This is a genomic window from Paraburkholderia sp. CNPSo 3076, assembly GCF_026343935.1.
Classification (GTDB): domain Bacteria; phylum Pseudomonadota; class Gammaproteobacteria; order Burkholderiales; family Burkholderiaceae; genus Paraburkholderia; species Paraburkholderia nodosa.
In genome coordinates this window covers 55,889-113,559 of the sequence record NZ_JAPMAL010000004.1, presented here as the reverse complement: position 1 = coordinate 113,559, position 57,671 = coordinate 55,889, and the positions used below count along the sequence as shown (strand labels likewise).

Annotated in this window: 48 protein-coding genes and 1 pseudogene (2 of these 49 running past the window's edge); 10 read left to right on the top strand and 39 right to left on the bottom strand. The window is 64.1% G+C overall.

What is annotated here, in order from left to right:
* Positions 1-790, bottom strand: partial view of an MGH1-like glycoside hydrolase domain-containing protein gene (locus M3A49_RS06355; RefSeq protein ID WP_266227937.1) — the beginning only. 1,940 nt of this gene lie to the left of the window's left edge; 790 of the gene's 2,730 nt are visible here — the first part of the coding sequence; it begins with the start codon at positions 788-790; the stop codon falls past the left edge of the window.
* Between the two features lie 92 nt (positions 791-882).
* Positions 883-2,844 (bottom strand): amylo-alpha-1,6-glucosidase, encoded by a 1,962-nt coding sequence (locus M3A49_RS06350; RefSeq protein WP_266227936.1) that lies wholly within the window; start codon positions 2,842-2,844, stop codon positions 883-885.
* Positions 2,845-3,153: 309 nt separating this feature from the next.
* On the opposite strand from M3A49_RS06350, the gene M3A49_RS06345 reads away from it, so the two are divergent.
* A complete protein-coding gene (locus M3A49_RS06345; protein WP_266227935.1) occupies positions 3,154-4,917 on the top strand; it encodes a tannase/feruloyl esterase family alpha/beta hydrolase in 1,764 nt (587 codons plus the stop codon).
* On the opposite strand, the gene M3A49_RS06340 is transcribed toward M3A49_RS06345, so the two are convergent.
* The 6 genes from M3A49_RS06340 to rbsK form a co-directional block, all read right to left on the bottom strand.
* Positions 4,914-5,945, bottom strand: a complete 1,032-nt coding sequence (locus tag M3A49_RS06340) for a substrate-binding domain-containing protein (protein ID WP_254355489.1) — start codon at positions 5,943-5,945, stop codon at positions 4,914-4,916. The genes M3A49_RS06345 and M3A49_RS06340 overlap by 4 nt on opposite strands.
* A 197-nt stretch (positions 5,946-6,142) precedes the next feature.
* Positions 6,143-7,108, bottom strand: a complete 966-nt coding sequence (gene rbsB, locus M3A49_RS06335) for a ribose ABC transporter substrate-binding protein RbsB (protein ID WP_266227934.1) — start codon at positions 7,106-7,108, stop codon at positions 6,143-6,145.
* Positions 7,109-7,215: 107 nt separating this feature from the next.
* Positions 7,216-8,175, bottom strand: a complete 960-nt coding sequence (locus M3A49_RS06330) for an ABC transporter permease (protein WP_266227932.1) — start codon at positions 8,173-8,175, stop codon at positions 7,216-7,218.
* 43 nt (positions 8,176-8,218) lie between these two features.
* Positions 8,219-9,733 carry a sugar ABC transporter ATP-binding protein gene (locus M3A49_RS06325; protein ID WP_266227931.1) on the bottom strand — a complete coding sequence of 505 codons (1,515 nt, stop codon included), beginning with the start codon at positions 9,731-9,733 and terminating at the stop codon, positions 8,219-8,221.
* Positions 9,734-9,743: 10 nt separating this feature from the next.
* On the bottom strand, positions 9,744-10,142 hold the full coding sequence (gene rbsD / locus M3A49_RS06320) for a D-ribose pyranase (protein ID WP_266227929.1): 399 nt from the start codon (positions 10,140-10,142) through the stop codon (positions 9,744-9,746).
* Positions 10,143-10,150: 8 nt separating this feature from the next.
* On the bottom strand, positions 10,151-11,041 hold the full coding sequence (rbsK, locus tag M3A49_RS06315) for a ribokinase (protein WP_266227928.1): 891 nt from the start codon (positions 11,039-11,041) through the stop codon (positions 10,151-10,153).
* A gap of 283 nt (positions 11,042-11,324) precedes the next feature.
* Here rbsK and M3A49_RS06310 point away from each other — a divergent pair.
* Positions 11,325-12,199, top strand: a pseudogene (locus tag M3A49_RS06310) (3-hydroxyacyl-CoA dehydrogenase family protein).
* Between the two features lie 18 nt (positions 12,200-12,217).
* Here the strand turns inward: M3A49_RS06310 and M3A49_RS06305 are convergent.
* Positions 12,218-13,675, bottom strand: a complete 1,458-nt coding sequence (locus M3A49_RS06305) for a sigma-54 interaction domain-containing protein (RefSeq protein WP_266228074.1) — start codon at positions 13,673-13,675, stop codon at positions 12,218-12,220.
* 358 nt (positions 13,676-14,033) lie between these two features.
* On the opposite strand from M3A49_RS06305, the gene M3A49_RS06300 reads away from it, so the two are divergent.
* Both M3A49_RS06300 and M3A49_RS06295 read left to right on the top strand, forming a co-directional pair.
* Positions 14,034-15,434: a GntP family permease gene (locus tag M3A49_RS06300; RefSeq protein WP_266227926.1), complete on the top strand. Its 1,401-nt coding sequence runs from the start codon at positions 14,034-14,036 to the stop codon at positions 15,432-15,434.
* A gap of 24 nt (positions 15,435-15,458) precedes the next feature.
* Positions 15,459-16,250, top strand: a complete 792-nt coding sequence (locus M3A49_RS06295) for a 3-hydroxybutyrate dehydrogenase (RefSeq protein ID WP_266227925.1) — start codon at positions 15,459-15,461, stop codon at positions 16,248-16,250.
* 34 nt (positions 16,251-16,284) lie between these two features.
* On the opposite strand, the gene M3A49_RS06290 is transcribed toward M3A49_RS06295, so the two are convergent.
* From M3A49_RS06290 to M3A49_RS06265, 6 genes are all read right to left on the bottom strand, one after another.
* A complete protein-coding gene (locus tag M3A49_RS06290; RefSeq protein ID WP_266227924.1) occupies positions 16,285-17,064 on the bottom strand; it encodes a hypothetical protein in 780 nt (259 codons plus the stop codon).
* 187 nt (positions 17,065-17,251) lie between these two features.
* Positions 17,252-20,212, bottom strand: a complete 2,961-nt coding sequence (locus M3A49_RS06285) for an EAL domain-containing protein (protein WP_266227922.1) — start codon at positions 20,210-20,212, stop codon at positions 17,252-17,254.
* Positions 20,209-21,453, bottom strand: a complete 1,245-nt coding sequence (locus tag M3A49_RS06280; protein ID WP_266228073.1) for an ABC transporter substrate-binding protein — start codon at positions 21,451-21,453, stop codon at positions 20,209-20,211. Before M3A49_RS06280 ends, M3A49_RS06285 begins: the two co-directional genes overlap by 4 nt.
* A gap of 349 nt (positions 21,454-21,802) precedes the next feature.
* Positions 21,803-23,038 carry an MFS transporter gene (locus tag M3A49_RS06275; protein ID WP_266227921.1) on the bottom strand — a complete coding sequence of 412 codons (1,236 nt, stop codon included), beginning with the start codon at positions 23,036-23,038 and terminating at the stop codon, positions 21,803-21,805.
* Positions 23,039-23,439: 401 nt separating this feature from the next.
* Positions 23,440-24,552, bottom strand: coding sequence for a porin (locus tag M3A49_RS06270; RefSeq protein ID WP_416338922.1), 1,113 nt, complete (start codon positions 24,550-24,552; stop codon positions 23,440-23,442).
* 120 nt (positions 24,553-24,672) lie between these two features.
* On the bottom strand, positions 24,673-25,950 hold the full coding sequence (locus tag M3A49_RS06265; RefSeq protein WP_266227920.1) for an MFS transporter: 1,278 nt from the start codon (positions 25,948-25,950) through the stop codon (positions 24,673-24,675).
* A 283-nt stretch (positions 25,951-26,233) separates the two neighbouring features.
* Between M3A49_RS06265 and M3A49_RS06260 the strand changes: the two genes are divergently transcribed.
* From M3A49_RS06260 to M3A49_RS06250, 3 genes are all read left to right on the top strand, one after another.
* Positions 26,234-27,004, top strand: coding sequence for a GntR family transcriptional regulator (locus tag M3A49_RS06260; protein ID WP_266227919.1), 771 nt, complete (start codon positions 26,234-26,236; stop codon positions 27,002-27,004).
* Between the two features lie 102 nt (positions 27,005-27,106).
* Entirely contained in the window at positions 27,107-28,159 is a 1,053-nt protein-coding gene (locus M3A49_RS06255; protein ID WP_266227918.1) for an aromatic ring-hydroxylating oxygenase subunit alpha, read from the top strand.
* A 64-nt stretch (positions 28,160-28,223) separates the two neighbouring features.
* Complete coding sequence (locus M3A49_RS06250; RefSeq protein WP_266227917.1) at positions 28,224-29,180, top strand: PDR/VanB family oxidoreductase; 957 nt, start codon at positions 28,224-28,226, stop codon at positions 29,178-29,180.
* A 22-nt stretch (positions 29,181-29,202) separates the two neighbouring features.
* Here M3A49_RS06250 and mhpT read toward each other — a convergent pair whose 3' ends face one another.
* The 5 genes from mhpT to M3A49_RS06225 all read right to left on the bottom strand — a co-directional run bounded on the left by mhpT (position 29,203) and on the right by M3A49_RS06225 (position 36,624).
* Complete coding sequence (gene mhpT / locus M3A49_RS06245; RefSeq protein WP_266227916.1) at positions 29,203-30,432, bottom strand: 3-(3-hydroxy-phenyl)propionate transporter MhpT; 1,230 nt, start codon at positions 30,430-30,432, stop codon at positions 29,203-29,205.
* A gap of 87 nt (positions 30,433-30,519) precedes the next feature.
* The gene (locus tag M3A49_RS06240; protein ID WP_266227915.1) at positions 30,520-32,307 is read right to left on the bottom strand and encodes an acyl-CoA dehydrogenase family protein; all 1,788 of its coding nucleotides are present in this window, start codon (positions 32,305-32,307) and stop codon (positions 30,520-30,522) included.
* 12 nt (positions 32,308-32,319) lie between these two features.
* Entirely contained in the window at positions 32,320-34,224 is a 1,905-nt protein-coding gene (locus M3A49_RS06235) for a feruloyl-CoA synthase (RefSeq protein ID WP_266227914.1), read from the bottom strand.
* 85 nt (positions 34,225-34,309) lie between these two features.
* The gene (locus M3A49_RS06230; RefSeq protein WP_266227913.1) at positions 34,310-35,761 is read right to left on the bottom strand and encodes an aldehyde dehydrogenase; all 1,452 of its coding nucleotides are present in this window, start codon (positions 35,759-35,761) and stop codon (positions 34,310-34,312) included.
* Between the two features lie 35 nt (positions 35,762-35,796).
* Entirely contained in the window at positions 35,797-36,624 is an 828-nt protein-coding gene (locus M3A49_RS06225; protein ID WP_266227912.1) for a p-hydroxycinnamoyl CoA hydratase/lyase, read from the bottom strand.
* Positions 36,625-36,735: 111 nt separating this feature from the next.
* On the opposite strand from M3A49_RS06225, the gene M3A49_RS06220 reads away from it, so the two are divergent.
* Positions 36,736-37,233: a MarR family winged helix-turn-helix transcriptional regulator gene (locus M3A49_RS06220; protein WP_266227911.1), complete on the top strand. Its 498-nt coding sequence runs from the start codon at positions 36,736-36,738 to the stop codon at positions 37,231-37,233.
* Between the two features lie 38 nt (positions 37,234-37,271).
* Positions 37,272-38,156: an amidohydrolase family protein gene (locus tag M3A49_RS06215; RefSeq protein ID WP_266227910.1), complete on the top strand. Its 885-nt coding sequence runs from the start codon at positions 37,272-37,274 to the stop codon at positions 38,154-38,156.
* Positions 38,157-38,186: 30 nt separating this feature from the next.
* On the opposite strand, the gene M3A49_RS06210 is transcribed toward M3A49_RS06215, so the two are convergent.
* From M3A49_RS06210 to M3A49_RS06165, 10 genes are all read right to left on the bottom strand, one after another.
* Positions 38,187-38,465 (bottom strand): hypothetical protein, encoded by a 279-nt coding sequence (locus tag M3A49_RS06210; protein WP_266227909.1) that lies wholly within the window; start codon positions 38,463-38,465, stop codon positions 38,187-38,189.
* Positions 38,466-38,473: 8 nt separating this feature from the next.
* A complete protein-coding gene (locus M3A49_RS06205) occupies positions 38,474-38,677 on the bottom strand; it encodes a hypothetical protein (RefSeq protein WP_266227908.1) in 204 nt (67 codons plus the stop codon).
* Between the two features lie 158 nt (positions 38,678-38,835).
* On the bottom strand, positions 38,836-39,462 hold the full coding sequence (locus tag M3A49_RS06200) for a hypothetical protein (RefSeq protein ID WP_266227907.1): 627 nt from the start codon (positions 39,460-39,462) through the stop codon (positions 38,836-38,838).
* Positions 39,463-39,615: 153 nt separating this feature from the next.
* The gene (locus tag M3A49_RS06195; protein ID WP_266227906.1) at positions 39,616-40,500 is read right to left on the bottom strand and encodes an SMP-30/gluconolactonase/LRE family protein; all 885 of its coding nucleotides are present in this window, start codon (positions 40,498-40,500) and stop codon (positions 39,616-39,618) included.
* On the bottom strand, positions 40,497-41,264 hold the full coding sequence (locus tag M3A49_RS06190) for an SDR family NAD(P)-dependent oxidoreductase (protein ID WP_254355462.1): 768 nt from the start codon (positions 41,262-41,264) through the stop codon (positions 40,497-40,499). The genes M3A49_RS06195 and M3A49_RS06190 overlap by 4 nt, the downstream gene beginning before the upstream one ends.
* 87 nt (positions 41,265-41,351) lie before the next feature.
* On the bottom strand, positions 41,352-43,760 hold the full coding sequence (locus tag M3A49_RS06185; protein WP_266227905.1) for a glycoside hydrolase family 3 N-terminal domain-containing protein: 2,409 nt from the start codon (positions 43,758-43,760) through the stop codon (positions 41,352-41,354).
* A 108-nt stretch (positions 43,761-43,868) separates the two neighbouring features.
* Complete coding sequence (locus M3A49_RS06180) at positions 43,869-44,999, bottom strand: ABC transporter ATP-binding protein (RefSeq protein WP_266227904.1); 1,131 nt, start codon at positions 44,997-44,999, stop codon at positions 43,869-43,871.
* A 45-nt stretch (positions 45,000-45,044) separates the two neighbouring features.
* Positions 45,045-45,875 carry a carbohydrate ABC transporter permease gene (locus M3A49_RS06175; RefSeq protein ID WP_266227903.1) on the bottom strand — a complete coding sequence of 277 codons (831 nt, stop codon included), beginning with the start codon at positions 45,873-45,875 and terminating at the stop codon, positions 45,045-45,047.
* Between the two features lie 3 nt (positions 45,876-45,878).
* Positions 45,879-46,796, bottom strand: a complete 918-nt coding sequence (locus M3A49_RS06170) for a carbohydrate ABC transporter permease (protein ID WP_266227902.1) — start codon at positions 46,794-46,796, stop codon at positions 45,879-45,881.
* Between the two features lie 60 nt (positions 46,797-46,856).
* Positions 46,857-48,152: an extracellular solute-binding protein gene (locus M3A49_RS06165; RefSeq protein ID WP_028204691.1), complete on the bottom strand. Its 1,296-nt coding sequence runs from the start codon at positions 48,150-48,152 to the stop codon at positions 46,857-46,859.
* Positions 48,153-48,466: 314 nt separating this feature from the next.
* Here M3A49_RS06165 and M3A49_RS06160 point away from each other — a divergent pair, with 314 nt between their 5' ends.
* A complete protein-coding gene (locus M3A49_RS06160; protein ID WP_254355456.1) occupies positions 48,467-49,516 on the top strand; it encodes a LacI family DNA-binding transcriptional regulator in 1,050 nt (349 codons plus the stop codon).
* Here the strand turns inward: M3A49_RS06160 and M3A49_RS06155 are convergent.
* The 9 genes from M3A49_RS06155 to M3A49_RS06115 all read right to left on the bottom strand — a co-directional run.
* Entirely contained in the window at positions 49,495-49,884 is a 390-nt protein-coding gene (locus M3A49_RS06155) for a type II toxin-antitoxin system VapC family toxin (RefSeq protein ID WP_028204693.1), read from the bottom strand. The two genes, M3A49_RS06160 and M3A49_RS06155, sit on opposite strands and share 22 nt — an antisense overlap.
* A complete protein-coding gene (locus tag M3A49_RS06150; RefSeq protein WP_069262207.1) occupies positions 49,884-50,114 on the bottom strand; it encodes a type II toxin-antitoxin system Phd/YefM family antitoxin in 231 nt (76 codons plus the stop codon). The genes M3A49_RS06155 and M3A49_RS06150 overlap by 1 nt, the downstream gene beginning before the upstream one ends.
* A 709-nt stretch (positions 50,115-50,823) precedes the next feature.
* Positions 50,824-51,033: a hypothetical protein gene (locus tag M3A49_RS06145; protein ID WP_254355455.1), complete on the bottom strand. Its 210-nt coding sequence runs from the start codon at positions 51,031-51,033 to the stop codon at positions 50,824-50,826.
* 29 nt (positions 51,034-51,062) lie between these two features.
* Positions 51,063-52,193: an ABC transporter ATP-binding protein gene (locus M3A49_RS06140; RefSeq protein WP_254355454.1), complete on the bottom strand. Its 1,131-nt coding sequence runs from the start codon at positions 52,191-52,193 to the stop codon at positions 51,063-51,065.
* A 96-nt stretch (positions 52,194-52,289) separates the two neighbouring features.
* Positions 52,290-53,627 carry a GH1 family beta-glucosidase gene (locus M3A49_RS06135; protein ID WP_266227901.1) on the bottom strand — a complete coding sequence of 446 codons (1,338 nt, stop codon included), beginning with the start codon at positions 53,625-53,627 and terminating at the stop codon, positions 52,290-52,292.
* Between the two features lie 68 nt (positions 53,628-53,695).
* The gene (locus tag M3A49_RS06130) at positions 53,696-54,526 is read right to left on the bottom strand and encodes a carbohydrate ABC transporter permease (RefSeq protein WP_028204698.1); all 831 of its coding nucleotides are present in this window, start codon (positions 54,524-54,526) and stop codon (positions 53,696-53,698) included.
* The gene (locus M3A49_RS06125; protein ID WP_266227900.1) at positions 54,523-55,548 is read right to left on the bottom strand and encodes a carbohydrate ABC transporter permease; all 1,026 of its coding nucleotides are present in this window, start codon (positions 55,546-55,548) and stop codon (positions 54,523-54,525) included. The genes M3A49_RS06130 and M3A49_RS06125 overlap by 4 nt, the downstream gene beginning before the upstream one ends.
* A gap of 106 nt (positions 55,549-55,654) precedes the next feature.
* Entirely contained in the window at positions 55,655-56,902 is a 1,248-nt protein-coding gene (locus M3A49_RS06120) for an ABC transporter substrate-binding protein (RefSeq protein ID WP_266227899.1), read from the bottom strand.
* Between the two features lie 175 nt (positions 56,903-57,077).
* Positions 57,078-57,671: the 3' portion of a LacI family DNA-binding transcriptional regulator gene (locus tag M3A49_RS06115; RefSeq protein WP_266227898.1), read on the bottom strand. 498 nt of this gene lie beyond the right edge of the window; only the last 594 of its 1,092 coding nucleotides appear in the window; its start codon lies off the right edge, out of view; the stop codon is at positions 57,078-57,080.

The window sequence follows — 57,671 nt, the reverse complement described above, 5'->3', positions numbered from 1 at the left end:
GCCACTCGACGCGCTCGCCTCCCTGCGCGGCCGCCGTCACGACGAGCGGCTCGTGTGTGCCACAGTGTGCGACGACGTGCTCGCCGCCGGCCGACGAGACGAGCGTGAGCGAAGGCTTGCTGCCCGCGGCCTTCCACGACCACGTGTTGCGCGCCCAGATCTGCGGCAACACGTCGATCGAAGCGTGCTGCCCGGCGCGGTTCTCGACTGTCACGCGCATGACGATGTCTTCCGGCGTGTGCTTTGCATATTCGATCTGCACATCGAAGTAACATTGATCGTCGAATGCGCCCGTATCGAAAATTTCATATTCGGGCGAGCTGGCGCCGCGCCGCGCGTTTTCGTCGACCAGGTCCTGGTAGGGAAACGCCGCTTGCGGGTACTTGTAGAGCATGCGCATATACGAATGCGTCGGCGTGCTGTCGAGGTAGAAGTACAACTCCTTCACGTCCTCGCCATGATTGCCTTCCTGATTCGTAAGACCGAACAGACGCTCCTTCAAAATCGGGTCGAGGCCGTTCCACAGCGCGAGCGAACAACACCAGTCCAGCCGCTCGTCGGCGAAACCGGCCAGGCCGTCCTCGCCCCAGCGATAGGCGCGCATGCGCGCGTGGTCGTGCGGGAAGTAATCCCACGCGGTGCCGTGCTCGCTGTAATCCTCGCGCACCGTGCCCCATTGGCGCTCGCTGAGGTACGGTCCCCAGCGCTGCCAGCGAGCGTAGTCGGCCGAGTACAGGCGTTGGCCTTCAACCGTGTGGATGAGGCCGGCGGCGCGCTGTAGCATGGGCATCTCCTTGAATTGGGGCGCGGCGCGAGCGCCGCGAAGCTCCCATGCTAGCGCGTTATGCCCGCCGGGCGTGCGCGCGGCGCTACGGATGCGGGCTAGCCGGCGTCGCCGAGCCGTTTGAGAACACGCAGCAATTCGCCGAGCGACCATGCCTGGAACGGTGCGCCGCCGCTACGGTGCGGCGCATCGCCATCGGCGACCTCGGAAACATGGTCAAGCCCGGCGCGGTCGAGATGCGCGAGCAGCGGCGCGACAAACCGCTCGCGAGCGCGCGCGCGCTGCGCCGCAGTATCGCCGTTCACATACAGCCAGGCATCCACGAAGGGGCCGAGCAACCAGGGCCAGACGGTGCCCTGATGATAGGCGCCGTCGCGCTCCAGCACGCCGCCACGGTACTGCCCGCGATACGCGCGGTCCGACGGCGCGAGCGTGCGCAGCCCCATGGGCGTGAGCAGATCGGCTTCGACCTGCGCCACGACCGGGCGCGCCGCATCGCCTTCTAGCAGCGCGAACGGCAGACCGCCTGCCGCGAAGATCTGGTTCGGCCGAATCGAGCGATCGGCCGTGCCGTCCACGTGATCGACATCGACCACGTCGAACAGCGCGCCCGTCGACGGATCGACAAAGCGCTCGGCAAACGAGGCGCTGGCGCGCACTTCGAGCTCGCGCCAACGCGTATCCCATGCCGCAGCGATGCGCAGCGCGTTGATCCACAGCGCCTGAATTTCGACCGGCTTGCCGATGCGCGGCGTGACGACCCAGTCGCCCGCCTTCGCATCCATCCAGGTGAGCTGCACGCCCGGCACGCCGGCTCGCAGCAGGCCATCACGCGGATCGGCTGCGATCCGGTAGCGCGTGCCGCGCGCATAGCCTTCGAGGATGGCGTCGACGGCGCCTTGCAGCGCATGCCGCGCTTCGTGGGGCACGTTCCCGGCCGCGAAGTAGTCGTGCACCGCCACGATGAACCACAGCGAGGCGTCGACGGAGTTGTACTCGGGCGCGCCACCCGCATCGGCAAAGCGGTTCGGCAGCATGCCCTCTGAGACGGTCGCCGCCCATTCGAGCAGGATCGCGCCCGCCTCCTCGTAGCGCTCGTTCGCGAGCAACAAACCACGCATGGCGATGAACGTGTCGCGGCCCCAGTCGGTGAACCACGGATAGCCCGCGACGATCGTGCGGCCGTCGCCGCGCGCGACGACATAGGCGTTGGCCGAACGCTGCAGGCGCGAGCCGAGCGACGCCCGGCGCACTTCCTCGAAGCCGGCGAGCAGTCGCGCGCGGCTCGCCGCGCTTTCATTGCTGTCGAGCGAGGTATCCAGCGCGCCAGACGATGATTGCGCGCGCAACAGTATCACGGCATCGCCCTTGTCGAGAGCGAACGTGAACACGCCTGGCGTCGCGAGATCCTCGATGCAGTCGAGACCGCGTTCGCGTTCGCGCGTGTAGCAGAAGTTGCGGTACCAATCCGGCGCATGCGTATAGGCGCCGTTCGAGCGCGCGACGACGGCGGGCAGATCGCCGTACGGTTGCCAGCGCACGTATTCGCCGTCGATCTGGGCGTGGAAGTCGAACGCGGGGTTCTCGTGGTGCAGCCCGTGATAGTCGCGACCCGAGATCAGCGGGCGGACTTTCAGCACGGCGCCGCCAGCCCCGGACGATGCTTCGAGCCGCCAGCGCAGCACGGTCTCGCGGCTCGCCTTCGCCACGAACACTTCTGCCGTGAGCACGGCGCCGCCGTCCAGCCGGTAGCGCCACGTGGGCCACGGCGACGTGTTGAAGCTAGCGATGCGCTCCGAGGTATCGGGATAGAGCAGATCGGGCGCATAGCGCTGCATCGTGAGCGCGGTCTTGCGCTCCCCGTCCTCGAGCCAGGCTTCGATGCCGCCCACGAGCACCACGCGGCTCGTGGGCGGCTGCGTAGCCGTGAGCAGCAGCGCGTGATAGCGGCGCGTACGCGCGGTGCCGACTGTGCCGGACGCGAATCCGCCGGCGCCGTCCGCTTCGAGCCATTCGTCGTCGAGGCGCTGCGCATCGATGGGGCTGTCAAGACGCGTCATCGGTTGTCCTACCCTCGTGGGTCACCTGCGCAACGATACTCCCGCCGGCTCGGCGCAGCCAGAAAGCGAGTCGAAAGCACGAAACGTCATCATCCGCCAGCAGCGGGCAAACGAATCGTGCGCAATTTGGCGGGTGCCGCACGTACCAGCGACTATTATGGATTCACCCATCAAGCGCCGGGCGCGAGCGCGAATGCGGTGGCCGCGCCATTGCCTAATGAAATACGGGGTATGAGTGCGTGGCGGCATAGGGGCCGATGCCGCGGCTTGCAGCGCCGTCTCGAGGCCTCACTGGAAGGAGACAACGCAATGAACTCGAACAGCGGGCTGTGGCGCGCTTGCAGGCTTGTGCCTTCGCGAGCCGGTGCGTTCTGTGTGTTGGTGCTGTGCGCCATCTGGAGCGGCGGCACGTATGCGCAACCGGTGGCGGACTCATGCCGCGACGCGGCGTGCGGACCGCACGGGACGCCGCCGCCGTCGAAAACGAGTTGCCCGCAATTGACCGGGCTGACCATTGCGGCCCGCAAGATCGACCTGCCGACCACAGGCGCCGTCGTCACGTCCACGACACAGATGGCGGCAAGCGGCAGCGGTGCGACCGCCACCGGCTCGTACTGTCTCGTCGCGGGCGCGATCCATCCGGTCGATCCGTCCGCGCCGGACATTCTCTTCAACATCGCGTTGCCGGACCAATGGAACGGCAAGATCCTGATGCTCGGCGGCGGCGGTTTCGACGGCTCGATTCCCGCCGTGACCGGCAACGTGCCGAGCGCGCCGGCCAATCTGCCGGGACCGCTGTCGCGCGGTTACGCGGTGTTCGCGAGCGATTCCGGGCATGAAGCGACCAACGGCGCGGTGAACGGCGCGTTCTCCGTCAACGCCGAGGCCTACGACAACTTCATGGGCGCGGCGCTGAAGAAAACGCATGACGCCGCGCTCGTGGTCATCAAGGCGCATTACGGCGCGCATCCATTCAAGGCGTATTTCGCGGGCGGCTCGACTGGCGGGCGCGAGGCGCTGACCGTCGCGCAGCGCTGGCCGCAGGACTGGGACGGCGTGATCGCGTTCTATCCCGCCTACGACTTCACGACGCTGAGCCTGCAACAGTTGCGCGTGACCGAAGGCTTCGCGGCGCCAGGCGCGTATCTCGACACCGCGCAGCGCGCGCTGCTGCTCAAGGCGGTCATGCAGGCGTGCGACGGGCTCGACGGTGTCGTCGACGGCCTGATCAGCAACGTGCAGGCGTGCAACGCGACGTTCAACCCGGCAACGGCCAGTGTCGACGGCGCTCCCCTGCGCTGCGCAGGCGGTGTGGCGCACGGCGATACGTGTCTTTCAGACCCGCAGATCGCGGCGCTCAACACCATGAACACGCCGCTCGTGTTTGCGTACCCGCTCGAAAGCGGCGAAACGCAGTATCCGGGCTACAACGTGTATGGCGCAGATCTCGGCGTGGGCAGTAGTTCGCCACTCGAGCCGATCGTCACGACGCTCGCATTGGGCACGACACAGCCCTCGTATCCGCTGCAAGGCACCGCGATGTTCGACGGGCAGATCGCCGACGAGTTCGTCCGCTACACGGTCATGAACAACCCGAACTTCGACTCGCTGACGTTCAATCCCGCGCTCGCCGGTCAATGGTCCGGGCGAATCAGCATGCTCTCGGGACTCGACGCGACCGACGCGAACCTCGCGCGCTTCATGCGGCGCGGCGGCAAGCTGCTGATGGCGCACGGCACCGTGGACCAGACCGTCAGCACGCGGGCAACCGAGATCTACTTCGAGCGCATGCAGCTGACGATGGGTTTTGGCGCCGTGGCGTCATTCGTGCGCTTCTATGAGATTCCGGGGCTGCAGCACGCGGTCGGCACTGAGTTCAACGCGTCGTGGGATTCGCTCACGACACTGGAAAACTGGGTCGAGCACGGCACGCCGCCGGTGCACCAGGTGGTCACCGACACCGCGGGCGTGCCGGGCCGCACGCGGCCGCTGTGCCAGTATCCGGCGTGGCCCAGCTATAACGGCGCAGGCGACGTGAACAGCGCCAAATCGTTTACGTGCGTGCAGGGTTAGCGCAAGTCAAGCGGCCCGCGCCGCTGCCGATAATGGATCTGCGCGGGCACCTGAATGGACTCGGGCGCGCCTTCGCCCTCGAGCAGCGAAAATACGCAGCGCAGGCTATGTTCCGCGAGTTGGCCGCTGTCCTGCACGATAGCGTCGATGCGAAGCGGCAGGCAGTCGAGCAGCTGATGATCGTCGAAGGTCATCACGCGGCCCGGCGCCTGAGCGAGCCGGTGCGCTTCGTTCACGAACTCCAGCAAGCCTTCGAGCAGCGTGATCGAACCGGCGAACAACGCCCCGGGATAGCGCCCATGCGCTTCGAACCAGGCCTTCATCAGCGCGTAGCCCGACTCTCGCTGGTAGTCGCGCTGAAACACCCAGTCGGGCTGCTCCGCAATGCCATGCCGCTCGAGCGCGAGCCGATAGCCCGCAAGACGGTCGCGGCTAGGTGACAGTTCTGGCTGGCCGCCGAAGAACACCACTTCCCGCACGCCTTGCTCGATCGTCTCGCCCACCAGTGCCGCCACCGTTTCGGCGGCGTCGGTAATCACATAGGGAATCGCGCTCGTCGCCACGCGGCGATCGGCGAACACGATCGGCAGACGCTTGACCCACTTGTCATAGCGCGGCGCTTCGGCCGTACACGGCACGACCACCACGCCATCCACCTGCTGAGCGACCAGATGCGCAATACCCTCAGTCTCGCGCACCGGATCTTCGTCGCTCGTCACGATCACGAGCTGATAACGGTAGCGCTCGCGGCATTGCCATTCCATGGCCTGGGCGAGCGCGGCGTGCGCCGAGTTGGTCAGATCGGGAATCACGAGGCCGATCGTGTTGCTGCGCCGCGAGCGCAGCGCGCGCGCCGACTGCGACGGCGTGAAATGATGGTCCCTCGCCACCTGCAGCACGCGCTCGACCGTCGCCGCCGAAATGCGGTAACGCTCGGCATTGCCGTTGAGCACCATGCTGGCCGTGGTGCGCGAAACCTCCGCGAGGCGGGCAATGTCGTCGATAGTCAGACGCTCGAACTGGGTCACGCGGCGTTCCTGCTGGGAGTAGGTTGGGGTCGGGTGAACGCGGGAGCGAAAAGCCCGCGACGCGGCTGTGAGCCAGGGCAAGCCCCAAAAACGAAGCGCCCCGTGTGACACGGGGCGCGCGGTAGCCCTCAAGCGCGCGCGTACGCGAAGATCTTCGCGTCCGATGGTACTACGCTCGCGCGCGCCTGAAAACGTGCTTACTGCTTGTACAGGTTCAGCGGCACCGGAATGAACTTGTCGACCGGCTGACCGTCGACCACCTTCTTCGCGGCCTGCACGCCATACTGGCCGATCAGTTCGGGCTGCTGCTGCACGGTCGCGGCCATCTGGCCAGCCTTGACCGCGGCGATCGCGTCGTCGGTGGCGTCGAAGCCGACCACGGCCACGTTCTTCAGGCCTGCAGCCTGCAGCGCCTTCACGGCGCCCAGCGCCATTTCGTCGTTCTGCGCGAACACGCCCTGAATGTCCTTGTTGCTCTGGATGATGTTTTCCATCACCAAAAGGCCCTTGGCGCGATCGAAGTCGGCCGGCTGCTTCGTGACGATCTTCACGCCACCCTTTGCCGCGATTTCGTCGTCGAAACCGGCGCCGCGTTCGTTGGCCGCCGACGAACCCGGAATGCCTTGCAGCTCGACGACGTTGCCCTTGCCGCCCAGCTTGTCGGCGAGGAAATCGGCAGCCATCTTGCCGCCCGCCTTGTTGTCCGAAGCGATATGCGAGCTGACTTCCGCGCCGTTCACGCTGCGGTCGAGCGAAATCACCTTGATGCCCTTGCTCGTCGCTTCCTTCACGACGTTGGCCACCGCCGAAGAATCGGTCGGGTTGATGAGGATGACGTTGACCTTCTTCTCGATCAGGTCTTCCACGCTCGCCTGCTGCTTGGCCGGATCGTTCTGCGCGTCGACGGTGATGAGCGTCACGCCGTCCTTCTTCGCTTCGTCTTCGGCGCCCTTCTTGAGCGAGACGAAGAACGGATTGTTGAGCGTCGAGATCGACAGGCCGACCGTAACCGCGCCGCCCGAAGCCGGCGCCGCAGCCGACGCGCCAGCATCGGCCGCGCTGCCCGGACCTTCCTTCGAGCAGGCCGCGAGGCCCAGCACGAGCGAACCGGCGGCGAGCGCCGCAAAGAGTTTCGAGATCGACGGCGAATTGTGCTTATGCATAGTCTTCCTCCTCGTTATATGTGGAGTGTGTGGAGATAAACAACTCAGGATAACTATTGATGCCAAACTGCCGCGCCACGCAAATCGAGCGTGGCGCGGCCAGGGTTTTACGACGACTTCTTGTTGCCGCGATCGATCAGCACGGCGAGCAGGATCACGATGCCCTTGATGACCTGCTGATAGAACGACGACACGTCGAGCAGATTCAGGCCGTTGTTGAGCACGCCGATCAGGAGCGCGCCCACGAGCGTGCCGAAGATCCAGCCACGGCCGCCCGTGAGGCTCGTGCCGCCCAGCACGACCGCCGCGATGGCGTCAAGCTCGTAGCCCGTGCCCGCGGTCGGCTGCGCGGAGTTCAGGCGCGAGGTCAGCACCACACCCGCGAGTGCCGACATGACGCCCGCGATCGTGTACACCCACAGTTGGATGCGATCGACCTTCACGCCCGAAAGCTTCGCCGATTCGGCGTTGCCGCCCGTTGCATAGATATGACGGCCGAACACGGTCTTGCGCAGCAGGACCCAGAACATGCCGAACATCACGAGCATGAGCACGACGGGAATCGGCACGAGGCGCGCGACATAGCCGCCGCCCAGCAGCGAGAAGAAGTCGCTGTTGAAGCTGCTGATCGGGCTGCCGTTCGACACGACGAGCGCGAGGCCGCGCAGCACCGTCATCGATCCGAGCGTGGCGATGAACGGCGCGACCTTGCCCTTGCTGATGACGAGACCGTTGGCGAAGCCCATCAGGCCGCCGGCCACGAGGCCGGCGAACGTCGCGACGATGGCAGGCGTACCTGCGCTCAGCAGCGTCGCGATGATCACCGAGGAAAGCGCCAGCACCGAGCCCGCCGAGAGATCGATGCCGCCGAGCAGAATCACGAGCGTCATGCCGAACGCGATCATCGCGTTGATCGACGCCTGCCGCATCACGTTGAGCAGATTGTCGACCGTGAGGAAGTCGCGGCTCACGATCGAGAGCGCCACAGAAATGATCAGCAGTGCTACGAAGGGTCCGAGCTTTTGCAGCGTCGCCCGGCTGCCGGGAGTGAGAGTCACTTGCGACATGTCATGTCTCGCTAGTTTTCAGTGAATGAGTCGGCGCCTTCGCTCAGGCCGCCAGAGTTTGCGCAGCAGTCGCCGGGCCGTGGCCGCCGGCTGCGGCCGTCATGATCAGTTCCTGGGTGGCCGTGGCCGCTTCGAAGATGCCGTTCTGGCGTCCTTGATGCATAACGAGAATGCGGTCGCTCATGGCCAGCACTTCGGGCAGTTCGGACGACACCATCACGATGGCGACGCCCTGCTCCGCGAGCTGATTGATGATCGTGTAGATCTCGGCCTTGCCGCCCACGTCCACGCCGCGCGTGGGCTCGTCGAGCAGCAGCACCTTCGGCGGCTGCGCCAGCCACTTCGCGAACACGACCTTCTGCTGATTGCCGCCCGAGAGGGCCTTGACGTCCAGTTCGGCGTCGCGCGTGCGCACGCGCAACTGCTTGATGAGACCGTCGACGGCGCTGCGCTCCGCGCGCTCGTTGACGAAGCCGAGGGTGGCGTACTGGTCCAGATGCACGAGCGTCGCGTTTTCGCGCACCGACATGCCGAGCACGAGCCCCTGCCGCTTGCGGTCTTCCGTGACGAAGCCAATGCCCGCCGCAATCGCGCCAGACGCGTCGCGCACGTCGAGCGGCTTGCCGTCGAGCGTGACCGTGCCCGCGCTCTTGTGGTTCGCGCCGAACAGCGTGCGCAGAATCTCGCTGCGGCCAGCGCCCATGAGTCCGGCGATACCGAGCACCTCGCCCGCGCGCACGTCGAACGTAATGCCTTCGATATGGCCGTCGTCCGCGAAACCGGCCACGCTCATGCGCACGTCGCCGGGCGCATGGCTGCGTTTCGGGAAACGCTCGCCAATCTCGCGGCCCACCATCAGGCGCACGACCTCGTCGAAACCGGTCTCGCGAATCGCGCGCACACCGACGAAATGGCCGTCGCGCAGTACGCTGATTTTGTCGCACACACGAAAGATCTCTTCCATGCGGTGCGAAACGTAGACGATCGCCACGCCGCTCGCCTTGAGCGACTGCATGATCTCGAAGAGCGTTTCGATCTCGCGGTTCGTGAGCGCGGCGGTCGGCTCGTCCATTACAAGGACTTGCGCGTTCAGCGACAGCGCCTTGGCGATTTCCACGAGTTGCTGCTGACCGATGGAGAGCAGCCCCGCCTCGGTCTGCGGATCGATGCGCTGCGCGCCGACCTTGTCGAGCCACTTGCGCGCCTCTTTGCGCATCGTCGCGACATCGACCATGCCGAAGCGGTTCGGCTCGCGGCCAAGGAAGAGATTCTCCATCACCGTCAACTGCGGGATGAGGTTCAATTCCTGGTGAATGATGGCGATGCCCGCGCGTTCGGCCTCGACGGTGCTGCGGATCTGCACCGCGCGCCCATCGACGAGGATCTCGCCTGCATCGGCCTGATATACGCCGCTCAGGATCTTCATGAGCGTCGATTTGCCTGCGCCGTTCTCGCCCATCAGCGCGTGGATCTCGCCTGCCTCGATGCGGAAATCGACGCCTTCGAGCACCCGAACCGGACCGAACGCCTTGCCGATCCCCTGCATCATCACTTGCATCCTGGACCTCTCAGAAAATCACGCCCGAATGCAAAATCACATTCGCGTAGGGGCTGCATTCGCCGGTGCGGATCACCGCCTTCGCCTCGCGGCAGCGGCGTTTGAATTCTTCGTGCGGCACGTTTTCCACGGCGATGTGCGCGGCGGCCATCTCGCGGCTGCGCGCCACCACGGCCGCGTTGTGCGTCTGCGCCTCGCTTGCGAACACCGCGCGCTCGGCCTTGAAGTCGGCGAGCACGCTGTCGAGCACGGCGAAGAAGTCCGGCACGCCGGCCGCGAGCGCGAGGTCGATGCATTCCACGCCGTCGGGAACTGGCAGCCCGCAGTCGGCGATCACGAGGCTGTCCGTGTGGCCCATGCGGGCCAGCACGCGTGCGATGTCGCGATTCAGATGTCCGTGTTTTTTCACTGCGAATCTCAGGCTTGCGTGTTCAGGAAGGCTTCGAGCTCGGCGAGCGAGGGCATGCCGCCCTGCGCACCGGCGCGCGTCACCGAAAGCGCGCCCGCCGCGTTCGCGCGCCGCACGGCCTCGCCAATGCCGAGATGCCAGAACGCCGCGAGCGCGCCGTTGAAGGTGTCGCCGGCGCCAGTCGTATCGACGGCTTCGACGGTGAACCCCGGCTGATGCACGAGCGCGCCATCGGCGTCGGCGTAGTACGCGCCGTCTTTACCGTGGGTCATGGCGATGCGCATGGGCGAGCGCGCGATGACCTCGGCCCACGCGCCTTCCGGCGTTTGCAGCGCGGTGGCGAGTTCGTGCTCGTTGGGCGTGAGCAGCGTGGTCAGTTCGAGCAGTTCGCCGCTCAGATCGACTGCGGGCGCGGGATTGAGAAAGAATGGCTTGCCGTGTTCGCGGGCTCGCCGCGCGGCGTGCAGCACCGTTGCGCAGGGCACTTCGAGTTGGGCGAGCACGACGTCGGCCTGGGCGATCGCGGCGCTTGCACGGTCGATGTCTTCGGGCGAAAGCTCGTGGTTCGCGCCAGGCACGACGATGATCGCGTTATCGCCGCCCGAGAGCGTGATCGACGCGATGCCGGTCGCTTCGCGGCCCGTGCTCACATGCGCGATATCGACGCCTTCGCGCGCGAGGGTCGCTTTCATTTCGCCGCCGAACGCATCGGCGCCGACGCAGCCGATCATCGTCACCTCGGCGCCAAGACGCGCCGCCGCGACCGCCTGGTTCGCGCCCTTGCCGCCCGGATGGGTCGAAAAATGCGTGCCGAACAGCGTCTCGCCGAGCCGGGGAAACGTGTCGGTCGTGACGACCATGTCCATGTTGATGCTGCCCACCACCACTACGCGCGCCATTGCACTCCCTTTCCACGGTTACCCGCGCCTGCGGTTTTTTGCCGTGCTAAAACGTAATCAGCTTGGGAGCGCAGTTATACCAGAGTCCTCACGCGGGTGAAATAGACCCAGGGTATAACCGGATACGCAGAACAATATGTCCCCGATTCTTGACGGCCGGCCGAAGCGGGCGACGCCGTGCCATGCGAAGCGCTATGCTGTCGAACCCCAATCAGGAACAGCAAGGAGATCAAGAAGCATGAACAGAACGGTGACGGTGGCGGGCGTGATCGGCACGGGATTGATGGGCGTTGGCATCGCGACGCAATGTGCGCTGCACGGGCTGCGCACGATCGTCCATGACGTCGATCCCGCCCGGCTCGAGAGTGTGTCCGTGAAGGCCCAGGCCGTGCTCGACGAACTGATCGACGCGGGCCGCATCGACGCGGCAACGGGCGCGGCCGCGCTTGCGCGTGTCGAAACGAGCGCGAGGCTTGAAGCCATGGCCGAAGCCCAGTTCGTCTTCGAGGCCGTGCCGGAAGTGCTCGATCTCAAGCACCGGCTCTATGCGCAACTTGGCGCGCTGCTGGCCCCCGACGCGATTCTCGCGAGCAACACGAGCGGCTTCGAGCCGGATCTGCTAGCCGGGCCGCTGGCCGCACCCGAGCGCTTCGTGATCGCGCATTTCTGGAATCCGCCGCACATGATCCCGCTCGTCGAAGTCGTGCCGGGGCGCGCCACCAAGCCCGACGTCACCGCGCGAACCGAGACGCTCATGCGCGCGATCGGCATGGAGCCCGTGGTGCTCGCCAAGGCGATCCCCGGCTTCGTCGGCAACCGGCTGCAATTCGCGGTGCTGCGCGAGGCGCTCAATATCGTGCGTTCGGGCGCGGCGAGCCCCGAGGTGGTGGACCGCGTGATGAAGGCGTCGCTCGGCCGGCGGTGGGGCATCGTCGGCCCGTTTGAGAGCGCGGACATGGGCGGCCTCGACACCTTCGTCGACATTTCCTCGATCTCATGCCCGAACTCGCGAAGGACGAAGACGTGATCGATTTGTTGCGCGCGCAAGTACAAGCGGGCCGCGTGGGTGTGCGCAGCGGCGCGGGCTTTTACGACTGGGATGAAGCGCATGTGGCACGCGTGAAGGCCGCGCGTAAAAAGCTCATTGCAGGCGGGTGACTGCACGGACTCACGGCATCAAACGTCGATACCGAGGGCAACGATGCGCCGGTACAGCGTCGCGCGCGCCATGCCGATCTGTGCGGCGGCGTTCGTCACTTGACCGCCCGCCGCGCGTAACGCTTCGGTCAGGAAGCGGCGTTCGTAATCGCGCATCGCTTCGTCGTACTGCTGATGCTGCTGCACGCCGGTGTCGTCCTGCGTATCGTGCTGATCGCCCCGCTCTTCGTCCAGGCGCCGCCCGCGCCCATCGCCAATGAAGCGCGCGAGCGAGCGCGCATCGATGCGCTCGCTATCCGATAGCAGCACCGCGCGCTCGAGCATATTACGCAACTCGCGCACGTTGCCCGGCCAGCCATACGCACACAGCACGGCAAGCGCATCGTTGTCGAGTTCGAGATGCCCCGCACCGCTCTGCACCGCGAGCTTGTCGAGAATCGAATACGCCATCGCCTCGATGTCCGCCAGGCGTTCGCGCAGCGGCGGCACGCGAATCATCAGCACGTTGAGCCGATAGTAGAGGTCCGCGCGAAACCGGCCCTGCGCCACGAGCGCGGGCAGATCCGCCGAGGTCGCCGCAATGATGCGCACATCGGTGCGCACGATGCGATTCGAGCCGAGCGGCTCGAACTCCTGTTCCTGCAAAACGCGCAGCAATTTGCCCTGCAGCGCGAGCGGCATGTCGCCGATCTCGTCGAGAAAGAGCGTGCCGCCCTGGGCCAGCTCGAACTTGCCGATGCGCCCCTTGCGCTCCGCGCCCGTGTACGCGCCCGCCTCCGCGCCGAAGAACTCCAGTTCCAGCAGTGTGTCGGGAATCGCCGCGACGTTCACCGTCACGAGCGGGCCGTCCGCGCGTCCGGACGCGCCGTGTATGGCGTGCGCAAGCAGTTCCTTCCCCGTGCCCGTTTCGCCCAGCAACAGCAACGGCGACGCGAGACGCGCGGCCCGGCGCGCCTGGCGCTTCACTTCTAGGCTTGCAGCGCTCGTGCCGATCAGGCTCGAAAAGCTGTACTTCGCGCGGCGCACCTGCGCGAGCGACTGGCGCGTGCTGATCAGTTCGGCTCGCAGCCGCGCGTACTGGCTGAAGAGCGGCGACAGTCCCTTGAGTTCGTTGAACAGCACGAAGCCGACGGCGCCGATCGTTTCGCCGTTGTCGTCCTTGATCGGCAAACGCGTGACGACGATCGGATCGCGATCGGTCTCGAGAATGTCGAGCAGAATGGGCTCGCCCCCCGTCACGACGTCGCGCATCATGCTGTTCGGAATGACGGCCTCGCAATCGAGACCGATCACGGCCGTGGGGTCGTCAAAGCCGAAGCGCGCCGCGTAGTGCTGGTTGATCCAGACCACGCGCGCGTTGCGATCGACGATCACGGTGCCTTCGCTGAACTTGTCGAGCGATTGAAAGAGCGATTGCATCGCCAGCTTGCGCACGTGGTCGTAGTCGGCCAGCAGCGCGGTCGTTTCGATTTCCATTCGGTGCTTTTCTCGGGGCGTGGCCTTGACGTAGTCCGTCACGGCCAGCGGATTCTCATTTTCGGGACGCATTATCTCAGAAATGAGATTTCGCCACGTCCCCTGAAATTCCCCGGCTTCGCGCGCGGAGTTGCAAGCGGCGGCGCGCCTTTCTTCGCCTCAACCGTCTCAATTTTGAGACTTGCTGCCGCCGCAACCATCGCGGCGCACCCTCGTGCTCCATGCCGCCCGTTTGCGCGCCGCTTCGCGCAAGGCTCGCCGGTCGCTGGCACATATCGTGCTCTATTGCGCGGTCGCGCCGGCTTCGGCGCGCGCCAACAACAAACAGACCTGCACGAATAAACCTACTGGAGACAAGATGTCCTTTGTGATTGTGATCGCCGCTTTGGCGTTCCTGATGTTCGTGGCCTACCGCGGCTACAGCGTCATTCTCTTTGCGCCCATCGCCGCACTGGGCGCCGTGCTGCTGATCGACCCCTCCGCCGTCGCCCCCGTGTTTTCCGGCATCTTCATGGAAAAGATGGTCGGCTTCGTCAAGCTCTACTTCCCCGTCTTCCTGCTCGGCGCGGTGTTCGGTAAGGTCATCGAACTATCCGGCTTCTCCGAGGCGATCGTGGCCGCGGCGATCCGCTACATTGGCCGCTCGCGCGCCAACGCCGTGATCGTCGCGGTGTGCGCGCTGCTCACCTACGGCGGCGTCTCGCTATTTGTCGTGGTGTTCGCGGTGTATCCGTTCGCCGCCGAGCTCTATCGGCAGAGCAACATTCCCAAGCGCCTCATGCCGGGTGCGATCGCGCTCGGCGCGTTCACGTTCACGATGGATTCGCTGCCTGGTACGCCGCAGATCCAGAACATCATTCCCACCACCTTCTTCAAGACCACCGCGTGGGCCGCGCCCTGGCTCGGCGTGATCGGCTCGATCTTCATCATCGTGGTCGGTCTCACGTACCTCGAATGGCGCCGCCGCAGCGCCATGGCGAAGGGCGAAGGCTATGGCACGTCGCTCGTGAACGAACCGGAGCGCGTCGAGACCGGCAACCTGCCGCATCCGGCGCTGGCCATCGCGCCGCTCGTGCTCGTTGGCGTCTCCAACTTCCTGCTGACGAAGTGGATTCCGCAGTGGTACGGCGAAAGCTTCACCGTCGCGCCCGACGTGCTGCCCGGCATGCATGCGCCCGTGACGGTGGCCGTGAAGAGCGTCGTCGCCATCTGGGCCGTGCAGGGCGCACTGCTGCTCGGCATTCTGCTCGTCATCGTGACGGCATTCGGCCGTGTGAAGGAACGCTTTGCGACCGGCACGAAAATCGCGGTGAGCGGCGCGCTGCTCGCCACGCTCAATACGGCATCCGAGTACGGCTTCGGCGGCGTGATCTCGGCGCTGCCCGGCTTCCTCGTGGTCGGCAATGCGCTCAAGGCCATTCCGAATCCGCTCGTGAATGCGGCCGTTTCGGTTTCGGCGCTCGCGGGTATCACGGGTTCCGCGTCGGGCGGCATGAGCATCGCGCTCGCCGCCATGTCGGACACCTTCATCAAGACAGCGCAGACCATGCACATTCCGATGGAAGTGCTGCACCGCGTGGTGGCGATGGCGAGCGGCGGCATGGATACGCTGCCGCACAATGGCGCGGTCATCACGCTGCTCGCGGTCACGGGCCTCACGCACCGCGAGTCGTATCGCGACATTTTCGCGGTGACCATCATCAAAACGCTCGCGGTCTTCTTCGTCATCGCCGTGTTCTATCTGACCGGTATCGTCTAACCGGCAACTACATCAGGCCCACCCATGCATCTCCCCAACACGCTCTCCCTCGCCGGAAAAACCGCCGTCGTGACCGGTTCGACCAGCGGCATCGGCCTCGGCATCGCGACGGCGCTGGCTCGCGCAGGCGCCAACATCGTCCTGAACGGTTTCGGCGATCCGGCGGCCGCGCTCGCGCAAATCGAAGCGGCCGGCGTGCGCGCCGTGCATCACAATGCGGACATGAGCCGTCCTGCCGAGATCGAAGCCCTCATGGCTTTCGCGGCAAGCACGTTCGGCGGGCTCGATATTCTCGTCAACAACGCCGGCATTCAGTACGTCGAAACGATCGAGAACTTTCCAGTGGAGCGTTGGAATCAGATCATCGCGATCAATCTGAGCGCGACGTTTCATGCGACCCGCGCGGCGCTTCCCATCATGCGCGCAGCAGGTTGGGGACGCGTGATCAATATCGCTTCGGTACACGGGCTCGTGGGCTCGGTCGGCAAGTCGGCCTATGTTGCGGCCAAGCATGGCGTGATCGGGCTCACCAAGGTCGCCGCACTGGAAACCGCGCGCAGCGGCGTGACCGTCAATGCGATCTGTCCGGGCTGGGTGCTCACGCCGCTCGTGCAGAAGCAAATCGACGACCTGGCCCATCGCGAGGCCATTTCCGTTGAAGACGCCACGCTGAAACTGCTCGGCGAAAAGCAACCGTCGGCAAGCTTTGCGACGGTCGAGCAAATCGGCGGCGTGGCGGCGTTCCTGTGCTCGGAGGCGGCGAACGAGATGCGCGGCGCCGAGCTCAAGGTGGACGGAGGTTGGCTCGCGCAGTAAAAGCGGCGGCGGCGCGCGAGGGATGTACAACGCATCAATCGCGCGCCATGCGCCGCAGCTTCATGTTGTGCAGCCGCTGGCTGATCCCTTTGAAGACACTGCTTTCGTGCGGGTCGCCGAAATGGAACAGCACCGTGCATCGAACGCTGGAAAGCGCGCAGGCCTGATTCGCATGCAGCGAGCGCAAGCCCCAAATGAAGTAAAGATTACCCGGCTGCAACGTCACGACTTTCGCAGAAAGCCATTTCTGCACACGCGGTGAGCGCCAGATCCTCGCGAGCAGCTTTTCCACGATTGCCTTCTCGACGATATTGACGATCGCAAAGCGCCGCGCATTGCGTAGATTCGGAAACGTCACGAGATTGCCGGCCAGTTCGCCCGGGTCATTGGGAATCAGAATCGGCAGCAGGATCGATATGGCGTACGAGTCGTAGTGGAAATTGTTCGAGTGACGGATGCCCTGTTTTCCCGATAGCACGCGCATCACCGGCAGAATCCGGTCGCTCGGCGGCGGCGTCCCCATCTTGCGCACATACAGCTGGCGCAATAACGCATGCAGCCCCGAGTCTTCGAAAAGCGGGGCGAGACAGGTGCCCGTTATCCATTGCGCCCCGCTAAAGCCAAAGTATCGGGCGCCCTGCTGCCCGACCAGCTCGGCTACCCCGCTGCGCAGCTTCGTGAGCATTGCGGCTGGCACGATGTCATCGAGCACGCCCACTCCGTCGTTGTCCATCGACTGGGCGAGCGCCTGCGCACTCTGCACGTCTATCCGCACGATTTCATCGAGCGGCCGTTCATCGTCCAGCACGTTCATTGCGGTCCCTCGCGCAGCCCGATCGGCGAATACAGGCACACGGTCAATGCAGACCGTAGACTGAGGGAACAAGCTTTCGTGTTCCGTACGTCTTCGCACAGAACGCCCGAACGCGTCGATTTATATGCTGGCTGATTATTTCGGGTCGTTGCGCAGTGAGTCGATGCGATGCCGCCGCATCGATACGTTAGCGATCGCTTCGCTCCTGCTCGCCCGCCGCGCCTTCTGCGATCAACGGCCAGACCACCTGTTCGAACTGCTCGGGCTCGATCGGCCTGGAGTACAAATAGCCCTGCGCGAAATCACAGCCCATCGACTTGAGAAAATCCCGTTGCTCGACGGTTTCCACGCCTTCGGCGATGACCTGGATTCCCAGCTTGTGCGCAAGCACCACCATCGCCTCGCAGAGCACCTGATTGTTTTCGTCCACGCTCAGGTTCTGGACAAACGAGCGATCGATTTTCAGGTAATCGATGTCGAAGCGTTTGAGATAGGCCAGCGAGGAATAGCCGGTGCCGAAGTCGTCGATCGAAATGCCAATGCCCGCAAGACGGAAATCGAGCAGCCTCTCGTCGATATTCGATTCGGCCTGCAGCAGCAGCCCCTCGGTGATTTCCACCACCACGCTTTGCCCCGGCACACCCTCGCGATCGAGATAGTCGTGCCACCGCACGCCAACCGTGCTGTCCTGGCGGACCTGCACCGGCGACATGTTCACACTGATCTGGAACGACGGATCGTATTGCTCACGCCATACGCGCGCTTGTTGCACGGCTTGCCTGAACACCCAGTCGCCGATGGGAATGATCAGGCCCGTGTCTTCGGCCAGCGGAATGAATTCCAGCGGACTGATCATGCCGCGCTCGGGATGCAGCCAGCGTAACAGGGCCTCCGCTTTGCAGACCCGGCCCGTTGCGAGGTCCACGACCGGCTGATAAAGCAGCCGAAGCTGATTGCGCGGCAGCGCCGAACGCAGGTCGCTGGTCAGGCGCAAGCGCGTTTCCGCCTCCAGCTGCATGTCGGGCGTGAAGTAACTGAAGCGGTTCCGTCCGGCATTCTTGGCCGCGTACATGGCCTGGTCGGCGTTCTTGAACAACGCGTCGAGTTCAACCGTGTCGTCGGGGAAAACGGTGACGCCGATACTCGCCGAAATGTAGACCTCGTCCGCGCCGAGTTTGAACGGTTCAGTCAGTCTGCGATTGATATTGCGCACGGTCTGCTCGACCGTTTCCATGTCTTCGAGATCGGGCAAGATCACCGTGAACTCGTCGCCGCCCAGCCGCGCGACGGTATCCAGATTGCGCACGCACGCGCTGATGCGGCGCCCAGCCTCGATCAGCAGCACGTCGCCGCGGTCGTGCCCCAGCGAGTCGTTGACCTCCTTGAAGCGATCGAGGTCGATCAACATCAGGGCCACGCGCCTTTGCGAACGGCGCGCGAGCGTGGCCTCCTCAGTGAGACGATCGTGAAAGAGCTGCCGGTTCGGCAGACCCGTCAGCGCATCGAAATTGGCCTGCTTCCAGATGGTCGCCTCGAACGCCATCCGGTCGGAGAGGTCGCGACCGACTGCCAGCACCGAAGTGACATGGCCGGAGCGATCGATCTCAGGCGTGATGCGAATGTGAGTGCATTGTTCCTGCCCGTCCTTTCCCGCCCACCGCAATTCGAACTGCGCGCTTTTTCCCGTCGCGATGACTTCGCCGATCTTCCTTTCGTAGACCAGCGCATTGGCCCCGCCAGGAAGCTCCGAAGGCCGCTTGCCGAGGACGGTGGCGAGATCGCATCCCGCCGATGTGCAAAAGGCCGGATTGGCGAAGGTGCGGCGCAGCTCGCGGTCATATCGCGTGATCGTGTCGGGCGAATTCTCGATCAGCGTGCGCGACTCCCGTTCGCGGGCGACGAGTTCCGCCGTTCGGTCGACGACAGTCTGTTCGAGCGACGCATTGATTTCGTTGATCTTGAGAATCTTCTGCCTGATCGCCGTGCGCATACGCTCAAAACGCTGCGCCAGCCGCGCCAGTTCGTCTGGTCCGCCAAGCGCGCCTTCCCCGTCCTTGCCATCGTCCTCGACGGCGCCGGCATCCTCGCCGGTGTCGTGCATCCGGCGCACCAGATCCTGGAGCGGCGCCGAAATGCTGTACGAAATAAAGTAGGCAAGAAAAATCGAAAGCAGAAACCCGGAGATGCCGACCACCACGATCTGGTTGCGTACGGCCTGTGCCTCCGCGGTGAGATTCTGTTCAGCGATCGTGCTGACCACGAACCAGCTCGTGCCGGGAATGCGCGCGTAGGCGGCAAGATAATGGCCGCCGCGCCTGGCTGCGAAATTGACGAACCGGCTCGACTCGCCCGATACGCGGTGGCGCGCGATATCCTCGATCAGGCCGGGCTCGGGCGCCGCGCCCGGGTTGGGCGACGACGCATGATTCGGGACTACGATGATCTTGTTGTCGCTCGCATCGAATACGTAAATCTCCGTTCCGCTGCCCGTCGCGACGTCGTTGAAAATCGCCGAGAAGTATTCCGGGCGAACGACCAGAACCAGACTGCCGATCTTCGCGTTGTCGCTCTTGTTGTAGATGGCGCGCACCATCCCCAGGTTCTGCTGGCCGACGCCGTCGTCGTAGCTGCCCCAGTAGGTGCGTTCATGCGACTCTTCGGCAATGCCGACGAGCGCCGTCACGCCCGAAGTCAACTGCGCAAATGCCTGCGTATCCAGAATCCGGTCTTTCTGGTCGAGCAAATATTTCTGGTTGATGAAATCGACCGATCCATAATGCTCGAGCAGCAAACGCGTCATGTCCTCGCGCGCCTCGCTCTGCTCCCTGGCGCTGCCGCTCGCCGCTCTCGACAGCGCGGCCTGGACCCGGTCCGAAAGTACGAGAAGATTACTTTCCGTTTCGATCTGATGCATGCGCAGTTCGACATTTCTCGAAACCTGCCTCACTACCTCTTTCGAAAATATCTCCGCATTTTCCTTGATCGCCGCAACCGACTTCACATAGGAAATGCAGCCCGAAATGATAATGGGCAACAGCGCCAACAGAATGAAAGCGGCAATCAGTCGATAGCGAATCTCGACGCGTCGAAGCAAATCCTGGCAGAGGTAGTCGAAAGCGCGTCGCAGCAGCGCGGAGATTGCATTCATTTGTAGTGCATCTTCGCTTCAGTCTTGACCGAGATGTCCAGGCGCTGCGCAGCCTGCCTGGGTGTAATTTTCCTGAGCAGCACATCCTGCATCAATTTATGCACCAGCTCAATCGTGTTGGAAGGAAGCGAAGAATAATAGGGGCTTGCCGTGACCGGATAACGGCTGACCGCGTTCGCGTAGTCGACGATCTCCACGTCGCTCACCACGGTGCCCATGCCTTGCTGAAGAGGCGAAATGTTGTGGCGCTTCCTCTGAAGAATCGGGAATCCCTTGCCGGCGATGAATTCCAGAAAACGCATGGCCGCGGCCTTGTTGGGCGTTTCGCAAACGGCGAAGCCCGTTTCGCTGCCGAGCACCGGCACGACGCGTTCGCCGCGCGCGTTCCACGGCGGCACGAACACGCCCACCGAGAAATCGTTTCCATGCAGCATGAGCCCGGCGGCCCAGCTGCCCTGGAACGCCATCGCCACCTTGCCTTCCTTGAAAAGGCGAATGCCCTCGTCGTAGCCCGTCGTCATGAACGACGGCTGCGCGTAACCGCGCTCGGGTATCAACGCGATCCTGGCGAAGATCTCGGCCACCTCTGGCGTATCGAGGTTCAGCGTGCCGTCCGCCATTTTTTCTTTCCAGTAAGGCTCGCGCGCGACTACATTGTTGGCAAAGCCCGAAGCGAATGGCCCGTTGCCGAGCATGTTCGGAAAGCCGCCGCTCCACATCACCGGAATCATGCCCGCCTGCTTGAGCCTGGCGCACACCGCCAGAAACTCATCGAAATTCGTCGGCAGCGTGTCGATGCCGGCCTTGGCGAACATGGCGCGGTTGTAATAGATCATCGTCGTCGCCACGCCGCCCGAAACGCCGAAGCCCCTGCCGTCGCGACTGGTCCAGTCGGCCTTGAGCGGATCGAGCATGTTCTTCCATGCGGCGCTCTGGCGGACATCGGCGAGCACGCCCTGGTCGGCCAGCTCGGCGGCATAGGCGTTCGGATTGATGCTGACGAGGTCCGGCAGCGTGCCCGCCGCCACGCGCGGCTTGATGTTCCCCTCGACCGAGTTGCCGACCATGAACTGCACGTTCACGTGCACGTCGGGATCGAGCTTGTCGAACTCGGCGGCGATCTGGAGCATCTCCTCCGGCCAGTCCGGCGCCCAGATCAGCGCGGTGATGGTGGTCCGTACCGGCGCGGCCTTGCTGCTCAGGGCGCCGTTCTGCTGATCGCAACCCAGGAGCAAGAGCATGCCGATCAGACCAGACAGCAGCCAGGCAAACTTGATTCCGTGCACGTAACGCTCGCTTTCAGTTCGGGAATGGCGGACCCTGCGGAACGCAGGGGAACCACTTTGCATATCGGCCGAAACCGGGCGTCACTTGAGGGGGTTACGCGTGAGCGTGGCACGCGTAATTCGGCGAGCCTTGGGGGCGAACGATCATGCCCGTTCGCAAACGTTGGCGCGGTGCGATGCGCTAACGTGGTGCAATGACATCAGGTCCCTTTGCGCAGACCCAGAACACGCGTGCGCGTTTCGTGCATCACGGGGCGGCGAGGTCGATGGCTCGCCGCCTTGCGTCGCTTTCGTATCAATCGTTTCAATCGAGCGACGGGCTGCATTCGCATTCGAGCGCCGCGACGCGCGCCGGCCGCTCCATTGCCGCCAGCCGCTGCAATGTCACGAGTCCGAACACCGCGAGCGCGCAGCCGAGCACCAGATCGGCACGTATGCCCGCACGGTCCACGATCGTGCCGCCCACCAACGAGCCAAGCGCAATCGCCACCTGGATCACGCTCACGAACATCGCCGAGCCCGCTTCGGCGAGATCGGCCGTACCGCGCTGAATCCACACGGAGAAGCACAGCGGAATCGCGCCGAACGCCACGCCCCACATCAGCATCGCCGCGATCTCGCCAATTCGCACGTGGTCGAGCAGAATCATCGCCGAGAGCGCGCACAACAGCAGCGCCGTCATCGTCGCCACGGCGAACTTCAGGCGCGTGGCGACGACCGCCGAAGTCAGCGCGTTCGAGAAAAAGCCGATCACGCCGAATGCGAGCAGCAGCAGCGTGATCGCGCTCATCGAGAAGTCCTGCTGAAGCAGCGGGGCAATGAACGTGTAGGTCGAGAAATGCGCGCCGAACACGAGCGCCACCATCAGCATGCTCAGGCGCACATGCGGGCGGCGCAGCAGCGTGGCGAAATCGGCGAGACGCAATGCGGCGGCGGAAGGCAGCGTTGGCACCAGCAACGCCTGCGCAACGAGCGCGAGCGCGACGAGGCCGCCCGTCACGAAAAACGACATGCGCCACGACGCGAAACCGGCGATAAAGGTGCCGAGCGGCACGCCGATCACCGTCGCGAAGGTCACGCCGGTCAGGATAATGGCCGTTGCGCGCGCGGCGTCGCTCGTATGCACGAGGCGGCCCGCGGCTGCGGTTGCGAGGGTCCAGAAGCCGCCGAGCGCGGCGCCGAGCATCGCGCGGCCAACCAGCATGAGCGCGAAATTCGTCGCAAGTGCGGAGACGATATTCGACGCGAGCAGCATGGCCGTGAGCAGGAGAAATACCTGCCGCCGGTCCATGCGGCCGGCAAACATCATCAGGCCCGGCGCGAAGATCGCCGCCATCACGCCCGGGGTGGTCACCATGAGGCCGGCCGTGCCCGGCGTCACGCCGAGGTCGCGGGCGATCTCGGTGAGCAAACCGACCGGCAGGAATTCAGACGTTACGAACGCGAATGCGCTGATCGCCACGGCAAAGACAGACAACCACTGGCGCAGTGTCGTCTCTTCGAGCGGCGCGGGCGCGAGATTGAGAGAACGGTCATTCATGTTTCTATGACTGTTTTGTGTGTGGCGAATAATAAAAGCCATTGTTCGGCAATTTCGCACCAAAAAATGGGGAAAATCGCCGTTTAAATGGCCAATCGGGAATGACGTTTAAATTAACATCAAATAAAGAATTGCGTGCGGCCCTGCGATTAGCGGGGTCGTCAAAAGGGTTATGAATGGAATGTGACGCGGCCTGCCGCGCGCCGCGCGGGCGGGGCAGTGATTATGTCATTTCAGCACCGGAAAAATAAAACGATATTTTTCCGGGGACATATTGGGCATCGAATCGATGCTTATGCCTGTCGCTGGATAGCAGGTTGAGGGCGCCGGGAAAGCGCCCCGTGAGGCATTGCCGGAAACTGGTCTTTCAAGTCAGGCTCGGCGCTTGCACGCGCCCGGGTTCAGAACCGCGTCTGCACGCCCACGCGAGCGATGAACTGGTTAGGACCACTCGACGTACCATTGGGGTCGAGCACGCCGCTAATCAGTGCCTGAGCCCCGGCGTTCGTACGCTGATACACGGTCTCCGCATACACGACCGTCCGCTTGGACAGGAAGTGATCGACGATGGCCGTGATCTGGTGCGCGTGATTGTTGTCGAGATACGCATTGCCCTTCATGTACATGTAGTCGGCGGCAATCGCCCAGTCTGGCGCGAGCAGCCAGTTCGCACCGGCTTCGGCCTGGGCAATGGCGCCGCCGTTGAAGGTGTTGCGCACGGTCGTCACCAGCAGCGTCGCCATGACCTTGCCGAAATCGTAGTGCGCGCCCACGCCCCAGTTGCGAATGCCGACATCGGGTTCGCCGGCCTCTACATATTTGGCTTCCGTGTAGGCCGCCGCCATGCCGAACGCGCCGTTGGCGTAATTCGCGCCGGCGCTGACCGTGTTGCCGCGTCCGAATGCGCCCGGAATGCCACCAAAGCCGTACAGGCCGCCGAAGCTGAATCCGGCAAACTTCGGCGATTGATACTTGACCGAGTTCTCGACCGTGGCGCCGGCCATGCGGTCCCAGTCGAACTGCGGCGCAAAGGGCGGATTGCCCGGAATCGCGATCTTCGCAAACGGGCCCGCGCGGAAATTGTAGAGGCCCCCGACTTCCATCGCTGCGTCGTCGTGCCCGAAAAACAGCGAATCGGTCATAAAGTCGTACTGGTTGCCCATCGTCAGCCTGCCGTACTGGTCGCTGTCGAGGCCAACGTACGCGTTGCGCCCGAAGATCCCTTGACCCGAGATGATCGAACCGGTCCCCATCGAAAATTGATCGACGAGATCGAACACCGCATGCAAGCCGCCGCCCAGATCTTCGCGGCCGCGTATTCCGAGCAGGTTCGGCGTGAAAATGCCGTCGTCGAACTTCAACACCGAGTGGCCGCCCTGGTTGCTGACCCACGACACGCCCGCGTCCACCATGCCGTAGAGCAACACGCTGTCGCCCGCGGGGGCGCCTTCCGCATGTGCCTGCGCGCAAGCCATCACCGATACCGCCGTGCACCACAGTGCGAGGCTCTTCATTGACGTCTCCTTTACCTTGATCTCTTTGTCGGCATCCATTTATTACGGATGCCTTAGTAATTGGAATAATCTTCGAACTTCGGGAAACAGTAACGGCGCCGGGGCGCCGCTACCGCAACATCAGTCGGATTGCAATGCGACTGGGACCGGACGGCGCGCCAGCGCGCGCGGTGCGGTTTCGATCAGGAACATCGAAACGAAGATGCCGCAGATCAGCCCGCCGAGCGCGAACTGCAGCGTGAACTGAATGCCGTCGTGCTGCGCGACATACCCGGCAATAGCCGGCGCAATGCCGCCGCCAAAAATCTCGCCGGCGCCCGAAGTAATGCCAATGGCCGAGGCGACGAGACCCGCCGGCGCCGCTTCAGTCGCGATCGGCCCGGTGAGAACGCCCAGCATGCCAAGCGCGAAGAACGAAACGACGAACAGCACCGCAAAGAGCATCCACGGGTTCGCGCCGATGCGGGCGAACACATAGAGCGAAATCGCCGCGCCCGCGAACGAGACGACCGAAGTCAACCGCCGCCCCGCGACGTCGGAGAGACTGGCAAGACCGAACTCGCCGAGAAAGCCGCCGAAACCGATCGCCGACACGACAAAGCCCATCTGCGAGGTGTCGAGGTGCAGATAGTCCACGAGATAGTTGGGCACCATCGCGCCGATCACGAAGATGCCAGCCATCGCGCAAAGCGTGGCCAGCATGGCGAGCACGACATTGCGGCTGCCGAAGAGCGCGCTCCAGCGTGGACCGCCCGTTGCGTGCGCAACCGTTGCGTGCGCCGGCTTGATTTGCGGCGCGTCGCGCAACATCGTCGCGATCAGAACCGCCACGATGAGACCCGGCACGGCGGAAACCGCGAACACCCAGTGCCACGACGGCACGACGCGCAACAACTGCGTCGCAATGATCGGCGCGAGGCCAAGGCCCATCAGCGCGAACATGCTGAGCTGCAGCCCCTGATTGCGCCCGCGGCGCGACGGATGCGAGGCCTCGCCGACCGTTGCCACGCTCGTGGGCGTGAATGCGCCCTCTGCGACGCCCATCAACGCGCGGATGAGCAGCAGGCTCGCGAAGCCGGTGGCGAATCCGGAGAAGCTCGAGAGCAGCGAGAACATCACCATCGCCGCGATCATGATCTTGCGCCGGCCGATGCGGTCGGACAGGCGGCCCATGAGGATCGAGAACACGCCCCACGCAATGCTGAGAATGCCGATCAACTGGCCGAGCTGCTGGTAGCTCAGGTTGAGGTCTTTCATCATGTGGGGAAAGAGCGGCGCGATCATCCAGCGATCGAGCCCGACCAGTCCGAAGCCGATGGCGAGCAGGATCAGCGTTCTGCGTTCGTTTTTCAGATCGTGTGGTTTGTGCGGATGGTGGGATTGGGCATGCCTCGTCACGTTTGTCTCCATGATTGTTGTTCGTTCGTATTACGAACGTCGTTTCGTTTATCGAACTCCGAGCGAGATCGTAGGAAACCTCACCTACTGATGTCAATCAAAAAAGACCCTCGCTGTACACAATTTCTCTTTACTTTCCGCTTACTTTTCCACGTTTACCCTGAATTTGACGCCAGTTAGATTGAATTGATCAAATAGTTGTATACAATTTGTACACATTGCGGCGCAGACTGCAGGCTGCATCTGGCCGCATCTACATTCGCTCCTCACCACTTCCTCGCTTATGAACGGCATCGACGACACCCCCACCAGCACGCGCGCCGGCTCCGCCGCTTCGCAGACCGTCAAAGCCCAACTCGGGCTGCGAGAACTGATACTCGGCGGCGAACTCGCACCCGGCGATCGCATTTCCGAACTGGCCGTGGTCGAGCGCCTTGGCGTCTCGCGCACGCCGGTGCGCGCGGCGCTCATCCGCCTGCAGGAGGAAGGGCTGCTCGAACCGATTCCGAGCGGCGGCTATGCCGTACGCTCGTTTTCGGAAAACGAAATACGCGACTCGATCGAATTGCGCGGCACACTCGAAGGGCTGGCTGCACGCCTTGCCGCCGAGCGCGGCATCACCCATTCGATGTTCCGCGACCTGCACGACTGCATTGACGAGATCGACGAACTGCTCGTGGGCGAACTGAGCGAGGAGACCTTTTCCCGCTATGTCGAAGCGAATGGCCGCTTTCACCGGCTGCTGGCCGTGGCTTCCGATAGCGAAGTGGTTGCGCGGCAGATCGAAAAAGTCGCCACCTTGCCGTTTGCATCGGCCAGCGCATTCGTGGTCGTGCAGTCGCTCGACCCGCGTGCGCGCGAAACGCTGATCGTTGCGCAGGCCCAGCATCGCGCGGTGCTCGAAGCGATCGAAAGCCGCGAAGGCGCGCGCGCCGAAGCGCTGATGCGCGAGCACTCGCATATCGCCCATCAGAACCTCAAGCGCGTGCTCGACAACCAGCGCGCCATGACGAGGCTGATTGGCGGCAATCTCATTCGCCGCAATCCGCGCTAGTGCGCGGTATGCAGGCTTGTTAAGCGGCTTGAATTGAACGGCGGCATGCGTGCCGTCCCTCACCCTGAACGAAGGCGCAACGAGGCGCCCTGGAGGAGACACATGTTCCTGAAAAACGCATGGTATGTCGCGTGCACCCCCGATGAAATCAACGGCAAGCCGCTTGGGCGGCAAATCTGCGGCGAGCGCATGGTGTTCTGGCGCACGGCCGAAGGCAGCGTCGCCGCGCTCGAAAACTTCTGCCCGCATCGCGGTGCGCCGCTCTCGCTCGGCAGCGTGCGCGAGGGGCATCTGGTGTGCGGCTATCACGGCCTCACCGTGGCCGCGAGCGGGAAATGCGTGAGCATGCCGTGCCAGCGCGTGGGCGGTATTCCGTCCGTGCGCAGCTATCCCGCGGTCGAGCGCTATGGCTTCGTCTGGGTGTGGCCAGGCGACGCGGCACAAGCCGATCCGGCGAAGATCCATCACCTCGAATGGGCCGACAACCCCGCGTGGGCATACGGCGGCGGCCTGTATCACATCCAGTGCGACTATCGCCTGATGGTCGACAACCTCATGGACCTCACGCACGAGACCTACGTGCACGCCTCGAGCATCGGTCAGCCCGAGATCGAGGAAGCACCGCCCAAGACCACGGTCAACGGCGACGTGGTCAGCACCAGCCGCTTCATGCACAACATCATGCCGCCGCCGTTCTGGGCCGCGGCGCTGCGCGGCAACGGCCTCGCCGACAACGTGCCCTGCGACCGCTGGCAGATCTGCCATTTCTCGCCGCCCAGCCACGTGATGATCGAAGTGGGCGTGGCGCACGCGGGCAAGGGAGGATACGACGCCGATGCGCGCGACAAGGCGTCGAGCATCGTCGTCGACTTCATTACGCCGGAAACCGAAACGTCGATCTGGTATTTCTGGGGCATGGCGCGCAGCTTCGCCGTGCACGACCACGCGCTGACCGAATCGATTCGCGCGGGACAGGGCAAGATCTTCTCGGAGGACCTCGAGATGCTCGAATCGCAGCAGCGCAATCTGCTCACATGGCCCGAACGCCGCATTCTGAGCCTCAACATCGATGCCGGCGGCGTGCAGTCGCGCCGCGTGCTCGACCGGCTTATCGCCGCCGAGCGCAACGCAACGGCCACCGCCGCGGCGGTCTGATTCGACCAAAGCCACGGTCGCGCGGGTACGCGCGGCCGCTCCCCTTCTATTGCCCCAACGCATCATGAAAGTCACCCTTCTGCGCAAGATCCCCGTTGCCACCGACATCTGCGTTTTTGAACTGGCGAGCGTCGACGGCGCGCCGCTCCCGGCGTTCGCGGCGGGCGCGCACATCGACGTCCATGTGGATGGATTCGTGCGCCAGTACTCGCTTTGCAACCGTCCCTCCGATAACGGCGCCTACCGCATCGGCGTGTTGCGCGATGCGGCTTCGCGCGGCGGCTCCGTCGCGATGCACGCGCTCGATGCAGGCACAAGGCTGGAAATCAGTCATCCGAAGAATCATTTCCCGCTAGACGACCAAGCCACGCATACCATCCTGCTCGCGGGCGGTATCGGCATCACGCCGCTCATCGCGATGGCCGAGCAGTTGCGCGAGGAAGGCCGCGCGTTCGAACTGCACTACTGTACCCGCGACCCACAGCGCGCCGCCTTTCGCGAGCGTCTTGCCGAAGCGGGTTTTGCGGAACACACACACTTCTATTTCGACAGCGAAGGAACCGATTCACGCATCGACCTCGCGCGCGTGCTTCGCGCTCCGCACGACGGTAAGCATGCCTACGTATGCGGCCCGGCGGGCTTCATCGACGCCGTGCTCGGCGCAGCGGCCAACGCAGGGTGGCCCGCTCAGAACGTGCACCGCGAGTACTTCGGCGCTGCCCAACAACCCGCGAGCGCAAACGCCGACGCCAACTGCGCCTTCCAGATCACGCTCGCGAGCTGCCAGCGCGTGTTCGACGTCCCGGCTGGTACGACGATCGTCGAAGCGCTGCGCGCGGGCGGCGTCGAGGTGCCGGTCTCATGCGAGCAAGGCGTATGCGGCACCTGCGTCACGCGCGTGCTATCCGGCGAGCCGGACCACCGCGATCTCTACCTGACCGACGAGGAGCGCGCCGCGAACGACCAACTGCTGCCGTGCTGCTCGCGCTCGCGCACGCCCATGCTCGTGCTCGACCTCTAATACGGCGCGCCGCCACCGCATATCAGGACTCGCGCGCTCGCCTCACCGCGAGCAGCGCGGCGAGCGCCGCCACCAACGTGACTGGAACGCTCGCGCCTATCACCGTCGTGGCGCTCGCGCCGCCTGCCAGCAACTGCCCTGCCGCGAGCGGACCGACGATCGACCCCACGCGTCCCACCGCGACTGCCGCGCCCACGCCGGTGCCGCGCATGACGGTGGCGTAGCTTGTCGCGGAAAGCGCGTAGAGCATCGACTGTGCTCCGACCACGCCCATACCCGCGAGCAGCACCGAAACCGAGATCCAGAACAGGTTGCTCGCGCCCGCGAGCATGAACAGCGAGATCGCGATGCCGCCATAGACAGCCGCGACGACACGCCCTGGCTTTACGCGGTCCATCAGCATGCCGATGGCAAGCACGCCGATCACGCTGCCGACGTTGAAGAAAATCTGCGTGACGCCGGCCTGGCTGCGCGTGAGGCCGCGGCTCACGATCAGCGAAGGCAGCCAGTTGAGCAGGAAGTACAGCACGATGAGCGTGCAGAAAAAGCTGATCCAGATCTGCGCGGTCACCGCGGCGCGGCCCTCGCCGAACAGCACGCGCCACGTGGGCGGCGGGCCGCCCTGCGTGGACCGCGCGCGGCTTGAGGCCGCTTCATAGGCCGCGGATTCGGGCAGGCAAGCGAGGATCAGCGGCGCGACCACGAGCGGTCCGACGCCGCCCGCGTAGAAGATATGCCGCCATTCGGTGTCGCCCGCACTGAGCACGCCAATCAGCGCCGCAAGCGCGCCGCCAAGCGGCATGCCGCAATACATGATGCTGACCGCCGTATTGCGCAGCCGCGGCGCCACGGCTTCGGCCGAGAGCGCGATCAGGTTCGGCATGGCGCCGCCGAGGCCGATACCGGTCAAGACGCGCGCCACCAGCAGGGTGGGGAAGCTCCACACCTGGGCGGTGAAGATCGAGAACACGCCGAACGCCACCATCGAGAGCAGCAGCACGCGCTTGCGCCCGATGCGGTCGGCGAGGCGTCCGCCGATCATCGCGCCGGGCAGGAGACCGAGCATGCCCGCGCTGAACGCGAGCCCCATCTGGCTCACCGAAAGACCGAACTCGCGCGCCATGCGCGGCGCGGCCACACCCGTCGACTGGAGATCGACGCCCTCCAGCACCGCCACGATCAGACATAAACCCAACACCCATGCGGTTCCCGCCGCCGTGCGCGCGCTCCCCTGCGTAGTCGATGACGACACGTTGCCTCCTCGTTTTGTAATGGAATATCGCGGCCTCTCACCGCGCCGGTACTACTTAGTTACTCTAATCTACGTGCTGAAATATTTTCAGGTGTACGGCAGCGGAGCGCGGCAACCCGCTTCGATGAGCCGCAGCCGGTAATCGAAGGCCGCAAGCGGGTAAGCGAAAAAGTAATGCGCCGTGATGCGCTTTCCGGCATAGAACGGATCGTCGGCAGAGGCATCCATCGCGATGCGCAGCGTGCGCGCCCAGGCGAACGCGAGCAGCAGCCAGCCGATGAGCGCGAGATAGTCGTCGGCCACGCGGTAGGGCAACTCGCGATCGTCCGCGCTGCTCTGCGCGATTTCATCCGTAATGCGCCGCACGTCCGCCACCAGCGCAACGAGCCGTGCGCCCGCGCTGTGAAGTGCGTGATCCTGGGAAGCGATACAGCGTGCGGCCTCCGCCGTGACATGCGCGAGCAACGCGCGCAACGTCTCGCCGCCGTCGCCGAGCACCTTGCGCACGAGCAGATCGATTGCCTGGATTTCGTTCGTGCCTTCGTAAAGCATGGCGACGCGGCTGTCGCGCACGGTCTGCTCCACGCCGTATTCGTGGATATAGCCGTAGCCGCCGAACACCTGCACCGCGCTCGATGCCGCCGCAAATCCATTGGCGGTGAAGAACGCCTTGGCGACAGGCGTGAGCAGCGAGGCAAGTTGCCCCGCCGCCTGGCGTTCATGCGCATCGGGATGGCGCGCGGCCACATCGAGCCAGTAACCGATCCAGTAGCCGATGGCGCGCTCGCCCTCCACCGTCGCGCGCAAATCGAGCAGGACGCGCCGCATGGCCGGATGAAACGCAATCGGCGCGGCCTGTGCCGGCTCGCCCTCGTAATGCGCAGGCGCGCTCACGGCGCGCATCTGCGCGCGTTCGTGCGCGTAGGCATGCGCGCGCTGCCAGGCAAGCTGCGCATGGCCCACGCCCTGCATCGCCACCTGCAGGCGCGCCGCGTTCATCATGACGAACATCGAAGCGAGGCCGCGATGCGGCTCGCCCACCAGCCAGCCCAGCGCGTGTTCGAAACGCATCGAGCACGTCGGGCTGGCCTTGAGGCCCATCTTCTTCTCGATGCCTTCGCAATGCACGCCGTTGCGCACGCGCTCGCCGGTCTCGCCGAAGGTCCATTTCGGCACCACGAAGAGCGAGAGGCCCTTCGTGCCCGCCGGCGCATCGGGCAGACGCGCGAGCACGAGGTGCACGATGTTTTCGGTCAGATCGTGCTCGCCGCCCGTGATGAAGATCTTGCTGCCGTCGATGCGCCAGGCGCCGTGCGCCGAGTCGGGCGTCGCTCGCGCGCGCAGCAACGCGAGATCGCTGCCCGCCTGCGGCTCGGTCAGGCACATGGTGGCAAGCCACTCGCCGCTCGCGATCTTCGGCAGCCAGTCGCGCTTCAGTGCATCACTGCCGTGCGCCATCAGACACGCCGTCGCGCCGTGCGTAAGGCCGGGCGACATGAGCCATGCGTGGTTGGCCGCCGCGAGCATTTCCTGCAGCGCGACTTCGAGCAGTTGCGGCAAGCCCTGGCCGCTGGCGTCGGCGTCGAGCGCGAGCGTGGGCCAGCCTGCCGCGACGAAATCCGCGTACGCCTCGCGAAAGCCCGAGGGCATCGAGACCTCGCCGCCCTCGAAGCGGCAACCCTCGAGGTCGCCCGCCGAGTTCAGCGGCGCGATGTGTTCCATCACGAAACGAGCGGCTTCTTCGAGCACCTGCTGTGCCGTCGCGCTGTCGAGGTCCTCCCATGCGGGAACGCTGCGCCACCATGCGGGTGCTTCGATCCATTCGTCGATCACGAAGCGCATGTCGCGCAGCGGAACCTGGTAGTCGAGACTCATCGTGACCGTTCCTCAAACGTGCTGCCGATGACGGGCGAAGATCACGCGCGTTTCGGTGCCCCGCGCGGCGTATAACGCATCCACGAGCACCGCGCGCTGGCTCAGCACGACACGCTGATTGATCGACCCTTTGTCCGTGATCTCGCCGAGATCGAGCGACGGCGGCGAGTCCATCACGTGCAGTCGCGTGATGAGGGTCGCGCTGCCCGTCGCCTCGCGGTTCAGCCGCTCCAACAGGTCGGCAAAGAAGTCGCGCACGGCGCTCGCGTCCAGAACGTCGCGCGCGGCAGCGCTCGCGACGAGCCCCGCGAGCCGGCGGCATTCGTCGAGGCGCGGGAAGATCAGCACGCCGACGTCGTCGCGATCCATGCCCGCGATCACCGCGTCCTGCACGTACGGCGCACCGCCCGAAACGATGCGCGCGCGCATGGGCCCCACGCTCACGAACGTGCCGGAGCTGAGCTTGAAATCTTCGGCAATGCGGCCGTCGAACAGCAGGCCCAGTTCGGGCCGCCCGGTATCGACGAAGCGCACGGCGTCGCCGGTGCGGTAGTAGCCCTCTTCGTCGAACACGTCATGACGGTCCGCCTCGTTCACGCGCCAGTAGCCGCCCATCACGTTCGGGCCGCGAAAGCGCGCTTCGAGCTTGCCGTCCACGGGCACGAGACGCGTCTCGCAGCCCGGCGCGGGCAGGCCGATATAGCCCGCGCCCATCACCGGGCCGGTCGTGAAGAGGCACGACGGCGCGGTCTCGGTCATGCCGAGGCCCGCCATGATGCGGATGCGCTCGCCGCAATGGGCCTGCGTCACGCGTTCTAGCCGGTCCCACGCCGCCTGCGAGAGCCCCGCGCCCGCGAAGAAATACATCTTCACGCGCGAGAAAAACGTCTCGCGCAACTGCGCGTCGGTTTCGAGCGCGGCGGTCAGTTCTTCCCAACCCTTCGGAACGTTGAAGTAGAGCGTGGGCGCGATTTCGCGCAAATTGCGCAGCGTCTCTTCGAAGCGGCCGGCCACGGGTTTGCCGTCGTCGATATAGAGCGTGCCGCCGTTGTAGAGCGCGATACCCACGTTGTGGCTGCCGCCGAAGGTGTGATTCCACGGCAGCCAGTCCACCAGCACCGGCGGCTCGATGCCGAACTGCGGGAAAGTTTGCAGCAGCATCTGCTGGTTGCTGCACAGCATGCGATGCGTGGTGGGCACGGCCTTCGGCAGGCGCGTCGATCCGGAGGTGAAGAGGAACTTCGCGATCGTGTCGCCGCTCACGCGCGCCTGCGCGTCTTCGAAGCTGCCCGCCTGCGTCTCGAGCAACGTCGAAAACGGCGTCTCGCGGCGGCCGCCGCCAGCCGGCGTCACGACCACGCGCTCGATATCGGCGGGCACCGCGGCGTCGAGCGCCGCGGCAAAAGCGGGGCCGTCTGCCGCGAATACGAGGCCCGGATTGAGCAGGCCGAGCGTGTGCCGCAGCTTGTTGTAATCGCTGGAGACGAGCGAATACGCGGGAGATATGGGCGCATAGGGCACGCCGGCCCATAGTGCGCCGAACGCCATCTGCAGATGTTCGAGATCGTTGCCTGAGAGCAGCGCGATCGGACGTTCGGCCGACAAGCCGCGTTCGATCAAGGCCTGCCCGATCGCACGGGCGCGTTCGAGCATCTGCGCGTAGCTGATGCCCTGCCATTGCCCGGCGGCGCCGCGGCGCGCCACGAGCCAGCGCTCCGGATGCGCGCGCGCGCCGCTCACGAGCCGGTCGGTCACGCGCTCGGGGAAGTCGTCGAGCGCCTCGCTCGAGCGCAAATACCAGCAGTCGCCGCGCCGTTCGATCTGCGGCGCGGCCGAGCCGATCGCGACGGCGCGGTAACCGGCGAAGTCCGGTTGCACGACGGCGCGAGCATGCGTTTGGGTCGGCTCCGAATCCAAAGCCTGTCTCCTTTGCTTGACCGGTGCCGGGCTGCGCGGTGGATCGGCGCAGACGGCCCGGTGGTTCATGTCGTGATGGGCGCGTTCAGATCGGATAGTGGCGCGGGCCGGTCTGCACGGTGATCCAGCGCAGGTCCGTGAATTCGGCGATCGAAGCCTTGCTGCCGAAGCGGCCATAGCCGCTCGCCTTCACGCCGCCGAACGGCATTTGCGCTTCGTCGTGCACCGTCGGCCCGTTGATATGGCAGATGCCCGATTCGATGCGCTTCGCCACGTTCATCGCGCGCGCGATATCGCGGCTGAATACCGCCGCCGAAAGACCGTACTCGCTGTCGTTGGCAACTTTCACCGCTTCTTCGTCGCCGTCCACGCGCTGCACCGTCACTACCGGGCCGAACGATTCGTCGGCGTAGAGCTTCATCTCGCGCGTGACGTTTTCGACGATCACGGGCTGCATGACCGCGCCGTTCACTTCGCAGCCCAGCGGCAGTTTCGCGCCCTTCTCGCGCGCGTCTTCCACAAGCGCGCGTATGCGCCGCGCCGATGCTTCGCTCTCCAAAGTACCCAGTACCGAGCCCGGGTGCGTGGGGTCGCCGGCCTTCAGCGTGCGTGCCTTCGCAACGAGCTTGTCGACGAACGCATCGGCAATCTTGCGGTCGACAATCACGCGCTCGGTCGACATGCAGATTTGCCCTTGATTGAAGAACGCACCGAAGGCGATGCCTTCCACTGCGGCGTCGAGATCGGCATCGTCGAGCACGAGCACCGGCGCCTTGCCGCCCAGTTCGAGCAGTGCGGGCAACAGACGCCGCGCGCAATGCTCCGCGACGACGCGGCCCACGCGCGTCGAGCCCGTGAAGTTCACGCGCTTGACGGCGGGGTTGGCGATCAGGCGCTCGACAATGGCCGGCGCATCATCCGGCGCATGCGTGAGCACGTTGACGACGCCCTCGCCCAGACCCGCCTCGTTGAGCACTTCGCCGATCAGCGCATGCACGCCGGGACACCCTTCGGATGCTTTCAGGACCACCGTATTGCCACACGCGAGCGGCATGGCGAGCGCACGCGTGGCAAGAATCACCGGTGCGTTCCATGGCGCCATGCCGAGCACGACGCCGCACGGCTGGCGCACGGCCATCGCGAGGCTGCCGGGCACGTCGGAAGGGATCACCGCGCCGTCGATCTGCGTGGTCATGGCAGCCGCTTCGCGCAGCATGTTGGCGGCGAGCATCACATTGAAGCCGTACCAGTTCGCCATCGCGCCCGTTTCCGCCGCGCCGATGGCGATGAAATCCGTTGTACGCGCATCCATGCGGTCGGCCGCGGCAAGCAGGCGCTTGCGGCGCTCCGTGGGCGTGAGCGCGGCCCACGCCGGGAAGGCGTGCGCGGCGGCGGAAACGGCCGCGTCCGCATCTTCCAGCGTGGCGGCTGCCGCGCGCGTGGCCACCGCGCGCGTGGCCGGATTGATGCGCTCGAAGGTCTTGCCGTTCGACGCGGCGCGCGCCGCGCCGCCGATCAAGAGGCGGGTTTCATGCATGTCGTTGTCTCCTCTGTCTGGTGCGACGCTATCGATTAGCGCTTGTATGCCTGCAGGCCCGGCTTGATGCTCTTGTCGTCGAGGAACTGCTTGAGGCCCTGCTCGCGGCCGCCTTCCTTGTCGCGATGGTTGGCCTGGTCGAGCTTCGCGTAGAGATAGTCCTCGTTCTGCTCCCACGTCAGTTCGCGCGAACGCTTGAAGCCATGCTTCGCGTTGCGCAGCACGACCGGGTTCTTGTCGAGCAGTTTCGCGGCGAGCGCGAGCACTTCCTCGCGCAGTTGCGCGAGCGGCACGCTCTTGTTGACGAGCCCCATTTTCGCGGCCTGCTGGCCCGTGAACGTATCGCCCGTCATGATGTAGTAAAGCGCCTCGCGGTGGCCCACCGTATCCGCCATCGCCTTGCTCACGAGGTTGCCCGGCGGAATGCCCCAGTTGATTTCCGAAAGACCGAACGTGGCTTCGTCCGCGGCAATCGCGAGATCGCATGCCACGAGCGGCGAGAATCCGCCGCCGAAACACCAGCCGTTCACCATCGCGATGGTCGGCTTCGAATACATGCGCAGCAGTTGCCATTGCCAGCGGCTCGCGTCGCGGCGAATGCGCTCCTGCAGCACGTCGGGGCCCGCATCGACTTCGCGGAAGTATTCCTTCAGGTCCATGCCGGCCGTCCACGCCGAGCCTTCGCCGGTCAGCACGAGCACTTGCGCCTCGGCGTCGAGCTCAAGCGTTTCGAGCACGTCGATCATCTCCTTGTTGAGCGTCGGGCTCATGGCGTTGCGCTTTTCCGGCCGGTTCAACGTCACCCAGGCGATGCCGCCCGCAACCGCAACCTTGACCGTTTTCCAGCGACCTTCGTAGCTCATTTTCTCTCTCCGTAGACACTGCCGCACTCGCGGCTTGAAATCAATTTACTATCAGGCTACTTGATATGTAAAGTAGAATATGATCTCGTCGGTACAAACCCGTAAAACGCGATGACCCAGAAAACTTCCCCCACCGCGCCGCGTGCCCGAGTCGCGCAGCAGTCCGCCGAGGGCGGCCCACACACCGTGCCGGCCATGCGCCTGAGCTACCTGATCGGCCAGCTCGACCGCGTCGTTTCCCGCCGCCTGACTGAAGCGCTCGCGCGCCACGGGCTCACGCTGCCGCAATACACCGCGCTTTCCGTGCTGCGCGCGCGCGGCCGCTCCTCCAATGCGCAACTCGCCGAGCGCTCGTTCATCACGCCGCAGGCCGCCAACGAAGTCGTGAAGACGATGGAGGCGAACGGCTGGGTCATGCGCGAAGCCGACCCGATGAATCGCCGCGTGGTGCTGCTATCGCTCACCAAAGCCGGCAACGCACTGCTGGGCGAATGCGACGCCGCGGCCGATCACGTGGAAGGCGCGATGCTCGACGATATGGACACTGAAACAGCGGAAAAGCTACACGCGCTGCTGCATGCGTGCGTGCGCAATCTGCGCGCCGCGTAAGCGCTCGCTCGGCGAGTGACAGGAAGGAGGAGACACCCTTGAACATCGACCAGCTCGTTGCGATCGACACGCACGTCCACGCCGAAGTGTCGTGCTGCCAGCCGCCCGATCTCTTCGCGAAGGAATTCGACGAAGCCGCCGACAAGTATTTCGGCACCGTACTGAAGCAAGGCCGCCGCCCGACGATTCCGGAAACGATCGAGCACTACCGCGAGCGCAAGATCGGCTTCGTGATGTTCACGGTGGATTGCGAGGCGAATATCGGGCGGCGCCGCATCGGCAACGAAGAGATCGCCGACTTCGCGCAACAAAACGCCGACATCATGATCGCGTTCGCCAGCATCGACCCGCACAAGGGCAAGTTCGGCGCGCGCGAGGCCCGGCGGCTGATCGAGGCGCATGGCGTGCTCGGCTTCAAGTTTCACCCCACCATGCAAGGCTTTTTCGCCAACGACCGGCTGGCTTACCCGCTATACGAAGTGATTGCCGAATATGGCCTGCCCGCGGTGTTTCATAGCGGCCACTCGGGCATGGGTTCGGGCATGCGCGGCGGCGGCGGGTTGCGGCTGAAGTATTCGGAGCCGATCTATCTCGACGATGTGGCCGCCGATTTCCCCGACATGAAGATCGTGATCGCGCATCCCTCCTGGCCGTGGCAGGAGCAGGCGCTTTCCATCGCGCTGCACAAGCCCAACGTGTATATCGACCTGTCGGGCTGGTCGCCGAAATACTTCTCGCCGGAATTAGTGAAGTACGCGAATACGCTCTTGCGCGAGCGGGTGCTGTTCGCTTCCGACTTTCCCTTGATCCGTCCGGATCGCTGGCTCGCGGATTTCGATACGCTCGACATCAAGCCGGAAGTGCGCCCGTTGATCCTCAAGGAGAATGCGGTACGGCTACTCGATCTCGGCGCGAAAACCTGAAGAAAGCGGCGCGCCTGGCGCAAGCGCGATTTACATCAGGCGAAGCACCTCCCGCCCAGCATACGCCGCCGCAACCGCGCGCCCGAGGCCGGTTACGCCCACGAGTTGAAGCGGCAACAATACCTGGAAATGCAGGCCGAGTTCGCGTGTGCGCGCAACGCTATTCGCGTTGTGCGCCATCAGCCAGATCATGCGCTTGGCGCCCATGTAGCCGCCCGAAAGGCGCATCGCCTCAGCTCGGATGGCCGGCAACGTAAGCACCCGCGCCGCGCCGCTCGAAGCGAGCAGCACGCGCCCGCCTTTGGGCATCGGCGCCTTCAATGCGGCTTGGACACCGTGGAGCGTGGCTTTGACGTCGTTACGACTTTCGCGCCCAACTGCTCGACAGCGGCGAGGCCCTCGCTATCTCGCGCCAGAACGGTCACTTTCGCTTGCCTTCGAAGCAACGCCTCCACCATGGCAAGCCCCAATCGCCGGCTTCCCCCGGCAATCAGCACCGTTTGATCTTGAATCGTCTCCATCCTGCCCTCCTGTCTGGTCGAAGCCGTCGCGCTCTGCGACCGGCATGCTAAAGACGGATGGGGAGGTGAAAACGGATCGGTACGCCCAAAAAATCTTCGAGTCCGGGGAACGATCGATACCGGAAACGCGCGAAAGCGGACGTCCCGCAGCGAAGCCGCTAACGGGCGACGATGACCGTCATCTCGGATTCGTACTTGATCCGCACGTGGCTATGGTGCTTGAGGGACTGCATCACCTCGATCAGGTCCGGGCGGCTAACCCGAATGGAACGGGCAGTGCCGGACTTGTCCACGACGGTCAAGAGGTTGAGCTTGCGGTCGACGCCAGTGACTTGCGCCACGCCGCTGAAGACCCGGAGCACCTGGAAGTTTTCCTGGTCGGCGCCGGAGGAATGCTGGGTCATCTTTGCCGTGTGGGTCAGGCGCGTGACCGCCGCGCCCTCGGCAGGCGTCAATCCGGTGACGTACGGCTCCATGTAGCGGGTCGTCAGCTTGTCGCCGACCCGGATGACCTTGAGCACGTCGCGATGATCTTTCACATCGAAGCTCAGGTCGTCGTGACCCGGCACGGTTACGACGACGAGTGCATTCTTCTGATCGATCAAACTGATGGTGCCGCTTTCCGTGTCGACGGATGCCCCGGCCGGCACGGCCTCCGAGGCGGCGGAGGCGTCCTCGCCAGCCGCGCGGCACAGCGGCGCCGAGGCGGCAAAGAGGCCGCAGACCACGGCGGACAGCGTCAGGCAGTGCGCGAACGCAATGCGCGTATTCGATCGGTAGAGCATGGTAGTCCCCTTGAAACGATCAGGTGACACGCTTGCTGCGCCGGTCAGGGACCATGGCGTGTGCTCTTGGAGCCTAACACTGCAGGGCGCCCCGGGCATCGGACTTTGGTCCTATAGGGTCAAGGCCGGGGCCGAGGCTGGGTCCGAGGCTGCTCAACGCGCGAAGGCCGCCGCACAGTTCGCCGGCGCCTGCCCCGGCACCGGCGAGTGGAACGTGAACAAGCCGCCCGCCAGCGGCTGCTTCTCGCGCTCGGCTGCCGTGAGCCCCTTCCACGCGGTGGAAACGTACACGGTCTTCAGATCGTCCCCGCCGAACGCGACCTTCGTGATGTTCGCGCACGGAAACGCGATCTGACCGGCCAGTTCGCCCTCGGGAGAATAACGGTCGATGCGCCAGCCCCCGAATAGCGCGACCCACACGTAGCCCTGGGCGTCCACCGCCATACCGTCCGGGTGCCCGTCGCCGGCAATTGCGGTGAAGACTCGCTTGCCCGACAGCGTACCGTCAATCGCGACGTCGAACGCATACACGACGCGACGCATCGTATCGTTGTGATAGAGCGTGCGGCCGTCCGGACTCATGGCCGGGCCGTTGGTGATCACGTAGCCGCTGTCGTGTGCGCTCAACACCGCACCTGCGTCCACGCGATACAGCGTGCCGCTCGGCGCTTCCTCTGCGTCGTCCATCGAGCCGAACCACAGGCGGCCGCGCGCATCGGCGAACCCGTCGTTGAGGCGATTGCCCGGCAAATGTGGTTCGACATCCATCAGCTTGTCGAATTCGCCGCTCACGGCGTCGAAGCGATACAGGCCGTCAGGCAGCCCACACACGAAAACTCTGTCCCCCAGCGGCGCGATGAAGCCGACCTGGTCGGGCGCGTACCAGGTCGTGCGCTCCCCGCTCGTGACCACGAAGCGATGAATGCGGCGGCCCTTGATATCGACGAAATAGACCGCGTTTTCCGCGGCCTGCCAGAGCGGCCCTTCGGCCAGCTCTGCGCCGACCGGCCATACGCACACGGGATGCGGCATCGTCATTCTCCGTACCATCCCGCGTCGACGAAGTAATCGCGCCCGGAGCAGCGCGAGGCGTCGTCGGATGCGAGGAACAAGGCCATGCGGGCGACGTGCTCGGGCTCGATGCGCAGTGGCAGACACTGACCCGCGACGACCTTCGCCTCGCTCTCCGCCGTTTGCCATAGGTTCATCTGCCGCGGCGTTTTCACGGCGCCCGGGATAATGCAGTTCACGCGAATGCCCGCGCCGCCCAGATCGCGCGCGAGGCCACGCGTAAGACCTTCAATGCCGGCCTTCGCGGTCAGGTAGATCGGCAGGTTCGGCAAGGCGACGTGCCACGACACCGAACCGAAGTTCAGGATCACGCCGCGTCCCGCCTGGCGCATGCCTCGCGCGGCAGCCTGCGCGCAGAAGAACTGGTGGCGCAGGTTGACGGCGATACGCTGGTCCCAGTAGCTCGCGGTCAGCTCGCCGATATCATGGCGGTCGTCGTTGCCCGCGTTGTTCACGAGCACGTCGATCGGGCCGGCGGCATCGACGATCGACGCGAACACGCTTTCGATCGCGTCCACGCTGCACAGGTCGCAGCGCTTGAACAGCGGCGGATGCTTCGCATGACGAAGCTTTTCTTGAAGTGCGAGCGAATCGTGTTCGGCCACGTCGAGGAAGAATACGCGCGCGCCCTGCTGTGCGAATGCCTCCACGACCGCAGCGCCGATCCCGCTGCCGCCGCCGGTGATAACGACGGTTTTGTCCGCCAGGCTCGGATAGATTGCGTACGACATCAGATATTCCAGTGTTGACTTGTCAGAACCCAAACGGGCGGCGAGCCGCAGATGGCTCGCCGCCCTGACCTGCCGCTTTGCTTCCCGTTACGAGACGACCTCGACCGCGCTCAGCATGCGCCAGTTGCGCGGGAGCGTTCGCGTGGCATTGCCTGCAACCGTGACCGTGCCGCTCAGATGGATGTCGCGGCTCGAACTGCCCACCATCAGATCGAACTTGCCCGGCTCGACGATGCGCTCGCCGCGTGCGTCGGTGAAATTGAACATATCGACGGGCAGCTTCACGTTCACGCGAGTCCGCGCGCCTGCCGCGAGTGGCACGCGTGCAAACGCCTTGAGTTCGCGTACCGGCCGCGCCGTCGACGCGTGCTGATCGCGCACGTAAATCTGCACGACCTCCGTGCCGTCGCGTGAGCCGATGTTCTCAACCGTGAAGCTCAGTTCGACCGTGCCGTCTTCGAGCGGCACTTCGCGTTGCGCCACCGCGAGATCGCCGTAACGGAACTGGGTGTAGCCGAGGCCGAAACCAAACGGATAACGGCTTCCAAAGTGGTAGGCGATCGGTGTGCCCGCGCTCTTGAGGCGATGGTTGTACACATAGGGCACGGCCCCTGCGCTCTTCGGCACGGAGAGCGGCAAACGGCCGCTGAAACCGGCGCGGCCCACCAGCAGATCGGCAAGCGCCTCGGCGCCGCGCTCGCCCGGTGCAAACGCCATGATCTGCGCGGCAATGCGATCTTCGAGGCCGCCCAGATTGTACGGGCGGCCGCCTGTCATCACGACGACCGTAGGCGTGCCGCTCTCGACCACGGCCGTGAGCATTTGCAGTTGCACGCCGGGGAGTTCCAGGCTGTCCGTATCGGAGCCTTCGCCCACCGTACCGGACTGGAACAGGCCCGCCAGATCGCCGACGAACACGACAGCCACGTCCGCCTTGCGCGCGGCTTCGACTGCGGCGGGAATCGCTTCGGTATCCTTGCTGATCAGCTCGTCGCGGCTGGCGTTGCCGCTCAAGTCGAGCGACACGTCGCCCGGGAAAACCGGCGCACCCGCACGGCGGGTCTTGATGATGTCGCAACCCTTGGCATGCTGCACCCGCGCCTCGCCCAGCAGTGCACGCAGAGCGCCCAGCGGCGTGGCGATCGAAGCGACCGACTGCTCGCCCGAGTTGATGAGGTGCACCGGAAAGCTGTAGCCCGCGAGCAGCGCGAGCGGGTCGTCGGCGGTCGGGCCGATCACCGCGATTTTCTCCGCGCCATGGGCGTTCAACGGCAGCACGCCGCCTTCATTGCGCAGCAGCACCGCCGATTCGAGCGCGACCTGATACGCCGTATCGGCCGCCGCCGTGCCCTTCACGTCCACGCGCTCGGGATCCACATACGGATTCTCGAACAGGCCAAGGCGGAACTTCGTGCTCAACACACGAGACACCGCGGTGTCGATCGTCGCTTCGGTGATCTCGCCGCGATCGAGCGCTTCCTTCAGATGGACCGCGCACTCGTGACCCGGCAACTCCACGTCGAGTCCCGAATTGAACGCGAGCGCCGCCGCCGACGCGCTGTCGTGCGCCACCGCATGATGGCTGTAGAGCAGGTCGACGGCAGCATAGTCCGCAACGACGAGCCCCTCGAAGCCCCACTTCTCGCGCAGCGTATCGTGCAACAGCGTGCGGTCCGCATGGCAGGGCACGCCGTCGATATCGTGGTACGCCGGCATGATCGAGCCCGCGTGCGCGAGCTTGACCGCCATTTCGAACGGCAGCAGAAACACGTCATTCAACTCGCGCGGCCCGACATGCACGGGCGCATGATTGCGGGCGCCTTCGCTCGCCGAGTGGCCAACGAAGTGCTTGAGCGTGGCGAGCACGTCGCGCCGCTCGCCCTGCAGACCGTTCACGTAGTGGCACGCGAACACGCCCACTAGATACGGATCTTCGCCGAGCGTTTCCTCGGTGCGGCCCCAGCGCGGATCGCGCGACACGTCGAGCACGGGAGCCAGGCCCTGGTGGCAGCCGATCGAGCGCGCCTGCTCGCCGATGATGCGCCCCACTTCGCCCACGAGTTTCGGGTTCCACGTTGCCGCGTAGTTCAGCGGCGAGGGAAACAGCGTGGCGTCCTTGATCATCAGGCCCACGAGGCATTCCTCGTGCGACATGACGGGAATGCCCAGGCGCGTGTCTTCGACCATCTTGCGCTGCAGCTCGTTGAGCGCGCGCACGCCCTCTTTGGGATCGACCGTGTGGGTGCCGAGCGGACGCGTGATCTGTCCAAGACCGTGTTCGAGAATCTGGTCCACCGTGAAGCTGTTGGCGCTTTGCGCGAAATCGATACTGCGCGCCTTGTGATCGCCGTCGGCCGAGAGCTTGAGCCACGCGGCGTGAAGCTGGGCAATCTTTTCATCGAGCGTCATGCGCGCGAGCAGGTCGGCCACGCGCTGCGCCGTCGGTGCGTCGGAGCGGCGATAAAGCGGAACCTCGGTGGTGTGTTCAAGCGACATTGCTTCACTCCCTGGTATTGCACGAGACGGCGTTTTTTTCTTTCCGTCTGCTTAGTTGTGCTTTTGAAAATGGCGTTGCGCGGGCGCGCGGCGAGAGCCGCGCTCCGCTTAAATGAGACGACGCAGCGCCATATCGTGATCGTCGAACACGTGGCATGCCTCGGCCGGCAGCGCAAGCTTGACCACTTCATCGTGCGTCAACGCGCTGTCGCCGGGCACCTTTGCGATCAATGTCGCCGCGCCCGCGCCCGTCTGCGTCGCATGGATATAGCTGTGCTCGCCCATGTGCTCGACGAGCTTCACGCGACTCGCGAGCGTCTGTTCGTTGCGCGCATCGCCGGCCACCCGCAGATGCTCCGGACGCACACCGAGCGTCACCTTCATGCCGGCGCGCGCACGCGAGCCGTCCACGCGTGCGCGCACGCGCTCGCCGCTTTGCAGGTCGATGTCCACGCCGCCATCGTCGCCGCCCACCACTGTGCCCGCGAAGAAGTTCATTTTCGGCGAGCCGATGAAGCCCGCGACAAAGCGGCTCTTCGGATGGTGATACAGATCGAGCGGCGCCCCCACCTGCGCGACGCTGCCGTGCCGCTCCATGTGATCGCCCGCCTGCAGGAGCACGATGCGATCGGCCAGCGCCATGGCTTCGACCTGATCGTGCGTCACATACACGGCGCTCGCCTCGCTGAACTCGCGATGCAGACGCGCGATTTCGGTGCGCGTCTGCACGCGCAGCGCCGCGTCGAGATTCGACAGCGGCTCGTCGAACAGGAACACGCCCGGCTCGCGCACGATCGCGCGACCGATCGCCACGCGCTGGCGCTGGCCGCCGGAAAGCGCCGCGGGGCGGCGTTCGAGATAGGTATCGAGTTGCAGTGCGGCAGCCGCGCTGCGCACCTTCTTGTCGATGATGGCCTTGTCGATTTTCGCCTGTCGCAGACCGAATGCCATGTTCTCGTACACGCTCATATGCGGATAGAGCGCGTAGTTCTGGAACACCATCGCGACCTTGCGCTTCGCGGGTTCGACCTCGTTCATCCGTTCACCGTCGATGCGCAGTTCGCCGTCGGTAATCGATTCGAGTCCGGCGATCATGCGCAGCAGCGTGGACTTGCCGCAGCCCGACGGGCCGAGGAACACGCAGAATTCGTTCTTGCCGACTTCGAGGTTGGCGTCGCGGATCACCGCGTTGCCGCTCGCGTAGGCCTTCTGTACGTTATTGAGGGAAATGCTTGCCATATCGTTTTATGCGAAGTTCGGTTAGCAGTGCGGATCGGCCCTGAATCAGCCCTTGAGCGAGCCGGCCATCATCCCCTTGATCACGCGCTCCTGACCGAACGCGTAGGCAACGATCAACGGCAGCGACGTGAGCACGAGAACAGACAGCATCGAGGGTATGTTCGACGCGTATTGCCCCATGAAGTCCCAGATTGCGAGGGGCAGCGTACGGTGCTCGGACGTCGACGTGAGCATGTACGCGAAGATGAACTCGTTCCAGAGACCAATGCCGTTGAAGATCGCCACCGTGGCGAGCCCCGGTCCCGAAAGCGGGAAGAAAATACGCCAGAAAATGCGGAACGGACTGCAGCCGTCGAGCTGCGCGGCCTCTTCGAGCTCGCGCGGAATCTGCCGCATGAACTCGGTCAGGATGAAGATCGACACCGGCAGGCTGAGTGCCACATACGGGCCGAGCAGCGAGAACTGCGTATCGTAAAGGCCGAGATTACGCGTGAGCAGATAGATCGGCACCAGCGTGGCATGCAGCGGCACGATCATGCCCGCGACCACGAGACCGAAGAGCAGCTTGTTCAGCCTGAAGCGCATACGTGCAAACACATAGGCTGCCATCGCGCTGATGACGACGATCAGCGCGACCGACACGCCCACCGTGAACAGGCTGTTACGGAAATACGTGAAGAACGGCCCCTTCAGTACGGCCGCGTAATTGCCCCAGAACAGGTGGCTCGGCGGCGCCCACACGGAAGTCGTGAAGGTCTCCTCCTGGCTCTTGAAGCTCGACACCACCATGAAGATGAACGGGACCGTCGTGACAGCCAGCCAGATCAGCGCGAGGATCGGAATCGTCACGCGGGGGAAGCGGAATTTCTTGTTCATGGATCAGACCTCGGTTGCAAAGCGGCGCGTGAAGTACATCGACACCGCCGCCACTGCGATAACGATCAGGAACATCGCCGAGCCGATGGTGCTGCCGTAGCCGAGCTGGAACGAACTGAACACCGTGCGATACATGTAGGTGGCCATCACCTCGGACGAGCCTTCGGGGCCGCCGCCGGTCATGACGAAGACGAGATCGAAGTAACGCAGCGAGCCGAGCACGGAAAGGATCACGGCCGTGCGCACCGTGCCTTGCAGGTGCGGCAGCTTGATGCGCCAGAAGATGGTCCACTCGGAGGCGCCGTCGAGCAGCGCCGCCTCGTTCACTTCGGCCGGCATCGACGAGAGGCCGGCGAGGAACAGAATCATGTAGAAAGGCGCGTTCTGCCAGATGATCACGGCGATGGTCGCGCCCAGCGAGAAATGCGGGTCGCCCAGCCAATCCTTTGCGAGACCATCGAGCCCGAATACCTGCAGCGCCACGTTCAGGGGTCCGAAATTCGGATCGTAGATCTGCTTGAACAGCACGCCGATCGCCACACTCGACATGAGCAGCGGCAGAAAATAGAGCACTTTCAGCACGCGCGAGCCGCGGCCGGCCTTTTCCAGCAGCACGGCGAGCGCGAGCGCGACAGGAAGCTGAATGACGATCGAGGCGAGCGCGAGAATCACGTTGTTCTTGAGCGATTGCCAGAACACCGTGTCATGGGCGAGCCGCGCCCAGTTTGCGAGCCCCGTATAGCGGGCCGTATTGCCGAGGCCATTCCAGTCGAGCAGCGACAGCCGCAAGCTGGAAACGAGCGGATAAAGCAGGAACACGGCCAGCAGCAGCAGCGCCGGCGCAAGAAACACGACCGTGACGAGCGTTTGCGAGGAGAGCTTCAGCCGGCGTTCGGGTGTAGCGGAAAGTGCAATATTCACGAGCTTGTCTGCCGGCCGGCGCCTTGCGGCGCCAGCCGGACTTTTCCTGAGTGCTGGAGATCAACCGCCCTTCTTCGAAGCGGCTTCCATTTGCTGCGCGGCCGCCTCAGGCGTCACCGACAGACCGAACAGCGCCTGCGTCGTGTCCTTGTGCAGTTCGCCCAAGGCCGGCGGCAGGGCCTGGTCGTACCAGAGCTGCACGCTCGGCGCCGCGGCGAGCAGCTGCTGCAGACGCTGCGTGAACGGATCGTCGATCTTGACGTTGTTGACCGGCGGGAGCTTGTGGTCATCCGACGCGCGTGCCTGCATCGCCTGGTCGTCGGTCAGCGCCTGGATCAGCTTGAATGCGGCGTCGGGCGTCTTGCACTCGGTCGAGATGCTCAGGAAGCCATCGCCCACCGTGCCGATCAGGTCGCGCGGGTCGCCCTTGCCGCCCGGCACGCTCGGGAACGGGAAGAAGTCGAGATCCTTCGAGAACGCCGGATCTTCGTTCGCGATCGTCGAAGCTTCCCAGGCGCCCATCAGTTCCATTGCGGCCTTGCCCGAATACAGCAGACGGCGCGAAGCCCCCGAGTCGTAATCGAGACCGTTGATGCCCGGCGCGAACGCGCCAGCCTTCACGAGTTCCTGGATACGCTTGCCGGCTTCGACGAACGCCGGATCTTCGAAGCCCTTGCCCTTGCCTGCGATCGCGTCGCTCACGACTTGCGGACCACCGATACGGTCGACGAGGTACATGTAGTACATCGACCCCGTCCACTTGTTCTTGTTCGCGAGCGAGAACGCTGCCACGCCGTGCGACTTCAGCACGTCCACGACGTGCATCAGTTCATCCCACGTCTTGGGCGGCGTGATGCCGTACTTCTTGAACAATTCCTTGTTGTAGAAGATCACCGCGGCCGCCGCGTTTTCGGCCGCCACACCGTAGGTCTTGCCGCCGTACGTCGTGACGCTCCACGACGACTGCATGAAGCGGTTGCGATACGCCGGGTCCTTGTTCAGGTACGGCGTGAGGTCGACGATCTGACCGGATTTCACATACTCCTGCAGGCCGCCGCCGCCCCAGTTCTCGAACACGCACGGCGGCTGGTTCGCACCGAACGCCACCTTCAGCTTCGTCTTGTAGGCCTCGTTCAGGACGTGCGAATTCTCGACCTTGTAGCCCGGGTCCGCCTTCTCGAAGCGGTCCGAGGCGTCGCGGATGATCTTGCTCGACGACGCATTGGTCTGCTGATCCCATTCCGTGATCGTTTTCGATTCCGCTGCAACGGCGTTCGATACGACTGCAGACAGTGAAAACAGCAGTGCCGTGGCGCCGACAATCGCCCGCGCCTTGGAGAAACCTGGGTACGCCATGTTTGTGTCCCCTCTTATGGAATTTTGAGAGCTATCTGAGTTATCTGCGCGTTTAACGTTAGCCTTAACGTTAATGGATGTTAATCCGAGACCTGAACTACGGCTATGCGGGATTTTCCTGGTGAGCCTCCCACCCGAGCTTGCGCCCTGCGCAAGGTTGGTGCGCGCGGGGGACGGTTGAATAGCGGCGCATCTGCTAGAATAGCCAGCACATAAACGGTATCGCTAACGTGACGAGCGACCCATCCGCGGAGTAACCAGCGAGTCACGAGCGAGTCTTCGCAGACATGACCTCTCGTAAGCCCACACCACGCATGGCAAGGCAAACTCCCACGCTTGAGCACGTCGCCAAGCTTGCCGGGGTGTCGCAGATGACCGCCTCGCGCGCGCTCAACGGACGCCCGGGCGTGTCGCGCGAAACGCGCGATGAAGTGCTGAGAATCGCTTCGGACATCGGCTATGTCGTGAACCGCACCGCCCAGAAACTCTCGGGCGGCCGCAACGGCATCATCGGCATCATCACGCCCACGCTCGACACGCAGTTCTCGAGCGAACTGGTGCTCGGCGCGGGCCGCGCGGCACGCGGCGCGGGCATGGAAATGCTCGTGTACACCGTGTTCGACGAAGACCGCCATACGCATCACGACCTGCTCGGGTTGATCCAGCAATTTTCCGACGGCATTCTCGCCATCCTGCCGCGCGAGTCGCTCTGCCTCGAAGCACTCGCCACGGCCAAAGTGCCCGTGGTGGTGGTCGATCAGCGCGGCACGCTCACTGGCTTTCCTTCGGTATCCGTCGACAATTACGGCGGCGCCTGCCTCGCGGTCGAGCATCTCGCGGAGCTCGGCCACAAGCGCATTGCGTTTCTCGCCGGCGACGAAACCATCGAAGGCGTGCGCGACCGCCAGCGCGGCTATCGCGACACGCTCGCCAAACTCGGCCTGCCGCGCGAAGACGCGCTGATCGCCGCCGGCGATCTCTCGCAAATGATGGCGTTCGACGTCACGTTCGACCTGCTCAATCTCTCCGATCCGCCCACCGCGATCTTCACGGCCAACGACCAGAGCGCGTTCGGCGTGATCGCCGCCGTCAGGGAAGCGGGCCTGCGCGTGCCCGACGACATTTCCGTGATCGGATTCGACGACATTCCCATGTCCGAGCAGTTTCATCCTGCCCTCACTACGATTCGCCAGCCGTTCCAGCAAATGGCGCGTTCGGCCGTCAATACGCTGCTCGCGCAGATCGCCGGCATCGACGCCGCTTCGCAGCGCATCACGCTGCCCGCGGAACTGGTGGTGCGCGACTCGACCGGACCGATGCGAGCGCGGCACCGCCGCTCGCGTCACCAGATCGTTTCGACGTAAGTCGAGGCGCGCACCTTCGCATCGGAGGTCACGAGCGCGCCGCCGTGCGTGCGGGCGGTCGCGACGATCAGCCTCTGATGCGAAGTGAGCGCGGGCGGCAGCGTCGCCGCCCGGAACGCAATTTCGGAATCGACCGGAATCAGGCGCACGCCATCCAGCTTCAGAAACGTGGAGAGCCAGCTACGGGCGTCCATGGTGAGCCCGAGGCTGCCGGCCTTCACGAACTCCGCGATTTCGAGCGCGCTGATGGCCGAAATGAGGATCTCGCCGCCGTCGAGTTCACGGTCGATCGCATCGTGCGCTGCCTGACTCAGCGCTTTCTGCCTGCCGAGCCAGCACACGAGCGCAAGCGTGTCGAGCGTGATCATTACTCTTCCTGCTCGGCGGGAACCGGTGCAAGCGCGTGCTTGAGGTTGAAATGCGTGATCGACGCACGCAGCAGCTCGAGCGGATTCTCCGTCTTGCTGCGATACGGCCGGATTTCAATGGTGGGTTGTCCCCGGTCCGTCACGACGACGGTTTCGCCCAGCGTTTCGACCTGGCGGAACAGCTCGCAGGCGCGGGACTTGAAAATGGCTTTGGATACTCGCTTTTCCATGACGCTCTCCACCCATCAAAATTCTATCGGATTTTTATCGCATCGGGTCGTTGCGCATGCAACGAAATTCCTGCGCTTCGCGCCCCAATGACTCTTTATCGGCGTTGCCCAACGGTTTGCTACCTGAACTACGCTCCGGCAGCGGGGTATCCGGCACTCCCGCAAGAACGGACTGCGGGTTTTTACCGGTAACATGTTTCGCCCGAATCCGCCCCGCGGCCCTTGCGCTTTCATATAATCGATCTGTCTGGCGAATACCCGTCAAGCAGCCCGAGTTGCGATCGAGCGACCCGCGTGGCACGACAACAGGGTGTGTTGCTTGCCGGCGGATATGCGCGAGTAGCGGTGTACGCTTCGCTTGCCGATACGGACGCTGCCGCAGGAAAGCGGAGCGTTGGGGGAGATGATTGCCCTTGCTGCAGACCGTCGATTAAGCAGAAACATAATAACGTTATCCTTAACGTTAATTCATGTTAAATGCCTCGTTCGGGCGCCGCCATGCGTGGTTTACCTGGGCTTGGGGATTTGACGCAGAGTCCGCGTAAACCCAGCCGGAGCCCGGTCTAGCAAGGAAAGAGCGCCTGGCAAGCTGGCAACAGGGTACTGCAAAAAAGTACCGTTCCGGCTAACGTTAAATGTGCGGTAAGAAAAGTCGTAACGCCCATTCGCGACACTCGTAATCATCCCTGCCCCCATATCGTCACATTCGCTAGTCCGGATCATCCGGCGGCTTCGACGAAGGCTCCGCATCGAAATGGACGATGAACGCATGCAGCGGCTCGCGCCGTTTCTCCTGGCGGTTGCATTGCGGCTCGCGTTCCCTGTCCGTCACATCGCGCGTTTCAGCTGACATCGGGGCCTGCCCGGTCAGCGCATTGGCAGCGGACGCGAAATCGGCCTTCGCCCCTTTGTTCGCCATGGCACTCTTCCCCTACGCAAACCGGCACGTCAAACGACGGCTCGAGCGTTTTCTCCCACTTCGGGGCGCTCGAACGCCACCGCCGCGCCCTTCGCATCGAACAGCGTGAGCGCGGACGAGGCCACCTTGATGCCGACGCGCGCGCCCGGCTCGTATTGCGCGTCCTTCTTGTCGAGCTTGAGCGCAATGGCATGCGCCACGCCGTCGAGGCGCGCGTGCAGGATCGACACGTCGCCCAGATGTTCGACCAGCTCCACGCGCGCTGCGATGCCTTCGTCCGCAAGGCCGATGCTCAGGTGTTCGGCGCGCACGCCCAGGGTCAATTCGCCGTTGAGTGCACGATCCGGGCGGCCCGACAACGCGATACGGTGGCTCGCACCCGCAAGCGCGAGGACGGTTTGCAGGCCGTTTTGCGACACGACCGTGGCGCCGAGCATGTTCATTTGCGGCGAGCCGATAAATCCGCCGACAAAGCGGTTCGCGGGCCGGTCGTACAGATCGAGCGGCGCACCCGTCTGCTCGATGTTTCCCTTGTTGAACACCACAATCTGCTCGCCGAGCGTCATCGCCTCGACCTGATCGTGCGTGACGTAAATCATCGTCGTGCCGAGTTCGCGGTGCAGCTTCGCAAGCTCGATACGCATCTGCACGCGCAGCGCCGCATCGAGATTCGACAGCGGCTCGTCGAACAGAAACACACGCGGCTTGCGCACGATCGCGCGGCCAATCGCAACGCGCTGCCGCTGGCCGCCCGAGAGCGCCTTGGGCTTGCGCTCGAGCAGGTGCGTGATTTGCAGGATTTCGGCAGTGCGGCCCACGACCTCGCGCACTTCGCGCTTCGATTTGCCCGAGAGCTTCAGCGAAAAGCCCATGTTCTCCGCAACCGTCATATGCGGGTAGAGCGCGTAGCTCTGGAACACCATCGACACGCCGCGATCCACTGGCTGCAGATCGTTCACGCGAATGCCGTCGATCAGAATGTCGCCGCCGCTCACTTCCTCGAGCCCGGCGATCATGCGCAGCATGGTCGACTTGCCGCAACCCGACGGCCCGACGAATACCGTGAACTGTCCGTCGGGAATATGAAGATCGATGCCCTGAATGATCTGCGGACCTTCGCCATACGTCTTCACGACGTTGCGCAATACGAGTTCGCCCATTGTTACGTCCTCCTTGGTGCTCTTGCTTGTCGTCCCGCGCGAGGTTGGCGTGTCTGCCCTCTTCGCGCGGGTTACGGTGCGGTCTGTGTGCCCGCGTTAGCGCGCGGCCTCGGCGGCGGCATGCTCCGCGATGACCTCGCTATACCAGTGTGCGCTGTCCTTCAGCGTGCGCTTCTGGGTCTCGTAGTCGACGTACACCATGCCGAAGCGCTTGTCGTAGCCGGACGCCCATTCGAAATTGTCCAGCATGCTCCATGCGAAATAGCCGGCTACGTCCACACCCTGTCGCGCGGCCTCGGACAGTGCGGCCAGGTGCAGATCGAGGAAGTGGATGCGGTCGGTGTCCTGCACACGGCCGTTTTCGAGCACGTCTTTCGACGCGCAGCCGTTCTCGGTGATGAAAATCGGCGGCAGCTTGTACTCGGCATTGAGCTTCGTGAGCAGCTCAGTCAGGCCTTCCGGATAGACTTCCCAGTCCATGTCCGTAAAGCCGTGCACGCCCGGCGGACGCTTGTTGCCCGAAGCGCTCGCGAAAATTCGCGTGTAGTAGTTGATGCCGAGGAAGTCGAGCGGCGTGCCGATGATGCCGAAGTCGCCCTCGCGAATCACCTCTTGCGGGCCGTTCGCGCCATACCATTGCAGCGCTTCGGCCGGATACTCGCCCTTGAAGATCGGGTCCATGTACCAGCGCACGAACTTCGCGTATTCGAGCGATGCGGCAACAAGATCCTCGGGCGCGTCGGTCGCCCCGTGTGCCGGCGACTGGTTGAGCACGATGCCGAGCGGCGCCTTCACGCCATCGGCGCGCATGGCCTGAACGGCAAGGCCATGCGAAAGCAGCAGATGATGCGCCACGTGTGCCGCCTTCTTCAGGTCGGCGTTGCCCGGTGCGAAGTAGCCCGTTGCGTTGCCGAGCCATGCGGTACACCAGGGCTCGTTGTGCGTCGCGATCGAAGCCACGCGGTCGCCCAGCACGCTGCCGATCTTGCGGGCGTAGTCGGCGAAACGATACGCCGTATCGCGGCTTTCCCAGCCGTTCTGCTCCGTTTGCAACGCTTGCGGCAAGTCCCAGTGATACAGCGTCGCGAACGGCTGGATGCCGCGCTCGAGCAAGCCATCGACCAGACGCTCGTAGAACGCGAGGCCCTTTTCGTTGTACGCGCCGCGACCATCCGGCTGCACGCGCGGCCACGCAATCGAAAAGCGATAGGCATTGACGCCCATTTGCGCCATCAGATCGAGATCTTCTTCCAAACGATGGTAGTGATCGCAGGCCACGTCGCCGCTCTCGCCTTTCACGACCTTGCCGGGCACGCGGCAGAACGTGTCCCAGATCGACTCGCCACGGCCGTCTTCACGGGCTGCGCCTTCGATCTGATATGAACTGGTGGCCACGCCCCAGACGAAGTCTTCCTTGAATCGAAACGTCGACATAACGATAGGTATCCTGATTAGTCGTACCCGCTTTTGCGTGAGTGGACACGAAATGAATGTAGAGAAACTCAGGCCTTGACGGCGCCGGTCGTCAAACCGTCGATCAAGCGCCGCGAGGTGAAAGCGAACAGCACCAGCAACGGCACCACGGCGACCGCGGAGCCGGCCATCACCGCGCCCCAGTCCGAATTAGTGGGGCTTTGCAAAATGCGCAGCGCGAGGGGAAGCGTATACATCGAAGGCGAACGCAGCACCACGAGCGCCGACAGAAAGTTATTCCAGGCCTGAATGAAGCTGATGAGCCCAAGCGTGCCCAGTGCCGGCCCGAGCAGTGGCAGCACGATGCTCCAGTAGATGCGGAACTCGCCGCAGCCGTCGATGCGCGCCGCCTCGATCAGGTCAGACGGAATGGCTGACGCGATGTACTGGCGCATGAGGAACACGCCGAGCGCGGCAGCCGCGCCGGGCACATACAGCGCGCGTGGCTGATTGATCCAGCCGAGCAGGTTCATCGTCATGAAGGTCGGGATCATGCTGAGGAACGGAGGCACCAGCATGGCCGTGAGCGCAACGGCAAAGAGCGTTTTCTTGAAGCGGAATTCATACATCGCAAACGCGTAGCCGGCCATCGAGGTGACGAGCAGCGTCAGCACGGTCTGGATCGTGGCCGTGTAGAAACTCCAGCCCAGGTTGCGCCAGAACGGAATGTGACGCATGAGCGACGCCATGTTGTCGAGAAACGCGTTGCCGAACCAAAGCGGCGGCGGCATCGAGAAAATCTCGGAACTCGTATGCGTGGCGAAGACGAACATGAACCAGAACGGAGAGAACATCAGCACCGCGCCCGCCAGCACGACGGCGTAACCCGTATAACGCGCCTTGTTTTTCGACAGTTTCATCGCTGTGCCTCTTCTTTCATGCCGCTGCGGTGGAAAATGCGCGTGTTGAGCCACATCAGCGCGGAAATCGTGATAAAGAGCAACCACGCAATCGAACTCGCCGTGCCGAAGTCGCCGTCGTGGAATGCCGTGCGATACATGTATACAGCCGTGGTCAGGCCGGACTGACTCGTCCCCATGCCTTCGTTCGGGAGCAGGATGAACGGCTCTTCGAACAGTTGCAGTCCACCGATGATCGAAAGCGTGACCGCGAAGAAGATCATCGGCTTGAGAAGCGGAATCGTGATGCGCGTGAACTGTTGCCAGCCATTGGCGCCGTCAATGCGCGCCGCTTCGTAAATGTCCTTCGGAATGGTTTGAAGCGCGGACAGATAAAGCACCGTATTCCAGCCCACGTAGCGCCAGAAGACGACGACAGAAACCGCCGGCTTCACGTTCGCCGGGTTATACAGCCACTCGATCGGTTTCGAAGGCACGATCCAGTGCAGCCCCGGAATCTTGCCGATTTCGGCAATGGCGAGATTGATCATGCCGAAGTCGGTCGAATACAGCGACGAGAAGATCAGCGCGATTGCCACGCTCGACGTGATGAAGGGCAGAAAATACAGCCCGACCACAAAATTGCGCCAGCGGCGAAATGCGGTTTGCAGAAAGAACGCCAGCGGCAGCGCAATGAGGTGCTGCGGCACGCCGGACATGACCGCCATCGAAGCCGTGTTGTAGAGCGATTTCCAGTACCACGGGTCAGTCAGCGTGAACGTAAAGTTCGACAGGCCCACCCACTTCATGCTCGCCAGTCCCGCTGTCGCGTCCCAGCTCTGGAACGAGAGATACAGCGAAAACAGCAGCGGAAAGGCCAGGAACACCGCGAACAGCAGGAAAAACGGTGCGAGAAACAGGTACGGCGCGATCTTGACCGGATTGAGCCGCGGTTTGCCATGAGCGTGGGCGAGCGGCGCGAGCGTATCGCGCACGAGCCCTTCCCGGGAGACCTGTTCAGTTGTGGGCAGAGGAGAGTTCATCGATAGTTCCGTCCATTCGGGCGTGGCCGGCCGGGGCGACCGGCCACGCTGTTGCAGCGGGCTTCAAAGCGCGGCGATGCGTGCCGCGCCGTTTCATCAGAACCGCTTAACGGCGGATACGATGCGTGATCTCAGCCTGTGCTTCCTGCAGCGCCTGGTGGATGTCCTCGTTGCTGTCGACCACCTTGTCGAGCGCCGAGTGGACCGCCTCTTCGGCAACCTGGTCATACTTGCTGCGCTGGATCGCCGGGATGTGCGAGGCCGCATCGCGCCAGATCAGGCGAGCCTTCTCGTCGCCGAGGAACGCCACGGGCTGCGCGAAGAAGTCGTCGTGCTGCGCGGAAAGCAGCGCCGGGAAGGCGTCGATCGAGCGGAACGAAGCGAGCTGCTCGTCCGGACGCGTCGTCAGGAACTTGATGAATTCCCACGACAGCTGCTTTTGCGTAGCCTTCACCGGAATCGACCAGAACGTGCCGCCGAACGATGCATAAGCGCCGTCGGGCAGATTCGTTGCGCGCCACAGGCCCTTCGTATCCGGTGCGATCCACGACGAGAGGTGGCCGCCGAGCCATGCGCCCATCATTTGCGTGGCGACCGTGCCGCGCTTGAAGCTTTCGGCCCACTCGTTCGACCACGGCGTGATCTTCGCGTCGAGACCGAGATCGCGTGCTTTCTTCGCCAGCTCGAATGCCTTCACGAAACGCGGCGACGTCACGACCGGATTGCCGGCCTTGTCGAAGTACACGCCGTCGCCTTCCTTCAGGTCGGCGCGAATATAGATGTCTTCGATATCGCGCGACGACGCCATCAGATACGCGCCCGTCGCCTTCTTGATCTTCTGCCCGGCCGCGAGATACGACTCCCACGACTTGGTCAGGTCGGCTTCGGTCACGCCCGCCTTGTCGAGAATGTCCTTGCGGTAGAACAGCGTGCCCGGGCCGATATCGCCCGGCATGCCCACAATCTGGCCGTCCTGCGTGGTCGCCTGCGCGAACGTGTAGTTGATGAACTGGCTCTTGTACTGGCCGGCGCTATAGGGCGGCTTGGCCAGGTTTTCGAGACCACCGCCCGCTGCAAAGCGGCCAATGAAGCCGACTTCGACGGCCATCACGTCGGGCAGGTCCGAGCTCGTTGCGAGCGCGGTGGTCATGGCGTTGTGGTGATCGGCGATCGCAAGCGACGACACCTTGATGTCGACGTCCGGATGCAGCTTCTTCCAAGCGGGAATCGCGTCCTTGATTTCCTGGTCGAGCTTCGGAAACACCGCGACATTCAGCGTGGTGTTGGCATGCGCAGCCACGGTAGCCAGGCTGAGCAAAACTGCAGCGGCAGTGCCTGAAAAACGGAAATTCATTACATGTCTCCTGGTGAAACGTTTGTGAGTGACGTTCAATTGCTCCCCTGCTGCTACGAACTACTTCCCCTGTTGTATTGATTCGCAGTGCTTGACGCCCTGCTTTCCGCGCTTCCGGTGTTTGAAAGCGCTTTCACCGCAAAACTAAAAAAACGGCCCGATCTGGACGCGAACCTTATGCACCCTTGTCGCCCGGGCTCAACGACGGCCCGATGCGACGCGTCGTCTCGCGCGTCACCAGCGTGAGCGGAATGGGGCTCAGCGCGATGGGCTGCTTACGGATCATCTGCACGATGCCTTGCGCGGCGAGGCGGCCGATTTCATAGGTCGGCTGGCGCACCGTCGTGAGAGGCGGCGTCATGTACGAAGAAGTCGGCAGATCGTCGAAGCCGACCAGCGACACGTCTTCGGGCACGCGCACGCCGCGGCGGAACATCGCGAGACGCGCGCCGTACGCGGTCTGGTCGTTCGCGCAGAACACCGCGCTCAACGACGGCCGGCGCACCAACAGCCGCTCCATGGCCGCGAGCCCGCCTGTTTCAAGGTAATCGCCCTGCTCGACCAGATCGGCGTCGAAGCCGATGCCCGCCTCTTCCAGCGCGATACGGTAACCGTCGAGACGCTCGATCGCGTCCTCGTGACTGCTCGGGCCGGCAATGAACGCGATCTCGCGGTGGCCCTGCTCGATCAGATGACGGGTCGCGTCGCGCGCGCCCTGCAGGTTGTCGATCGGCAGGCCCGCCAGCGCCGTGCCGTTTTGCACCGAACG

Bases quoted from the DNA above. Each gene is read 5' to 3' on its own strand.
- M3A49_RS06290 (WP_266227924.1), bottom strand. From the start codon at position 17,064: ATGAACGTGCTGGACGATGAACGGCCGCTCGATGAAATCGTGCGGATA.
- M3A49_RS06135 (WP_266227901.1), bottom strand. From the start codon at position 53,627: ATGTCGACGTTTCGATTCAAGGAAGACTTCGTCTGGGGCGTGGCCACC.
- M3A49_RS06225 (WP_266227912.1), bottom strand. From the start codon at position 36,624: ATGAGCTACGAAGGTCGCTGGAAAACGGTCAAGGTTGCGGTTGCGGGC.
- M3A49_RS06195 (WP_266227906.1), bottom strand. From the start codon at position 40,500: ATGACGATGCCGCATCCCGTGTGCGTATGGCCGGTCGGCGCAGAGCTG.
- M3A49_RS06125 (WP_266227900.1), bottom strand. From the start codon at position 55,548: ATGAACTCTCCTCTGCCCACAACTGAACAGGTCTCCCGGGAAGGGCTC.
- M3A49_RS06150 (WP_069262207.1), bottom strand. From the start codon at position 50,114: ATGGAAAAGCGAGTATCCAAAGCCATTTTCAAGTCCCGCGCCTGCGAG.
- M3A49_RS06165 (WP_028204691.1), bottom strand. From the start codon at position 48,152: ATGGCGTACCCAGGTTTCTCCAAGGCGCGGGCGATTGTCGGCGCCACG.
- M3A49_RS06220 (WP_266227911.1), top strand. From the start codon at position 36,736: ATGACCCAGAAAACTTCCCCCACCGCGCCGCGTGCCCGAGTCGCGCAG.
- M3A49_RS06160 (WP_254355456.1), top strand. From the start codon at position 48,467: ATGGCAAGGCAAACTCCCACGCTTGAGCACGTCGCCAAGCTTGCCGGG.
- M3A49_RS06190 (WP_254355462.1), bottom strand. From the start codon at position 41,264: ATGTCGTACGCAATCTATCCGAGCCTGGCGGACAAAACCGTCGTTATC.
- M3A49_RS06305 (WP_266228074.1), bottom strand. From the start codon at position 13,675: ATGGAAATCGAAACGACCGCGCTGCTGGCCGACTACGACCACGTGCGC.
- M3A49_RS06210 (WP_266227909.1), bottom strand. From the start codon at position 38,465: ATGCCCAAAGGCGGGCGCGTGCTGCTCGCTTCGAGCGGCGCGGCGCGG.
- M3A49_RS06200 (WP_266227907.1), bottom strand. From the start codon at position 39,462: ATGCTCTACCGATCGAATACGCGCATTGCGTTCGCGCACTGCCTGACG.
- M3A49_RS06285 (WP_266227922.1), bottom strand. From the start codon at position 20,212: ATGAATGCAATCTCCGCGCTGCTGCGACGCGCTTTCGACTACCTCTGC.
- M3A49_RS06255 (WP_266227918.1), top strand. From the start codon at position 27,107: ATGTTCCTGAAAAACGCATGGTATGTCGCGTGCACCCCCGATGAAATC.
- M3A49_RS06300 (WP_266227926.1), top strand. From the start codon at position 14,034: ATGTCCTTTGTGATTGTGATCGCCGCTTTGGCGTTCCTGATGTTCGTG.
- M3A49_RS06350 (WP_266227936.1), bottom strand. From the start codon at position 2,844: ATGACGCGTCTTGACAGCCCCATCGATGCGCAGCGCCTCGACGACGAA.
- M3A49_RS06275 (WP_266227921.1), bottom strand. From the start codon at position 23,038: ATGAATGACCGTTCTCTCAATCTCGCGCCCGCGCCGCTCGAAGAGACG.
- M3A49_RS06175 (WP_266227903.1), bottom strand. From the start codon at position 45,875: ATGAACAAGAAATTCCGCTTCCCCCGCGTGACGATTCCGATCCTCGCG.
- M3A49_RS06270 (WP_416338922.1), bottom strand. From the start codon at position 24,552: ATGAAGAGCCTCGCACTGTGGTGCACGGCGGTATCGGTGATGGCTTGC.
- rbsB (WP_266227934.1), bottom strand. From the start codon at position 7,108: ATGCATAAGCACAATTCGCCGTCGATCTCGAAACTCTTTGCGGCGCTC.
- M3A49_RS06240 (WP_266227915.1), bottom strand. From the start codon at position 32,307: ATGAGTCTCGACTACCAGGTTCCGCTGCGCGACATGCGCTTCGTGATC.
- M3A49_RS06145 (WP_254355455.1), bottom strand. From the start codon at position 51,033: ATGGCGAACAAAGGGGCGAAGGCCGATTTCGCGTCCGCTGCCAATGCG.
- M3A49_RS06250 (WP_266227917.1), top strand. From the start codon at position 28,224: ATGAAAGTCACCCTTCTGCGCAAGATCCCCGTTGCCACCGACATCTGC.
- M3A49_RS06295 (WP_266227925.1), top strand. From the start codon at position 15,459: ATGCATCTCCCCAACACGCTCTCCCTCGCCGGAAAAACCGCCGTCGTG.
- M3A49_RS06140 (WP_254355454.1), bottom strand. From the start codon at position 52,193: ATGGGCGAACTCGTATTGCGCAACGTCGTGAAGACGTATGGCGAAGGT.
- M3A49_RS06325 (WP_266227931.1), bottom strand. From the start codon at position 9,733: ATGCAAGTGATGATGCAGGGGATCGGCAAGGCGTTCGGTCCGGTTCGG.
- M3A49_RS06185 (WP_266227905.1), bottom strand. From the start codon at position 43,760: ATGTCGCTTGAACACACCACCGAGGTTCCGCTTTATCGCCGCTCCGAC.
- M3A49_RS06230 (WP_266227913.1), bottom strand. From the start codon at position 35,761: ATGCATGAAACCCGCCTCTTGATCGGCGGCGCGGCGCGCGCCGCGTCG.
- rbsK (WP_266227928.1), bottom strand. From the start codon at position 11,041: ATGGCGCGCGTAGTGGTGGTGGGCAGCATCAACATGGACATGGTCGTC.
- M3A49_RS06330 (WP_266227932.1), bottom strand. From the start codon at position 8,175: ATGTCGCAAGTGACTCTCACTCCCGGCAGCCGGGCGACGCTGCAAAAG.
- M3A49_RS06280 (WP_266228073.1), bottom strand. From the start codon at position 21,453: ATGCTCTTGCTCCTGGGTTGCGATCAGCAGAACGGCGCCCTGAGCAGC.
- M3A49_RS06260 (WP_266227919.1), top strand. From the start codon at position 26,234: ATGAACGGCATCGACGACACCCCCACCAGCACGCGCGCCGGCTCCGCC.
- M3A49_RS06180 (WP_266227904.1), bottom strand. From the start codon at position 44,999: ATGGCAAGCATTTCCCTCAATAACGTACAGAAGGCCTACGCGAGCGGC.
- M3A49_RS06205 (WP_266227908.1), bottom strand. From the start codon at position 38,677: ATGGAGACGATTCAAGATCAAACGGTGCTGATTGCCGGGGGAAGCCGG.
- M3A49_RS06130 (WP_028204698.1), bottom strand. From the start codon at position 54,526: ATGAAACTGTCGAAAAACAAGGCGCGTTATACGGGTTACGCCGTCGTG.
- M3A49_RS06120 (WP_266227899.1), bottom strand. From the start codon at position 56,902: ATGAATTTCCGTTTTTCAGGCACTGCCGCTGCAGTTTTGCTCAGCCTG.
- M3A49_RS06345 (WP_266227935.1), top strand. From the start codon at position 3,154: ATGAACTCGAACAGCGGGCTGTGGCGCGCTTGCAGGCTTGTGCCTTCG.
- M3A49_RS06155 (WP_028204693.1), bottom strand. From the start codon at position 49,884: ATGATCACGCTCGACACGCTTGCGCTCGTGTGCTGGCTCGGCAGGCAG.